Origin of the sequence: Vermiculatibacterium agrestimuris (genome assembly GCF_943193085.1) — a bacterium.
GTDB classification, from domain to species: domain Bacteria; phylum Bacillota; class Clostridia; order Oscillospirales; family Oscillospiraceae; genus Vermiculatibacterium; species Vermiculatibacterium agrestimuris.
Genome location: NZ_CALPCU010000001.1, coordinates 55,942 through 113,612, shown reverse-complemented (window position 1 = coordinate 113,612; position 57,671 = coordinate 55,942). Strand labels below are relative to the sequence as shown.

General features: G+C 57.9%; 47 protein-coding genes (2 of these 47 only partly in view). 15 read left to right on the top strand and 32 right to left on the bottom strand.

Annotated elements, in window-relative coordinates; translation table 11 throughout:
• The 30 genes from NFR87_RS00520 to NFR87_RS00375 all read right to left on the bottom strand — a co-directional run.
• Positions 1-875, bottom strand: partial view of a DUF3991 and TOPRIM domain-containing protein gene (locus tag NFR87_RS00520; protein WP_055271843.1) — the 5' portion only. 196 nt of this gene lie to the left of the window's left edge; only the first 875 of its 1,071 coding nucleotides appear in the window; it begins with the start codon at positions 873-875; its stop codon lies off the left edge, out of view.
• An 11-nt stretch (positions 876-886) separates the two neighbouring features.
• Entirely contained in the window at positions 887-1,471 is a 585-nt protein-coding gene (locus NFR87_RS00515) for a DUF4314 domain-containing protein (RefSeq protein WP_065533967.1), read from the bottom strand.
• Positions 1,455-2,045 (bottom strand): hypothetical protein, encoded by a 591-nt coding sequence (locus NFR87_RS00510; protein ID WP_227111799.1) that lies wholly within the window; start codon positions 2,043-2,045, stop codon positions 1,455-1,457. The genes NFR87_RS00515 and NFR87_RS00510 overlap by 17 nt, the downstream gene beginning before the upstream one ends.
• On the bottom strand, positions 2,032-2,925 hold the full coding sequence (locus tag NFR87_RS00505; protein WP_065533966.1) for a hypothetical protein: 894 nt from the start codon (positions 2,923-2,925) through the stop codon (positions 2,032-2,034). Before NFR87_RS00505 ends, NFR87_RS00510 begins: the two co-directional genes overlap by 14 nt.
• Positions 2,926-3,080: 155 nt before the next feature.
• On the bottom strand, positions 3,081-4,178 hold the full coding sequence (locus NFR87_RS00500; protein WP_243282745.1) for a hypothetical protein: 1,098 nt from the start codon (positions 4,176-4,178) through the stop codon (positions 3,081-3,083).
• Positions 4,168-4,476, bottom strand: a complete 309-nt coding sequence (locus tag NFR87_RS00495; RefSeq protein WP_140402456.1) for a hypothetical protein — start codon at positions 4,474-4,476, stop codon at positions 4,168-4,170. Before NFR87_RS00495 ends, NFR87_RS00500 begins: the two co-directional genes overlap by 11 nt.
• A complete protein-coding gene (locus NFR87_RS00490; RefSeq protein WP_065535721.1) occupies positions 4,403-11,701 on the bottom strand; it encodes a GNAT family N-acetyltransferase in 7,299 nt (2,432 codons plus the stop codon). The genes NFR87_RS00495 and NFR87_RS00490 overlap by 74 nt, the downstream gene beginning before the upstream one ends.
• Positions 11,698-12,021: a TnpV protein gene (locus NFR87_RS00485; RefSeq protein WP_236940252.1), complete on the bottom strand. Its 324-nt coding sequence runs from the start codon at positions 12,019-12,021 to the stop codon at positions 11,698-11,700. Before NFR87_RS00485 ends, NFR87_RS00490 begins: the two co-directional genes overlap by 4 nt.
• 825 nt (positions 12,022-12,846) lie before the next feature.
• Entirely contained in the window at positions 12,847-13,875 is a 1,029-nt protein-coding gene (locus NFR87_RS00480) for a ParB N-terminal domain-containing protein (RefSeq protein WP_009260038.1), read from the bottom strand.
• Positions 13,868-14,641 carry a ParA family protein gene (locus NFR87_RS00475; protein ID WP_009260039.1) on the bottom strand — a complete coding sequence of 258 codons (774 nt, stop codon included), beginning with the start codon at positions 14,639-14,641 and terminating at the stop codon, positions 13,868-13,870. Before NFR87_RS00475 ends, NFR87_RS00480 begins: the two co-directional genes overlap by 8 nt.
• A 77-nt stretch (positions 14,642-14,718) precedes the next feature.
• Complete coding sequence (locus NFR87_RS00470) at positions 14,719-14,931, bottom strand: recombinase family protein (RefSeq protein ID WP_251444936.1); 213 nt, start codon at positions 14,929-14,931, stop codon at positions 14,719-14,721.
• 59 nt (positions 14,932-14,990) lie between these two features.
• Positions 14,991-15,176, bottom strand: a complete 186-nt coding sequence (locus NFR87_RS00465; protein ID WP_251444933.1) for a hypothetical protein — start codon at positions 15,174-15,176, stop codon at positions 14,991-14,993.
• The gene (locus NFR87_RS00460; protein ID WP_251444930.1) at positions 15,176-16,045 is read right to left on the bottom strand and encodes a ParB/RepB/Spo0J family partition protein; all 870 of its coding nucleotides are present in this window, start codon (positions 16,043-16,045) and stop codon (positions 15,176-15,178) included. The genes NFR87_RS00465 and NFR87_RS00460 overlap by 1 nt, the downstream gene beginning before the upstream one ends.
• Positions 16,042-16,383, bottom strand: a complete 342-nt coding sequence (locus NFR87_RS00455) for a plasmid mobilization protein (protein WP_251444927.1) — start codon at positions 16,381-16,383, stop codon at positions 16,042-16,044. The genes NFR87_RS00460 and NFR87_RS00455 overlap by 4 nt, the downstream gene beginning before the upstream one ends.
• Before the next feature lie 741 nt (positions 16,384-17,124).
• Positions 17,125-18,780, bottom strand: a complete 1,656-nt coding sequence (locus NFR87_RS00450) for a sensor histidine kinase (protein ID WP_251444925.1) — start codon at positions 18,778-18,780, stop codon at positions 17,125-17,127.
• Positions 18,777-19,451, bottom strand: a complete 675-nt coding sequence (locus tag NFR87_RS00445; protein ID WP_251444922.1) for a winged helix-turn-helix domain-containing protein — start codon at positions 19,449-19,451, stop codon at positions 18,777-18,779. The genes NFR87_RS00450 and NFR87_RS00445 overlap by 4 nt, the downstream gene beginning before the upstream one ends.
• A gap of 5 nt (positions 19,452-19,456) precedes the next feature.
• Positions 19,457-20,095 carry a phosphate signaling complex protein PhoU gene (gene phoU / locus NFR87_RS00440; protein WP_251444919.1) on the bottom strand — a complete coding sequence of 213 codons (639 nt, stop codon included), beginning with the start codon at positions 20,093-20,095 and terminating at the stop codon, positions 19,457-19,459.
• Positions 20,095-20,850 (bottom strand): phosphate ABC transporter ATP-binding protein PstB, encoded by a 756-nt coding sequence (gene pstB, locus NFR87_RS00435; protein WP_251444917.1) that lies wholly within the window; start codon positions 20,848-20,850, stop codon positions 20,095-20,097. Before pstB ends, phoU begins: the two co-directional genes overlap by 1 nt.
• Positions 20,847-21,689 (bottom strand): phosphate ABC transporter permease PstA, encoded by an 843-nt coding sequence (gene pstA / locus NFR87_RS00430; RefSeq protein WP_251444914.1) that lies wholly within the window; start codon positions 21,687-21,689, stop codon positions 20,847-20,849. Before pstA ends, pstB begins: the two co-directional genes overlap by 4 nt.
• Complete coding sequence (pstC, locus tag NFR87_RS00425) at positions 21,686-22,561, bottom strand: phosphate ABC transporter permease subunit PstC (RefSeq protein ID WP_251444911.1); 876 nt, start codon at positions 22,559-22,561, stop codon at positions 21,686-21,688. The genes pstA and pstC overlap by 4 nt, the downstream gene beginning before the upstream one ends.
• A gap of 7 nt (positions 22,562-22,568) precedes the next feature.
• On the bottom strand, positions 22,569-23,381 hold the full coding sequence (locus NFR87_RS00420) for a phosphate ABC transporter substrate-binding protein (RefSeq protein WP_420910696.1): 813 nt from the start codon (positions 23,379-23,381) through the stop codon (positions 22,569-22,571).
• A 154-nt stretch (positions 23,382-23,535) separates the two neighbouring features.
• Complete coding sequence (locus tag NFR87_RS00415; protein WP_251444908.1) at positions 23,536-23,910, bottom strand: TnpV protein; 375 nt, start codon at positions 23,908-23,910, stop codon at positions 23,536-23,538.
• Positions 23,911-23,922: 12 nt separating this feature from the next.
• Entirely contained in the window at positions 23,923-24,540 is a 618-nt protein-coding gene (locus NFR87_RS00410) for a copper amine oxidase N-terminal domain-containing protein (protein ID WP_251444905.1), read from the bottom strand.
• Positions 24,541-24,764: 224 nt separating this feature from the next.
• Positions 24,765-25,220, bottom strand: a complete 456-nt coding sequence (gene nrdR, locus NFR87_RS00405) for a transcriptional regulator NrdR (protein ID WP_251444903.1) — start codon at positions 25,218-25,220, stop codon at positions 24,765-24,767.
• Positions 25,221-25,292: 72 nt separating this feature from the next.
• Positions 25,293-26,135, bottom strand: coding sequence for a bifunctional methylenetetrahydrofolate dehydrogenase/methenyltetrahydrofolate cyclohydrolase FolD (folD, locus tag NFR87_RS00400; protein ID WP_251444900.1), 843 nt, complete (start codon positions 26,133-26,135; stop codon positions 25,293-25,295).
• The gene (gene lgt, locus NFR87_RS00395) at positions 26,122-27,099 is read right to left on the bottom strand and encodes a prolipoprotein diacylglyceryl transferase (protein WP_251444897.1); all 978 of its coding nucleotides are present in this window, start codon (positions 27,097-27,099) and stop codon (positions 26,122-26,124) included. The genes folD and lgt overlap by 14 nt, the downstream gene beginning before the upstream one ends.
• Positions 27,096-28,376, bottom strand: coding sequence for an EF-P 5-aminopentanol modification-associated protein YfmH (gene yfmH, locus NFR87_RS00390; protein ID WP_251444894.1), 1,281 nt, complete (start codon positions 28,374-28,376; stop codon positions 27,096-27,098). The genes lgt and yfmH overlap by 4 nt, the downstream gene beginning before the upstream one ends.
• A gap of 2 nt (positions 28,377-28,378) precedes the next feature.
• Positions 28,379-29,659 carry an EF-P 5-aminopentanol modification-associated protein YfmF gene (yfmF, locus tag NFR87_RS00385; protein ID WP_251444892.1) on the bottom strand — a complete coding sequence of 427 codons (1,281 nt, stop codon included), beginning with the start codon at positions 29,657-29,659 and terminating at the stop codon, positions 28,379-28,381.
• A gap of 158 nt (positions 29,660-29,817) precedes the next feature.
• A complete protein-coding gene (locus NFR87_RS00380; RefSeq protein WP_251445143.1) occupies positions 29,818-33,624 on the bottom strand; it encodes a GH36-type glycosyl hydrolase domain-containing protein in 3,807 nt (1,268 codons plus the stop codon).
• Complete coding sequence (locus NFR87_RS00375; RefSeq protein ID WP_251444889.1) at positions 33,608-36,964, bottom strand: hypothetical protein; 3,357 nt, start codon at positions 36,962-36,964, stop codon at positions 33,608-33,610. The genes NFR87_RS00380 and NFR87_RS00375 overlap by 17 nt, the downstream gene beginning before the upstream one ends.
• 132 nt (positions 36,965-37,096) lie before the next feature.
• Here NFR87_RS00375 and glpK point away from each other — a divergent pair, with 132 nt between their 5' ends.
• The 7 genes from glpK to ppk1 all read left to right on the top strand — a co-directional run bounded on the left by glpK (position 37,097) and on the right by ppk1 (position 47,359).
• Positions 37,097-38,584, top strand: coding sequence for a glycerol kinase GlpK (gene glpK, locus NFR87_RS00370; protein WP_251444886.1), 1,488 nt, complete (start codon positions 37,097-37,099; stop codon positions 38,582-38,584).
• A 75-nt stretch (positions 38,585-38,659) separates the two neighbouring features.
• Positions 38,660-38,944 carry a hypothetical protein gene (locus NFR87_RS00365; protein ID WP_251444883.1) on the top strand — a complete coding sequence of 95 codons (285 nt, stop codon included), beginning with the start codon at positions 38,660-38,662 and terminating at the stop codon, positions 38,942-38,944.
• 128 nt (positions 38,945-39,072) lie between these two features.
• The gene (locus NFR87_RS00360; protein WP_251444880.1) at positions 39,073-41,355 is read left to right on the top strand and encodes a DNA internalization-related competence protein ComEC/Rec2; all 2,283 of its coding nucleotides are present in this window, start codon (positions 39,073-39,075) and stop codon (positions 41,353-41,355) included.
• Complete coding sequence (locus tag NFR87_RS00355; RefSeq protein ID WP_251444877.1) at positions 41,352-42,107, top strand: exodeoxyribonuclease III; 756 nt, start codon at positions 41,352-41,354, stop codon at positions 42,105-42,107. Before NFR87_RS00360 ends, NFR87_RS00355 begins: the two co-directional genes overlap by 4 nt.
• A 119-nt stretch (positions 42,108-42,226) precedes the next feature.
• On the top strand, positions 42,227-44,143 hold the full coding sequence (locus NFR87_RS00350) for a S41 family peptidase (protein WP_251444874.1): 1,917 nt from the start codon (positions 42,227-42,229) through the stop codon (positions 44,141-44,143).
• Between the two features lie 185 nt (positions 44,144-44,328).
• Complete coding sequence (locus NFR87_RS00345) at positions 44,329-45,237, top strand: Ppx/GppA phosphatase family protein (protein ID WP_251444871.1); 909 nt, start codon at positions 44,329-44,331, stop codon at positions 45,235-45,237.
• Positions 45,221-47,359: a polyphosphate kinase 1 gene (gene ppk1, locus NFR87_RS00340; protein WP_251444868.1), complete on the top strand. Its 2,139-nt coding sequence runs from the start codon at positions 45,221-45,223 to the stop codon at positions 47,357-47,359. Before NFR87_RS00345 ends, ppk1 begins: the two co-directional genes overlap by 17 nt.
• 34 nt (positions 47,360-47,393) lie before the next feature.
• On the opposite strand, the gene NFR87_RS00335 is transcribed toward ppk1, so the two are convergent.
• The gene (locus NFR87_RS00335; protein ID WP_251444865.1) at positions 47,394-48,269 is read right to left on the bottom strand and encodes a helix-turn-helix domain-containing protein; all 876 of its coding nucleotides are present in this window, start codon (positions 48,267-48,269) and stop codon (positions 47,394-47,396) included.
• 266 nt (positions 48,270-48,535) lie between these two features.
• On the opposite strand from NFR87_RS00335, the gene NFR87_RS00330 reads away from it, so the two are divergent.
• From NFR87_RS00330 to NFR87_RS00315, 4 genes are read left to right on the top strand one after another with little or no spacing between them, the layout of a single operon-like run.
• Positions 48,536-49,258: a WecB/TagA/CpsF family glycosyltransferase gene (locus tag NFR87_RS00330; RefSeq protein ID WP_251444861.1), complete on the top strand. Its 723-nt coding sequence runs from the start codon at positions 48,536-48,538 to the stop codon at positions 49,256-49,258.
• 1 nt (position 49,259) lies between these two features.
• On the top strand, positions 49,260-49,940 hold the full coding sequence (locus tag NFR87_RS00325; protein ID WP_251444858.1) for a dTMP kinase: 681 nt from the start codon (positions 49,260-49,262) through the stop codon (positions 49,938-49,940).
• A gap of 16 nt (positions 49,941-49,956) precedes the next feature.
• Positions 49,957-50,505 (top strand): DJ-1 family glyoxalase III, encoded by a 549-nt coding sequence (locus NFR87_RS00320; protein ID WP_251444855.1) that lies wholly within the window; start codon positions 49,957-49,959, stop codon positions 50,503-50,505.
• Positions 50,483-51,052, top strand: a complete 570-nt coding sequence (locus NFR87_RS00315) for a 5-formyltetrahydrofolate cyclo-ligase (protein ID WP_251444852.1) — start codon at positions 50,483-50,485, stop codon at positions 51,050-51,052. The genes NFR87_RS00320 and NFR87_RS00315 overlap by 23 nt, the downstream gene beginning before the upstream one ends.
• Before the next feature lie 47 nt (positions 51,053-51,099).
• Here the strand turns inward: NFR87_RS00315 and NFR87_RS00310 are convergent, their stop codons facing one another.
• Entirely contained in the window at positions 51,100-51,249 is a 150-nt protein-coding gene (locus NFR87_RS00310) for a hypothetical protein (protein WP_251444848.1), read from the bottom strand.
• 207 nt (positions 51,250-51,456) lie between these two features.
• On the opposite strand from NFR87_RS00310, the gene mltG reads away from it, so the two are divergent.
• From mltG to alaS, 4 genes are all read left to right on the top strand, one after another.
• Positions 51,457-52,566: an endolytic transglycosylase MltG gene (mltG, locus tag NFR87_RS00305; RefSeq protein WP_251444845.1), complete on the top strand. Its 1,110-nt coding sequence runs from the start codon at positions 51,457-51,459 to the stop codon at positions 52,564-52,566.
• Positions 52,559-53,770 (top strand): peptidase U32 family protein, encoded by a 1,212-nt coding sequence (locus tag NFR87_RS00300; protein WP_251444842.1) that lies wholly within the window; start codon positions 52,559-52,561, stop codon positions 53,768-53,770. The genes mltG and NFR87_RS00300 overlap by 8 nt, the downstream gene beginning before the upstream one ends.
• On the top strand, positions 53,767-54,882 hold the full coding sequence (locus NFR87_RS00295) for an acyltransferase (protein ID WP_251444839.1): 1,116 nt from the start codon (positions 53,767-53,769) through the stop codon (positions 54,880-54,882). Before NFR87_RS00300 ends, NFR87_RS00295 begins: the two co-directional genes overlap by 4 nt.
• 294 nt (positions 54,883-55,176) lie before the next feature.
• Positions 55,177-57,671, top strand: the 5' portion of a protein-coding gene (alaS, locus tag NFR87_RS00290; RefSeq protein ID WP_251444836.1) for an alanine--tRNA ligase. Its footprint extends 178 nt past the window's final position; only the first 2,495 of its 2,673 coding nucleotides appear in the window; the start codon lies at positions 55,177-55,179; its stop codon lies beyond the right edge, outside the window.

Here is a 57,671-nt window from a genome sequence, read left to right as displayed (position 1 = left end):
TCACGCACCCACTTGGCCGCCGTGAGCTGTCCCCAATTCCGAAATTGCCCATCCTTGTCACGGGCCAGATAATCATTGTCCACCGCAAACACCAGCCGCTTGACCTGCGGGTGGCCCTCCAGATAGCGGTCAATGGCCCCATTCCAGAGGCAGCCGGTGGAGATACGGTGATCCTCCGTCCAGTCCCGCCCATAGAAATCAGCGGCGATGGACGCATGACTCATCAGGTCGATAGGGGCCTCGGTAACGATGAGCAAGTCACTTGTTCCCTCATGGAAAAAAGGATAGCTTTTATCGGAGCCGGTGGCGTCCATCTTGAACGAACTGTTTTCTCTGGCAGCCCGCATGGAACAGTACCGGGGCGCCCCTTCGGAATCGTAACCGACAAACACGCAGTTGCCATACTTTTTCTCCTGATAGATCATCTTCCGGTTCATAAAATGACTGACGATTTGTGGGCTGATACCCCGCACGGACACCAGATACCAATAGGCCCGCTTCATGTTCTCCGCCTTGTCCGGCAGCTCCAACGGCCCGCGCTCTTTCTTCTCATAGGGCGTTACCTGTCGTGTTTCCGCTACATATTCCTTGCCGATCAGCTTGCCCACCGCCTCCGGGAAGGACAGGTTTTCCTCCCGCATGACAAAATCAATGGCGCCGCCCTTGATGCCGTCATCCGGTCCCGTCCACTGGAAAAAGCGGTTGTTTTCCGGGAAGATATACAGGCCGCCGCTGTGCTTCATGTGGACGGCCTTGCGGCCAGCCTTTTCCGGCTCATAGCCATACCCACGGGCAAGAGAAAGAATATCCACGCTGTTTGCCTGCCGTATCTCCTCCTCGGTGAATTTATGATACACGGCGGCGCTTCTTCGCATAAACCATCACCTCACAGTTCCAAATCGGATTCTTTTTCATCAGGCCATTCCAATTCCTGTGCAGCTTCCTTGTGGAAATGGTCTGTTCCGGGAACGAGGCGGAAAGAAAGCCCGTTTTCCCAGCGGCAAAGGATCTGTCCGGCGTCGTCCACAGACTGAACGATACCGGCCAGCCCTGCGGGTGCATCATAGTAGGGGGTGTTTACCGCTTCATCCAGAATGACTTTTGTACCAGGCGCGTATTCCTCCCGCAGCAGCTTGGCTTGTTCATACAGATATTGCGGGGACCGGGGCAGGGCCTTCCGCACACCCGGTCGGACCGGCTCTCCGTCCAGATCATATCGGGACGGATCAGCAGCAGGGACACTCCAGCCAAACATGGACCCGGCCAGCATAGCAGCCGCCTGTGCCTTTGAAATGCCCTCATGGGCGTTGAAATAATTTTCCAGGACTTGGTTATAGGCGCGGCCGCCGGTGGAATAGGCGCAGGGGTAATAGCCCATTTCGCCGCGCCGAACCTCGATGAGCTGCCCGGAGTTGGGAAGGACCGCATAACAGTGTTCCGGCAGGGACGGGGTATCATAATTCTTCCTCATAGTCATCCTCCGGCTCATATTCCACATCGTCCTCCGGCATCTCACCCTCGTAGAACTCATCCAGTTCAAACCCGGCGCGGGAGATCTCCTCGTTGCTCATGCCGAGTTCATCTCTCAAATGACGGTATAAATCCCAGCCAGCGTAATTTTGTGTTGCCCACGATAATGCTTTGTCCAGAATCAGGCGGGTGCGATCTTCACCCAGGCTCTCCAGAGAACCATTACGGATCGCGTCAAATTCCCGGTCGAGCATATTCAGATATTTGTAGGCTCTTGCATACAGCGGTTCTTTGGCACAGTCGGACAGCAGCAGGTTTTCCGTTTTCTCCACAAGCCCATAGGACAGATCGCCATATCGCTCGTCACCGTTACGGCAGGCGGCCCGGAACTGCTGAAAGCCTTTCATGTTGCTGAAGCCCCGATAGTCCATACGCCCGCAAAGAATCTCTGATCCAATGATGACCTTCAGCATTTCCTCATCCGTAGTGGCGGCAACCAGCCGCATGGTGCTTCGCTCCTTGACGATATTGCACCCGTAAAGGATATAAAGCGGCTGCGCTTTATCCCACTTCACAATCCAATCCCTCCGTTTCCTCTCGCAATTCTTCCAGATATTCCTCAATGTCCAGTTCCTCATAGCGGAACTGGAGCTGTTCCACGATAGCCGGATCACAGTCCTCCGGCAGATAGTCCTTTACATCGTCCTGCACATCCCGTATCTCGCCCAGGAAGCCCCAGCAGCTATCCACCTCCACATCTTCCCGGAATAACTGGAACCCGTAGCACTGGCCGGTCAGGAAATAGTCGTAGGACTTCACCTCGCCCTCCAGCACTTGACGGGCCTTCTCCAGAGTTTCAGGCGTTACCTTGCCGTACTCCTTTTCAATCATCTGTTTATCCGCATAGATCCATCCTACCTGACCGGAATCCCACGGGCAGGAAAAGCTGGTGGTGTTCATGGTGATGCCGGAGTGGTCGTAAAGGTAGAGAGGCAGGATCACCATGCCCTCCATCTGCTCCACCAGCGAAAACAGTTCGCCGGTGGAGAGGGCGGAGAGGCAGTCATCCAGAAACCAATCCGGCACATCATCTTTCAGCGAGGCCGCATAGCTGGACGATACATACCAGTCGCTCTCGGAAGTCCAATGCTGGTTCTCTTTCAGCTCCCACTCCCGTGTGGAGCGGTTGTATTCCAGGCGGGCGCCGCTGGCCTTACCAGATTTGAGAAACGCAAAAACCGGATTGTCCCGGTCATGGCCGCTGGAATACTCTGAAAAGAGCAGTTCTTGCAGAAAATCACGGGGTTCCTCAAAATCGTGCTTTTCACCCAGGGAATAGCGCCCATGCCAACAGAGCATTTTTCCCAGACAGTCGCAGTCCTCACGGGGATTCAGGGGCATATCGTCATCCACAATGAACAGAGTGTAGGGCGCCCTTGTTGCTGCAAGCGGCATGATGCCTCACCTCCTTGGCCGCAGGGACCTCATCACCGGATCGCGTCACGGTAATGCCGGTACCAGGCAAAATAGAAAAAGCCGCCGATCACGGCGGCAGCGGCGGAAATACCAACAAGCACTTTTTTCATACGCACTCCTTTTTCAAATCAGGTTTACAGTTCCATATCCTGCTCATCTTCGGCCACAGCAGCGGGGGCCTCTGGGCTGGCCTCGCCCCGTTCTTCAAACTGCTGCTTGGTCTGAATTGCCGCTGACAGCTTCGGGAGCAGTTCAAACATTTTTGTGCTGTCACGGCTGCCTTTATAATAACGGTAGTCCCACTGTCCGCTCTCCGGGGAATAGCGGATGCTGTGCAGCGCATTGATGATCCAGCCCTGTGTTTTGAGAGGGACAGGTATTTCATGCTCCCGGAAAAGCTGCATAATCAGGGCCTTGCCGTTGACCTCCCGGTTCACCACCTCCTTTCCCGCCAGAATATCTTTCTCTGCCTCCCGGATAGCGGCATCATAGCGGGCCTGCTGTTCCTGTTCACGCTGGCGCCTCTCTGCTTCACGCTCTGCCGCCCATCGTTCTTCCCGCTGCCTGCGCTCTGCTTCTAATGGAATATTGTGCCGTTTTGCCTCATAGTACCGTCCCAGCAGATTGGCAAAGCCCAGGTCAGCCCACCGTTTCGGATCGCCCATACTCTCATTAAAAACCCGTTCGATCTCACCCCGGATGCCTTGCTTCAGCGTGGGCAGCCATTTCAGGATTTCCTCCAGCCGGTGTCTCTGGTCGATTCCCACCATGAAGCCATCGCACGGAACATAAATGGTCTGAAAGAACTCCCGTTTCTTTTCCATCGTGTAGAGTTCAATACCATTCTCATTGTAGAAGCGGTAGTAGTAATGCTTATTGCCCATCAGGTCTTTGGCAAACACCCGGTTTTCATCCTTTTCCTTTGGCGGGAAGATGTCCTTTTTCTTTTCATCTGGTCGGGCGTAGCGGGGAGAGAGGCCCGTTCGCTCTAAACTGCGGGTAATTATTTGCTGGACCTGTTCGATCCCGCCATGCGACTTGATGAACAGGTCCAGGTATTCCGCCTCCTGTAAGGGACAGAGATGCAAACCCGTCCTGCCCTCATAGACGGCGCCCTTGTACTGAAACAGATCCAGACCAAAATCGTTGCGGAACGGTTTGCCCTCTTTCACCGGGGAGAAGGCGCCCTCCCGGAAGATATAGCAGACGGAGGAATGCTTTTCATTCATCATGCCGCCCCTCCATTTCCTTTACCAGCGCATCAATGGCTTCATCGCTGAATTTGGCAGACAGGTATTTATGGATACAGTCCACTTCCGAATCCCGTAGAGATTGTGTAAGAGCCTTTTCCAGTTTTTCGTGATCTTCTGCCTGTATACCAGGGTAGCTATCCATGATCCGGCGTACATACGCTTTCAACAGCGAATACTGGTCAAATGAGTTCAAAATAATTTCCTTATAACTCGGTGCCAGCGCTGGGAAGAACACAGTCAGCAGATTGAGCTTTCTTGCAATCAGATCGTTCTCCATCCTCATCTAAAATCACCTCGCTTTCCTGCTCCTGCAAAGACTCAAACTCCAGCTTTGTGTTGATCTCCGTCAAAGCAGCAACCTTTTCGGACAGTTCTTCCTCATAAATAAAAGGCTGGCCCATCTGCTGACGGGCAGCCTCCAACTGCTTTTCTGCTTCCTCCAAATCCCGCTGAGTATTAACCAGGTAAAACGGGATACGCTCTGCAAGGTTCTCAATGCGGGTAATCGTTCCCTGTCCAGAAGAACCGATGTCCGTACTGTACCGGGAGGTTCCCCGCAGGATGATTCCCCGCGAAAGCGGATGAAGGTTAAGGCAGAGCCTAAATCCACGGTAAGAGCCAATTTCAAACTCAAAGTCATCCTTTGCGTGGTTTTCATTGATCGTGCGGTAAAGCAGGGCAAACGCATCGCCCGCCGCTGGGCGTTCTGTGTACTGCTTCCCATCCAGCATGATAGAGAAGTCCCCGGCCTTGGATTGCTCCAACAGGGTTATATCCTGCCTGATCTGCTCAATTTGGCGCTGGTACTGCTGGATGTGGCTGGGGTAGGTCGTATTTACTTTCCGCTCCAAAGAGAGTTGCTCGTTGCTCCACGCGCCCCGCAGGATTTTCAGCTCCGTCACTCGGTTTTCCAGCTCCATCTTCTGCGCCAGCATGGGATTGTCTGTGGCAGCCGCCTTAAACTGCGCGGCGGAAAGCACGGTTTCGTCTACATCCTCACAGGATCGTGCAATACTCCTGCCTGTCATAATCTGTGTGATATAGCGCAGTTTCTGTTCCTGTATCTGCCAGAGGTAGGCGTCAAATGTACCTTTCGTTACAAATTGTTTGATAATAACCTCTGGGTTTTCGTTGCCCTGCCGGACCCCGCGCCCATTCCGCTGAGTAATATCAGAAGGCTTCCAGGGACAGTCTAAGTGATTGATGGCAATTACTTTGTCTTGGACATTTACACCAGTTCCAAGTTTACCAGTACTGCCTACCAAAATGCGAATATCACCTTTACGGGTGAGTTCAAACAATGCTTGCCTTTGAGCTTCGGTAGCGGCGTCATGGGCAAAGGCAATCTCTGATTCCGGGACCCCTTTCTCCACCAGAACTCGTTTTATTTCGTCATACACATTAAATCTGCCGGGTTTGGGGGTCCCTACATCGCAAAAGATAAGCTGGACTGATTTCTGCTCCTTGGTATCCACCCAAAGTGAATAGACCTCATTGATACAGACATTCAATTTACTTTCGGGGTCATTTCCCGCATTGGGGTCTACCAGACGGGGATCAATCGCCATCATACGGGCCTCGCTGGTCAGCTTCAGCATATTATCTTCTTCCGGCTTTACGCGGCCAGCGCGGATTGCCTCTGCCCGCAGGATAAACTCCGCCATAATCGCTTTTTGTGCAGGAGTCGTTTCTGTGGTGATAATTTCTGCCTTGCCGCCGTGAACAGAAGGTAAACCCGGAATATCCAGCATATCAGAAGTCTTGATGTCGGCAACCTCACGGAAAACAGCCATCAGTTCCGGCATATTATAGAACTTTGCAAAACGATCCCGCATCCGGTAGCCGCCGCCCTCTGGCTTGATCTCCAAAGCGGAGGTCCGTTTTCCAAAATGAGCGGCCCAGGTATCAAAATAGGACCAGCCGAACCGTTCCAATTCCTGCGGCTGCAAATATCGCTGCATAACGAACATCTCCGAAAGAGAGTTGCTGATAGGAGTTCCAGTGGCGAATATCACACCCCGTCCATTGTTTACTTCCTGCAAATACTGGCATTTCAGCAGCATATCAAAGGCCCGCTGGCTGGAGGAGGTGGTGATGCCCGCCACATTCCGCAGCTTTGTAAATACAAAGCAGTTTTTGAAAAAATGAGCCTCGTCCACAAACATCATGTCCACGCCGAGCTGTTCAAAGGTCAGAAGGTCGTCTTTCTTTTCCTCGGCGGACAGCTTTTCCAGCTTGGCTTCCAGGTTGCCCCGGAAAATCGCCATCTGCTTAACGCTCCAGTTTTCACCCTTTTCATATTTCATTTCACTGATTGCGGCCTCGATCTCGTTAATCTGCTGTTCCAACTGCATGATCTGCCGCTCTTTTGAGATAGGGATTTTTTCAAACTGGCTGTGCGCCAGAATCACCGCGTCGTATTCTCCGGTGGCGATTTTGGAAATATAGCGGTTCCGGTTCTTGAGGGTGAAGTCCTCCACCGTGGACACCAGCAGATTGGCATTGGGGAAAAAGCGGTAAAACTCGGTCGCCCACTGGCCGACAAGGGGATTGGGGACCACAAACACCGCCTTGTGGATCGCGCCCAGGTTCTTCAGGTACATCCCGGCCGCAATCAGCGCGGCGGTTTTCCCGGCGCCCACCTCATGGGCCGCAAGCCCTGTGCCGGTGTAAATGACACGGGCAACAAAGTCAAGCTGGTGCTTCCGCAGCTTCATCTCGGAGTTCATGCCGGGGATCACCAGATGGCTCCCATCGTATTCACGGGGCCGGACGGTGTTGAAGGTATCGTTATACAGCTTGAGCAGGGCGTCCCGGCGCTCCGGTTCCCTCCATATCCAGGAGGCAAAGGCTTCCTGAATCTGCTGCTGTTTGGCGCGGGCGATCATGGTTTCCTTCGGATTGATGACATAACGGACCGCCTTATCGCCCCTGTCATTGGTATATTCCTGCCGGTCACGGACGGTTGTGGACTGCATATTCAGGCAGTCCTCCAGTATCTCGTAGGCGTTTTTTCGGCTTGTGCCGAGCGTCTGATTCACCGTCACGGAATTGGGTTCAAAGGTTTTATTGCTGATCCGCCAGGTGGTGGTATAAGGGAAATACTCAATATCAATGCGGCGCCGGTTATCCCCGCCGTCAATCACTTTGACATAGCCGCTGGTCTGGAAGGTTTCATACATGAATTGGCGGTAATACTCAACCGGCACCCAGATGGCGCCCAAATTCACCTCAATATCGGCAGGGGTAAGAGGTGTCGGCTGTACCGCTTCCAGCGCCTCCACATTCCGGGCGAACAGCTCCGGCTCCTCCGTCGCCCTCTGCCTTGCGTAAAGCAGCTTATCCCGCACATGGCCGCTCAGGTATTCCTCCGCCAGTTCCCAGCCCTCATCCGGGTTCCCATAGTATTTCTGCGGATTGAGATAGATGCGGCCGCCCAGCTCCTCTGCCAGTTCGTGCGTGGTTTTCCCGGTCAGGAAGGACATATAGGAGAGATCCACCCGCAGCTTGCGGTTCAGGCAGATTTGCAGGGCGTCCTCGGCGGTATCAGCGTGGTTGACCTCCCGAAAGGGCCGGATGGTCGCCTTATGGAAGATAGCTGATTTATCCCAGCCGCTCTTATCCTTTCGCTCGTCCTCAATGGAGCGTAACAGGGGGAATTGATCGTCATCGGAAAAGGCGAGGATATTGCCCTTGCTGTTGATGGCTCCATACTTGGCGGTAAAGCGGTCATAGACCTGATTGAGTTTATCCTGCGCTTTGCGGAGGTCCAGAGGGTCATACTCATGGGACTGGATGCTGATGACCTCCAGCAGCGCGGTACGGATTTCGCACAGGCCCTTGATGCGGGCCGCCTTCATGCCGGTGTAGGGCTGGGGAATCAGCCTGTTCTTCTCGCAGTAGTAGATTTCGCCGTCCTTCACCACAAAGGTAAAATTCCGGGTCCCTTCGGGGGCGTCCTCATAATCGGTCGGCTGTTCTTCCTCCGCTTCTTCTATCGGTTCCACATCCGGCTCTGCGCTGAAATGGGCGGACAGGCTTTCCAGCGCGTCGGAGAGGTGTTCATACAGATCGAAACTCTCCGGCGCGATACAAGCCGTGCCATCCTCATTGCCGTACATATTCCGGCTGCTCTCCATCTTGCCCATGAGCATTTCCGGGTGGTCCATGAAGTAGCGGTTGTAGGGAATCCATTTTCCCCGTTCCATGTCTGTCTGTATCCACGATGGGGTGTTTGCCCGGTCAAGCTGCATGGGGGCCGCCCTCTTTTTCAAAAAGACAATATCCGCGGTCACTTCGGTTCCCGCCAGCGCCTTGAACGCCGTATTGGGCAGACGGATGGCGCCGATGAACTCTGCCCGTCGTGCGATATATTCCCGCAGGCTCTCGTCCTTTCGGTCCAGGATACCCTTGCTGGTGATAAAGGCGATGATGCCGCCCGGTTTGGCAAGGTCCAGGGACTTGATGAAGAAGTAGTCGTGAATATAGGGGTTCAGTTCATTGTAGCGGCGGTCATAGATTTTGACGCTGTTGAAGGGGATGTTGCCCAGGATCACATCAAAGCTGTTGTCCTCGAATTTGGCTGCCTCGTAGCCCATAACGGAAATATCCGCCTCTGGATAGAGCTGCTTTGCGATACGCCCGGTGATGGAATCCAGTTCCACACCGTACAGCTTGGTCCCCTGATACTGCTCCGGCAGCACGGAATAGAAATTGCCGGTCCCCATGCCGGGGTCAAGAATCCTGCGGTCGGGGCCGCCCTCAAAGCCGAACCGCTCCAAAGCGCGGTACATATAGCGGATCAGCTCCGGCTCGGTGTAGTAGGCGGTGATGGTGGAGCGCATGGCTGCCTTATATTCTTCATCGGTCAACAGGGCCTTTAACTCCTGATATTCGTTTTCCCATCCGGCCGCTTTATCGGAAAAAGCGTTGGCAAGGCCGCCCCAGCCCACATAACGGGCAAGAGTGATTTGTTCCTCCGGGGTGGCGGTCCTCTTTTCCGCCTCGATCTGCTTCAAGGTCTTGATCGCCAGGATGTTGTTTTTATATTTGGTCTTGGCGCCTCCGGGATAGAGGTCATAATCTGCGGAGAAGCGGAAGTTGCGGGAAACGGGCGGCTCCGACCGGGGATTGGCGGGCGGTTCAGTGACCGGCCTTTCCTCTGGTTGAGTGGACGGCGCACTCTCCATGCGGACCAAAGCCCGCACAGGCCGAAGCTCGTCCAGTTCCTTTTCCAGCCGGTATTGAATGTCCTCCAGATCATCCATATCAGCGGCTTCCGCTGGGGAGAGGATGGCGCCGTTGTCCATCCGCTGCACATAGCCGTCGTACAGGCGGGTAATGTCCTCCAAATCGGTCTTGACCTTTTGATATTCCGGGTTGGGCTGTTCGTCCACCACCGCCCGGTAGAGGGCGGAACCGTCCTCCGTCAGATAGCCCCACTCGATTTCTTCATCGGGATACTGTCCTTGCAGATAACGGAGCATTTGAGTGGCGATCCCCTGACGGCGGTAATCCTCCAGCACCTCGATCATGCTGATATGGGGCCGTTCCTCGAAAATGCTGTACCGCAGGGTGCCCACTGTCAGTTCCCCACGGACGGCCTGCATGAGCATATCAATCTGACCGCTGTGGGCGCCCAGCGATTCATCAAGTATCCGGGTTTCCTCTGGCTGCTCCGGGGCTGCCATGCGGCGGGCGTAAGCGTCGATGGTTTCCGGGGAGAGCCAATCCGGTTTTTCCGGCAGTTGAGCGTACAGCTCCCGCATTTTGGCGATCTGCGCCTCCACACTGCCTGCCCACAGGTGCTTTTCCGCCCGCTGCCCTTCACCCAGAAAATACTCGCAGTCAGCACACAGACGGTCTAACAGACGGTATTCGGCGCTGAACGGCTGCGTCTCATCCTTCTGCTCCGGCTCGCTGACGGCAGGGGCCTCCAGATAGCGCCCCTCATCCACCAGGCGTTGAACAATACCGGCAGCCTGCGGCCAGGACAGCTTGGTTTCCCTCTTTTCCCCATGTTCATCGGTCCAGTGCAGCTCAATGCTGTCCGTACCGGAATACACATAGTCAAGCCCCGCCGCTTCATCAGGAAACCCCTCGTAGCCGTACATCTCTTTCAGGAAAGAGGCAAAAGCCGAGCCTGTGGGATGGGTCCGGGCAAATTCGTAGATACGATCTTTTTTCTGTGTAACCAGAGGCCCACGCAGCATAGCGCGCTCAATCAGCAGATCTTCCGGGCTTCTTTCAGACGGCGAGGCCAGCAGGGAAAGCTGCTCCGGTTCCTCATCCGCTGCGGCCGGAGCTGCTTCGGGGGCTGGCCGCAGCTCCACATCCACTTCCTCATCATTGACCAGCATAGTAGCGCGTACAGGCTCATAGTCCTGACTGGCGATGTTGTTCAGCCAGGTGGCGAAGAACTGGCCGAACCCGGCAATTTTCTTTTCCTGCGCTGGGTCTGCGGGGTCCGCCTCCTGATACACGCCGATGCCGCTGTTTTCATAGCTGAACGCCCGCAGAGTTCCAGTCTCCCGGTCGATCAGGAAGTCCATATAGGGGTCATACATTCGGTCGCCATTCTGCATATAGTAATGTTCCATGCAGTAGTGATCGCCGTATTTGTGGTGGATCACCAGGGGATCATAGGCGTCCCCAGCCTCCAAACGCAGAGATTCATACTGGCCGGACACGATCTCCGGGAACAGTTTTTGAAAACGCTGGAAGTTTTTGTGGGCGGTGGTATTCCCTCTGGATTTATGTGGGGATGGAGATTCTTCCGCTGGTGGAATCAGATTGGTTTGACCTCCTGCCACAATGACCTGTTGCCCGCCAGCAACCGGCTTTGGGACAAAGGCCTCTATTTCATCCGCCTTTGGGATTCCCTTGATTTCTGTAAATACCGCTTGCGGGCGGACGGGTTCTTCCGCCGTTTCACCTGCTTCATAAGCCACAGCACCCAAAACATAGTCATAGTCGGCTTGCCCGATCTCCCTTTGCGGGGCGCCGCCCATTTCTTCTACTTCAGCCGGGATATTGTAGTCCCCAATAGGGTCAGGTTCTTTCTCCGCAGTTATATCTGGGTAAGCGCCCGCTTCGATCAGGGCGTCCAGCAGATTGGCAAGGCTGGGCCAGGGGAAGTAGGTGTAGCCATCATCAAAATAAAAGGAAATGCCGTCCTCTCCACGGAGCTTTGTGCGGTACAGCACCTCGCCCTGAAACTCCCGGTCCCCATAGGCCGAGAACAGGCCGCAGACCTCCCGGCCTTTTTCCGTCCAGTTGTAGTCTGTAACGCCATCCGCCAACACCGCCCGCACCGCTTGATGGAGTTCAGGGAGATAGAGGTCGGTGCTGGTCAGGATATGCTCATAGTGGCGACGGACTTCTTCATCAGAAAAGTGATGTTCAACCTTCGGGGAAGCAGAAAGAGAGCCGTCCTGTGCGGGCGGCTCTCCTTCATGCTCCGCGCCTTGCGGCGCCTCGGTATGCGGTTGTTCTTCGGTCAGCGGGGGATCAGCACGATGGTCTGGAGTACCGTTTCCTCCGCCATCAGCTTCAGATTGTTCAGGTGGCGTGTTCGCTCCAGAATATCCTCGGTCTGCGGCATCGGCTCCTGTTGAAGCATCTGCTGGGTCAGGGCCTCGATCTTCTCCGTGGCCTCGTTCTGTACCCGGTGCATGACCTCCATCAGACTGCCATCCATTTTCAAAATCGTATATCGCTCCGGCTGGTTGTCCTTGAGATATTCCAGCGCCATCCGCCCGTACCGGCCCAGGGGCTTGTCCGCCTCGTTGCTGTTGGAAATTTGCAGGTCGGGGAGAAGCATCCCGTCCTGTTCTTTGTAATGCAGATTGATGTTCGGTTTGTTCATGTTTTTCCTTCCTTTCTCGATTGATGATCCTGATGTTCCGCTCCATCTCCAAAAGCACTGCTTTTGAAATGGATGTGACTGCCATACCCAGATGGGCAACCAGTGGAACCGTATTAAAATGGCTGACTGTCGCCATCCCATCGCCCATGCGGATCGCCTCATCTGGCAAGTGACACTTTTTACCGATGAAATAGGAAACGCTGTCGCTCAAAAGCTGGATATACTGTGCTTCAAAGCCGCCAGCCGGTATTTCCTCAAACAGATGGTTTTTTGTTTCCTGCCGAAGCCCCTGTAAATAATGCTCGTAGTTGTCATTGACGGCCTCACGCGCCAGGGCGTACAAGAGGTCTGGGAGCGGCTGTGCCTGAAACCCATGTGAGAAGGTAAGCCGTTCCCCCAGAGCCTTTTGCATCTCATCGGAAAGCTGCCAGTTGGTGGGATGAATCTCCTTGCCCACAGTTTGACTTATATCAAAGAGATAGTCAAGCGTAAGGCGGGCGTTGCTGTAAACGCAGACGGCAATCCCTTTTGGCCGGGAAATTAGATTCCGGCCCACGCCAGCCCATTGTTTTTTTGTGGCAAGGATGGTTACATCCTCGTCCTGTGCGTAGACCAGCAGAATATTGTCAAAGCTCTGCTTGTGGAACCGGGACGCAAAGGCCAGGTAATCCCGCCAGTTCCTCTCGCTGCGGACGATATAGGGGGCCATGACCTCATAAATCGTCCGCAGGCGTTCATCGTTTCTCAATAGGCTCCTCCTTCCTGTGGTGGTTTTCCAGTTTAGACGGCTGTGGCCTCTTTACGGGCAAAGTAGAGGGCAAGGGCCTCGTCTACAATACTGTCAAATTCTTTCTGGCTGATGCTGGCGGTAAAGTATTTCTTGTAAATCGCCGGTTTGACTTTGAACGCCGCAGCCGTGGATTTCTTGGGCTTCCGATTAAACTCGCCGGAGAGGATTTGTTCCGCCCGTTCCGGGGTCAGCTTGCCGGTGTATTCCCGCAGCAGAACAGCTTTGCCCTCGTTGACCTTATACTCGCTTTCCGACAGAACTGCCTCCACCATCTGCTGTTCCTCTTGGGCCAGATAGGAGAGCTGAACCGCCGCCGCAATCGTAAATTCTCCATCGTCGATCCTGATTTTCAAGGCGGCAGATAATTCATTGATGCGGAGATAATTCGCCACAGCACGGCCTTTCAGGTTGTACTCAGCCCCCACAACATCCCGGCTTTTGGACTTGTGGCAGTCAATGCCACAAGTCTTGTTTTCCCTGATTTCATCAGGGTTTTCCAGTCTTTTCAGTTCCTCGATAATATCGTTCCGGCGCCCCTGACAAATCATCTTGGAGTAGCGCAGGGCCAGCACAGCCGCCCGTTCAGACGGGAACATTTCCGAGAAGGACCGTTGCAGGACATTGGTTTCAATGACATAAATCCATGCGTCCTGATCGGAAAGATTCTCTTTAACGATACAGGGAAGTAGGCGCTTCGCCGCAATAGCAGCATTTTGGCGGTTATGACCGGCCAGCATTTCGTATTCAAACCCATTTTCATCCGGTTCAATCTTTCGGATGATTGTGGGACTCAAAACTCCATTTTCTGAAACGCTGTCTACCAGGTCATTAAATCGGTCGCCCTCATACAGCCGGAAGGGGTGTCCCCGGAAACCACGGATGATCTCTGGCGGAAGCATTTGAATTTCGTTATTTCCAGGCTGGGCAGGCTTGTCCTCCGTTGCCGCCGTGTTCTCCACCTTCCGCGCAACCCCCAGAAGGTCGTCCAGAGAACGGATACGGGGATTGATGTTAGGCATACGCAAGCACCTCCTTTGCCAAATTCATATAGGCTGCGGCTGCGGGGCTTTTGGCGTCCAGCTCCATCACGCTGAGTCCCTTGCTGTTTGCGGTCCCCACCTGAACGGTAGCTGGAATCTGACTCTCAAAAATGGGGAGGTGGCCGAACACGGAACGCACCTGTTCGCTGGTCTGGCGGTATAGGGTTGTCCGTTTACTGCATTTCGTGAACAGGATGCCAATGATCTCCACCTTTGGATTCAAATTTTGCTTGATTTTGGAGATCGTTTCCGTCAACTCCTTCAAGCCCACCAGAGCGAACAGCTCCGGGTCAACGGGAATGATGATCTCGTCCGCCGCAGTAAAGGCGTTGATGGTGAGCGAGCCGAGGGACGGGCCGGTGTCCACCAGGATGTAGTCATAATCCGCCCGGAGAGGCGCCAGCAGCTTGGCAAGGCAATCGTCCTTTCGCTCAATCAACAGGTTCACCTCTGCCACGGTCAGCGTTTTTTTGGACGGGAGCAGGTCCACCTTGCCTATGTTCAGGATGTAACTGGCCTTTTCCGGCAGAACTTCATCCATGACTAATTTCATCATCAGGCTGGCCGCCGTCTCCTGCAAAGCGGCTGGTGCCACGCCAAAGCTGATCGTCAGATTGGTTTGGGGGTCGAAGTCCACCGCCAATACTTTTTTCCCCAGCTCCGCCAGGGAGTAGGCCAGGTTCCGGGTACTACTGGTCTTTGCCACGCCCCCTTTCTGGTTTGCCATCACGATAATCTTACACACGGGTTCTCAACCTCCTGTTTTCAGTGGATTTACGCTGTTTCAGCGCATAAAAAAACTTGGACTAAACTCGCACCCCGTTATTGGAGTTCTGACTTTAGTCCAAGTATAGCTGTATCATCCACGAAAAACTCAGGGTGTAAAAACCCCTTCTGACGAGCGTAGGCTTGCAAAATGTCCTTTTGATTGGAGATGGAATTGGATTCTCCTTCTCTGCCATCGTCCTGCGACAAGCGGCAGTAGAGAGCGGTTATCTTTTCAGTCTGCCCGTTTAATTTGGTTGCTGTTGTCATTGAAATACTTCTCCTTTCCGACAACCGGGCATAGCAAAGGCAGTTTCATTTTACTATGCTCAGATGTCTGTTTCCAATGTGCGGTGCGACAACAGCAACTCCTTGAATTGCTGCAAAACCGTCTGGCTGCCCTCGGTGTTCCAGTGGGTGGTGACATCATAAACTGTGCCGCCGATCTTCATGGAGAAGGCAGGAGTGTTTTCATAAAGAGGAGCAAACTCCGGTTTCATGATGTTCTGATTCATCAGCGTTCCCCTCTGTCTGTTCGTCTGCGGGAGCGTTGCCTTTTCTGCTCCTGATACTGCTTGAGGATCAGCCCGATGATGGCTTTTTGTATATCCTCGGTTGTGTAGTGCTTGGGAAAGAAGCTCCGCAGTTCGTCCACCTTGAAGGTGATTTTCTCCCGCTGGTTGGGCTTTGGCTCGGACAGCATGGCGAAGATATAGTCAGTGGAAAGTTCGCCCTTCTGGCTGGCTTTCTTTAGCTGTTGTGCCTGTGAAAGTGAGGGTGTGCAGTCCTCGCATTGCATGGTGTCCAGCAAATCACGCTGTTCCTTTTCGGAGAGATAGGAAGTGGGAGTCAGGGCGATCTTTTCCTCGTCCACCATCTCCAGCAATTCGGGGATCAGATAGGTCAGACGGATATAGCGGAAAACTTGGTCACGGCTCTCGCCGGTCTCTTTGCCGATCTCGGCGGCAGTATCCGTCTTTGTCGCAACTTGCGATAAAGTGCGTTTGCCCTGCTGCTTGAGCGCCTCCATCTTGAGCTTGTAGGCAAATGCCTTTTCGGAGGGTAAGATATGCTCTCGGTGGAGGTTGCTGTCTACCACCGCAAGGATTGCCTCGTTGCGGTCTAACGGATAGATGAGCGCCGGTACTTCGGTCAGTCCGACTTTCTCTGCCGCATGAAGCCGGCGGTGTCCGCTGATGACCTCATACTCTCCGTTCTCCAGCGGGCGGACGATGAGCGGGGACAGGATGCCCTGCTCTTTGATGCTCTCTGTGAGTACTGCCATCTCCTCATTGTCCAGCACCTTATAGGGGTGTCCATCGAAGGCGTGGAGCTGACAGACGGGCAGCAGCGCTGATTTCTTTTTCGGTTGTTCGTTGATCATTTTTTGATCTCCTTCTTGACCGGGCGGAGAAACTCCGCCTCAATGCTTGCCTGAAAATGCTGATAAGCGGTGAGGACTTCTCTCAGTTTTGGAGCGTCAATGAAGCCGAGAGAATGGGCTTTCCTCGCCAGTTGGTTCAGGCTGTTCCTGATGGCATACATCTCTCGCATGGCTTCATAGAAACGCTCGTCCGGCTTCTCCCTCGGCTCATAGCTGTGAAGCAACATCCGGATCATTGCGGTCTCGGTGATGCCGCACCTTTGGGCTTTTTGTTTCAGATCTGCGGCGTCCTTTTCGGACAGCCAGAACTGCTTTTTGATTCCTTTTCTTATAATCATTTCTCCTTTCAGGTTTTAGGACAGAGTCCTAACGAGGCGTTTGTACGACCTGTGGGAGTACAGACGCACTGCTCGCCTGAGATGACGCAGACATCCGGCGGCAGGCTACCGTTTGGACTCCTGCGGGAGTACAAAGGGTCTGCTCGCTTCGTCGAAGCAAGCTCCATATCCTTCGCCCTGTCACAAGTGGCAGGGCTCACTCATTTTGCTGCTTCTCCTCTCCCCAAAAAGTCTCTCGACTTTTCGTGGACCCCATTTTACGGATACCTTGCCACAGAACTCAGCCAACAAAAAATGCTCATCGAACCTCCTTTCCCGGAGCCGATGAGCATATGCGATCCTTGAAAATACAAAAAGCCACTTGACCGTTGACATACACCACTTGGACAGACTACTCCCTTGGGAGTATGTCAAAGTCAAGTGGCTCGTAGGAAGTCAGCGCATCAAGCGGCTCCAAGGCACTAAGCTTGCATTTTTGATACTTAAATCATTTCACAGTATTCAGTTTACCGTTCGGATGATTCTCCGCAGCTAAAGGAAAGGCGGCATTTGGATGTCAATACTCATTCATGGGTGAGCAGCCCCGTAGCACGATACCAAACCTTATCATCGCCCGGTTTTCTCCTTGCGGACATCTTATATTTTAACAACGGAACATTTGTTTGTCAAGACTTTCTTTAAGTTTTACTTTGTCTCTCAGGTGCAAATTCGGGCAACATAGCGCTCTGCGATTAACCCTTTCTATATCGGCAAGCGGACAGTTATCGTTGTTCCCTCGTCCACTGCGCTGTCCACCTCGATCGTCCCGTGATGGATCAGTACAGCGTGCTTGACGATGGAGAGTCCCAACCCTGTGCCGCCGACCTCTTTAGAACGGCTTTTATCCACACGGTAGAACCGTTCAAAAATGCGCGCCTGCTCCTGGGCGGGAATACCGATACCCGTATCGGAAACGGTGAGAACGGCGTTTGCGTCCTGTCTTTCAACGCTGACGGTTACCTCGCCGCCGTTTTTATTGTATTTGATGGCGTTATCGCAAAGATTATAGAGGATACTGTGGAGAAGTTTCGGAACGCCGTGCAGGCTGCAATACTCGCCGTGCAGAGACATCTTCACTTCCGCTGCTTTCGCTTCCGCCTCCAAACCGGCAATGGCTTTCGCCGCAAGCTCATACAAATCGACCTCTATCCACTCCATGTCCTCTGCGCCCTCGTCTAAATGGGAAAGGCTCAGGATATCCTCCACCAGACTTGTCATGCGCTGGGCTTCCCTGTATATCTTTCCCGCAAAGGGGACGATATCCCCCTGCTTCACCATGTTGTTTTGAAGCAGCTCCGCATAGCCGGAAATGGAGTGCAGGGGCGTTTTCAGCTCATGGGACACATTGGATGTGAATTCACGGCGCATCTGCTCCGCCTTTTCCTTTTCGGTCACATCGAAAAAGCAAAGAGCAGCACCGGCAACTTTTCCTTCAGACATAATTGGGCTGGCGCTGATTTGGTATTGCCCGGTTTCAAGGCTTACGGTCTCAACCACGCTTTGCCCCTGCAAGGTTTGCCGCAAAATGTCGTTTAGGCTGAGGTTCCTGCTGACCGTCAGCATATCCGCTCCCACCGGGCTTTTCTCCACACCCAGCAGAGCCATGGCGGCGGGATTGATGCTGACGATTTTTCCGTGCTCATTCAGCAGCACCATACCCTCGCTCATACTGCCGATGATGGTGTCCAGCTCGGCCTGCTTCTGCTCCAGCCGTGTCTTTTGCCTGCGCAGCTGTTTCTGCTGGCTGTCGATCCTGCGGAGAAAGGGAGCAAGCTCGTCATATCCCTCGTTTGAAAGAGGATGATTTAAATCAATTTCATTCAAAGGCTTCACAATGCTTTTAGAAAGGCGGACAGCGAGGACAACGGACAGGACAACCGCCAGAACTATGACAATGCTTATCGGCTGTGCCATACCAAGTACCAGCGTTAAAATGGAGCTTTGCGCAATGGAAAGACGCAGGACGGTTCCGTCCTCCAAACGTTGCGCCGCATAAAGAGAGCGATCCATCAGCGTAGCGGAATACCGTTTACTTTCCCCATAGCCTGTGGCAAGGGCTTCTTTGATCTCCTCACGCTCCAAATGGTTCTCCATATCCAAACTGAGTGCATCGCTGTCATACAGCACCGTCCCGTCTGTGTCGATCCATGTAATACGATAATCCCGCACCGTAAGGTCGCTAAAATAGGCGGTTTCTTCATTGGTGACTCCCTGTGCGGCAAGCTCTAACTGCATTTGAAGCTGCCTTTGCTGCACCCCCGAAAAGTAGCTGTACAGCACGCCCATAATGAGAATTAAGGAGGCAAGGAAAACCGCAATGGCGACAAAGCAGATGGAGCGGAAAATCCGTTTTGTCATAGCTTATCCTCCATACGGTAGCCGATACCCCGCACCGTTGCAATTAGGCTGCTGTATTTCCCCAGCTTTGTCCGCAGGGTGCCGATATGTACATCCACTGTTCGTGTTTCGCCGATATAGTCCAGCCCCCAAACGGTTTCCAGCAGATGCTCACGGCTGAACACCCTGCCGATGTTTTCCATGAAGGTGAACAGCAGCTTAAATTCTTTCAATGTAAGCTCCACACGCTCTCCGTCGATCTGAACAATGCAGGACCCAGGGTCAAGCTCCAGTCCGTCGATGCGCAGAGGCTCCCGTTCTTCTCTCGGAGCGGTACGGCGCAAAACCGCCTTGACTCTCGACACCATTTCCATCATGCCGAAGGGCTTTGCAAGATAGTCGTCCGCACCCAGGTCAAGTCCGGTTACTTTATCGTATTCCGTGCCCTTGGCAGTGGCCATAATGACGGGGATATCCTTTGTCACGATTTGGGAACGCAAGCTTTTGAGAATGGAAATCCCGTCCTCTCCGGGCAGCATAATATCCAGCAGGATAAGCTCCGGTCTTTGCCGCTTCATGGCTTCCCAAAACGCTGCGTCATCCCCGAAGCCGACAGCTTCAAAGCCGGCGGCGTTCAGAGTATATATCATCAGGTCACGAATTCCGCTGTCGTCCTCCACACAAAAAATCATCTTTTTCACCCCTTGCTTCCGGTAATGGAGAACTCCACCCATTTTGCAATGTTGACTGCGTGATCCCCGATTCGTTCAAAATATTTTGCGACCATCAAAAGGTCGATGGTCTGCTCACCGTCGATTCCCGGTTGGCTGAAGCGGCCAATCAGCAGCTTTTTGACACGGTCAAAGCAGTCATCCACCACATCGTCATAGGCGATGACCGCCTGTGCCATAGCGTCGTCTTTTTTTACAAAGGCGTCAATGCTCTCGCTGACCATCTTTATCACAGCAAGCGCCATGTTACGGACTTCTTCCGTATCACCGCCCACCTTGAGGTTTGCCATCCTGACGATTTCGGCAATGTCAGCAGACTGATGTCCGATGCGCTCCATATCCGTGACCATTTTCAGGGCGGAGGAGATGATGCGCAGATCCTTCGCCACCGGCTGCTGCTGTAAAAGCAGTTTCAGGCAAAGGCTTTCGATCTCCCTTTCCTTCTGCCCAATCTGCTCTGCAAGCGCAGGTATGGACTCGGTCAGGGCGAGGTCGCCTTCCGCCACAGCTTTGGCGGACATGGCGATGGCGTTTTCGCACAGGGCGCCCATGGTGATCATCTCTTTATTCAGCAGATCGAGCTGCTCATCAAACCTTGAACGCATTATCCGAACCTCCCTGTGATGTAATCTTCTGTGCGTTTGTCCCGAGGCTGGGAGAATAAAGCTTCCGTTTCGCCCATCTCTACCAGCTCGCCCAGCAGGAAAAACGCCGTCTGGTCAGAGATTCGGACCGCCTGCTGCATATTGTGGGTCACGATAACAATAGTATAGCGTTTTTTCAATTCCAGGGCAAGTTCCTCGATCTTGCCGGTAGAGATTGGGTCAAGGGCGGAGGTGGGCTCGTCCATCAGCAGTACCTCCGGCTCCACTGCCAGCGCCCGGGCGATGCAAAGCCTCTGCTGCTGCCCGCCGGAGAGCCCCAGCGCGGACTTTTTCAGCCTGTCCTTCACCTCGTCCCAGATAGCCGCGCCTTTCAGGGAGCGCTCCACGATCTCATCCAGCATGGCCTTGGAGCGAACGCCGTGGGTACGGGGACCGTAGGCGATATTGTCGTAAACGCTCATGGGGAAGGGGTTGGGCTTTTGAAATACCATGCCGATGTTCTTGCGAAGGTCGTTGACATCCACCGATTTTTCAAAAATACTGCGCTCTCGGTACAGCACCTCGCCTGTGATCCTCACCTCGGGGATCAGGTCGTTCATACGGTTCAGGGTTTTGAGGAAGGTGGATTTCCCGCAGCCGGAGGGACCGATCAAGGCGGTGATGCTCTTTTCCGGGATCTGCATATCAATATTTTTCAGTGCCTGGGTCTTGCCGTACCACAGGCATAAATCGTTCACTGTGATCACTGCACTCAAGCTGTTCGCCTCCTTTGAAAATATCTGCTCACAAGCGCCGCCGCAAGGTTGATGAGTAGCGTCAGTATCATTAAAACCGCAGCGATGGCAAAGGCCACCTCAAACTCTCCCTGCTCTTTGGCGTAGACATACAGCGCCACCGTAAGGCTGCACCCCGAGCTGAAAAGTGTGCTTACAACACCGCCAAGGGTATGGGCAAAGCCCGCCGTAAACAGCAGTGCCGCCGACTCACCCAAGATCCTGCCCACTGTGAGGATACAGCCGGTGATAACGCCGTCTACACAGCCGGGAAGCACTACGGTGCGGATGACCCGCCACTTTCCGGCTCCCAAACCAAACGCCCCCTCACGATAGCTCTGGGGCACTGTTTTCAGGCTCTCCTGTGTCGTGCGCATCACGGTGGGCAGATTCATAATGACCAGCGTCAGCGCGCCCGCAAGCAGGCATTTGCCGAAATTGTTCGCAAACGCCAACATCCCCACAAGACCATATATGATGGACGGAATGCCGGAAAGGGTTTCGGCTGCATATTCGATTATGCCGACAATGCGCCGGTTTTGGGCATATTCCGTCAGATAGACCGCCGCTCCCACGCCCAGCGGCAGAACGATAATAAGGGTCGCAAGCACAAGATAGACCGTGTTCACGATATCCGGCAGAATACCGATCCTGTTTTGCAGGTAGCTGGGGCTCTCGGTCAGCAGCTCCCATGTGATATTGGGAAGTCCCTTCGCAAAGATAAAGCCGACCAGGAAGAGAACCAATGCGCCTGTCAGTCCCGCCGAAAGCCACATCAGCAGCTTCATTACGGTAATATAAGCCTTGCGCTTTCCGCTCATTTGGCTCCCTCCTTATCCCGCTTCAAAAAGAAATTCAGGCAGGCGTTGATGAGCATAATAAAGAGGAACAGCACCAGAGCGATGGAAAACAGCGCCTGCCGTTGCAGACCGGAGGAATAAGACATCTCGGTCGCCACAGCCGTTGTAAGAAAGCGCACGCTGCCGAACAGAGAGGGCATATTCGCCACATTCCCGCAGACCATCATGACCGCCATAGCCTCACCGATGGCCCTTCCCACGCCCAGCACCACGGCGGCGGCAATGCCGCTTTTTGCCGCTGGAACAGACACACTGAAATAGGTTTCCACCGGCGTCGCACCAAGAGACAGGGAAGCATCTTCATATTCTTTTGGCACGGCCTCCAGTGCTGTGACTGACACCTTTACGATGGAGGGCAAAATCATTACCGCCAGCACGAGGATGGCAGCAAAAAGGCTTGCCCCGTCGGGCAGCCGGAAGGCTTCTCTTATGGCGGGAACCAGTACGATCATACCCACCAGACCGTACACCACCGACGGGATGCCCGCCAGCAGGCTGACCGCCGTACCCACCGCAGATTTCACCCCTTTCGGAGCCAGCTTTGCAAGGTACACCGCTGTCAGGAAGCCCACGGGCACGCCGATGACAATCGCCCCGGCCGTTCCGTAAACACTGGTGAGGATAAAGGGCAATATCCCATAGGACGGCTCCGCCGCAGTGGACGCCCACACCTTCCCGAACAGGAACTGCACAAGCCCTATCTCACGAATCGCCGGCAGTCCGGCGATCACCAGATATACGGTGATGAGCAGCACGCAGCCCACTGTCACAAGCCCAATCAGAAGGAAAACTCCGTACACAAATCTTTCAAAAGCCGCTTTTCTGTTCTTCATGGGTTTATCACTTCACAGGCACTGCGCCTGCATTTTTGATGACCTCCGCCGCCTCTTCGGAAGTGATGTAGTCGAAGAACTTCTGCGCCGAAGGACTGAGGGTTTCGTCCTTTTTTGTCACCAGTACAAAATTGCGCTGCACAGGATAACTGCCGTCCTTGATGGTTTCGTCGCTGGGCGCAACGCCGCCCACGGTGAGCGCTTTCACACTGTCCTTAAGCGACGCGAGCGAGGCATAGCCAACCGCCGCCGGATTGCCTGCCACGGTGGTGATGACGTCTCCGGTAGAGGTCAGCTCCTGACGGTATTTGCAGCTGTCCTTTGTGCCGGTGATGGATTCAAAGCCGTCGCGGGTGCCGCTGCCGGCCTCTCTGCCGATGAGGACGATCTCGGCGTCAGCTCCGCCCACATCGCTCCAGTTTGTGATCTCGCCGGTGAAAATCCTGCCGATGGTTTCCACATCCAGGTCGGCGACAGGATTTTCCGGATTGACGATGATGGCGATACCGTCGTAGGCCAGTACAGTGCCCTCAAGCCCCTGTGCGATCTCCTCATCCTTCAGGTCACGGCTGGAAAGACCGATGTCGCAGCGCCCCTCCGCCGCCGCCGTAATTCCTGAGCCGGAGCCGGTGGGGTTGTATGTGACAGAGATGGACTTGTTTTCGCTTTCAAAGGTTTCCTTCAGCGCCCCGATCACCTTTTCCATAGAGGTGGAGCCATCCGTGGATACCGTGCCGCCGGTACTTCCGCAGCCTGTCAGCACAGAAAGAGCAAGTACCCCCATAAGACCGAGAGCCAGAATTTTCTTTCCAAACTTCATTTTGCATTTCTCCTTCTCGTTTCATGATTTTCATTTCGGACTACGCCCAAATCATACCGCCCGAATGTCAAATCGGTTATCGGAGAAATGTAAAATCCTTGTAAAGGCGCTAAAGATCCAGGAAGGGCTGTACCGCTTGGCACAGCCCTTCCTCTTACGCATAGATGATTTCGTTATAGATAGCTTCCTCCGTAGCGTTGCGGATATTGTTCATTCTTCCTACCCACGCCATCATGTCGGCAGCTTTCAGCGCTTCTGTCGCGCCCTGCTTTTCTGCCATCTGCTTTGTCAGTCGCTCGAACATCTCCTGTGCCTGTTCCTCCACATCGGCAAGGTGGGAGTGGAGGTTCCCACTGGTAAAAAGGCTGTAGTACAACACACGACGGTGTTCCTTTAGGTATTTCCTCCGTCGTTCCCCCCATACTCCAATTGGCCGTTCTTCCTGCGGTACAAGGCTTAAATCGGGCAGAAGATAATCGCCTTGCCGGGTGTAGGTGCCGCCCATCTGCTCAAATAATGTTTTCTCCATGTTGTATCCTCCTCACTTAATCCAAACTCTTGCGGCGTTGGTATTACTGAACTCATAGCTACCGTAAGCAAAAGCTGTTCCCAAGTTATACTGTCCGAAAGAAAAATACATCGTGACCGTGTAGCCCGGATTGAGTGCCTGTGCTTCGGCGGCAAGTTGCTCCATCTCTGCGGCGAGCTCCTCAGAGCTAAAGGATTTCCACCATGTTTTGAACTCCTCCATACCAAGTTCCCCGGCGTATGTAGCGGTAAAGATTTTCTCACTGCCGTAATTGGTGACCGGCTTCTCCTTGACCGTCCATGCCGCTGCAAAGCTGTCCGTTGTGGGGCTTGCGTTGTCCTTATTCGGGCTGTTGACCATGGCAATGTTCCGCTGGCTGTCATAGCCCACTTCCAGCCCGTAGGCTTCCGCTAATGCTCTGAGCGGTGCATAAGTCGTGCCGTTGTAAGTGAACACCTCCATGGGATTTCCACTCGCATCCGTTGGTTGGAGCACCTCTCCGTTCACAAGTACCTTGATGGGATACACTGTGATGTTCCAACCGTTCCCTGCGGCAAATGCGGTCACGCCATACGCCATGATGACTGCCGCTGTCAGCAGCCCTGCCACGAACCCTTGAACTCGTTTCATAAAGAGGCCTCCAATAAGTGTATTTGCCTTTCGACACCTACAGCTTACCAGAGGTCGTTTTTCTTTGCGAATGTGCGGATAAAAATTTGAGTAGAATAGAGAAAGAGCCGAGAAGCACATTTCTGTACTTCTCGGCTCTTTTCGCCTTTGCAATGCCTTGGGGTATATGGTTTTCAGATTACTTCCTTATCCACCCTTGGCAAAACGGCGGGGCGTTTTCTATCTTATTTCTCCTGGAGCAGCTTATTCAGCTCCGCCATAAAGGTACTGATATCTTTGAACTGGCGGTAGACTGAGGCGAAGCGCACATAGGCCACCTCATCCACCTCTTTGAGGCGATCCATCACCATCTCGCCGATACGGTCAGAGGAGACCTCACGATCCATTTCGTTCTGAAGGGCCTGCTCGATCTCCTCTGCGATCTTCTCCAGTGTGCCAAAGGGCACGGGCCGCTTCTCGCAGGCCCGAATCATACCGTTGAGAAGCTTGCTGCGGTCAAAGCTCTGACGGCTGCCGTCCTTCTTGATGACGACCACCGGCAGGGATTCCATGACCTCAAAGGTGGTAAAGCGCTTGTGGCAGGCCAGGCACTCCCGCCGGCGGCGGATGCTGGTGCTGTCCTCGGCGGGCCGGGAATCCACCACCTTACTGTCCAGATGACCACAGAAAGGACACTTCATAACGCGCACACTCCTATGTAGGATTTATCTCCATTTAGATTCTACCACACAAAAGAGGAGATTTCCAGCATTTTATAGCAAATTTTGCCGCTTTTTTGCCGCCAAAAGGGTGTTCTTCATCAGAATAGCCCTGGTCATGGGCCCCACACCGCCGGGCACCGGGGTCAAATAGGCCGCCTTTTCCGCCGCGGCGGCAAAGTCCACATCGCCGCAGAGCTTGCCGTTCTCGTCCCGGTTCATGGCCACATCAATGACCGCCGCGCCCTCCTTTACCATATCCCCGGTGATAAGGCCCCGGCGGCCCACGGCGGAGACCAGGATATCCGCCTCCCGGCAAATATCGGCCAGGTTCGGGGTCTTGGAGTGGCACAGTGTAACAGTGGCATCCCGCCGCAGAAGCAAAAGGCCCATGGGCTTGCCCACAATATTGGAGCGGCCCACCACCACCGCCCGCTTTCCGGCGGGGTCAATGTGGTACTCGTCCAACAGCTCTATCACGCCCGCAGGCGTACAGGGCAAAAAGCCCTCCCGGCCAATGAGCAGGTTCCCGGCATTCATGGGATGGAAGCCGTCCACGTCCTTTTCCGGGGAAATAGCCCGGATCACTGCGTCCTCGTCCATGTGCTTTGGCAGCGGGAGCTGTACCAGGATGCCGTCGATGTCCTCCCGGCCGTTGAGGCCCTCCACCAGCTCCAGCAGTGCGCTCTGGGGCGTCTGGGCCAGAAGGTCGTACTCCTCGCTGTAAAAGCCACAAGCTTCACAGTCCTTGCGCTTGCTGGTGACATAGACCCGGGATGCGGGATCCTCCCCCACCAGCACCACCGCCAGTCCGGGACGGCGGGGCAGCTTGGCCGCCTCCAGGCGCACCCTTTCCTTGATCTTCTCTGCCAGGGCCTTCCCATCAAGTAGGGTCATCGCTGTTCTCCTCCTCCCGCAGCTCCTCCAGGATCTCCTCAGCGCTGCCCGGCGTCTCCGCCCATTCTTCCTCTGGCACCTCCGCCTCGGAAGCCGCGGCGGCCTTCATGGCTTGCATTCGGTTGGGCCACAAATCCTCCGGTGTGTGAGGACGGCACAGCTGAAATATCAGGACAGCTGTGGCCACGACGAAGATGACGATGGCCAAAACCTGGGAGACCCGCAGGCCGGTGGAGAAAAAGTACAGGCTGTCCGTGCGAAGGCCCTCGATCCAGCTCCGGCCCAGGCCGTACCAGGCCATATAGCTCAAAAAGATCTGACCGTCGAACTTCCGCCGCTTTTCCACGATAAAAATGAGAAGCAGCAATCCCAACAGGTTCCAAAGGGACTCATAGAGGAAGGTGGGATGCACCTCCATGTACTGGTAGACGCCGGTCACCGCATCGTCATAGATGCCCATGCGCCAGGGCAGGTCTGTGGGGCCGCCGTAGGCCTCCACATTGACGAAGTTCCCCCAACGGCCCACCAGCTGGCCAATGAGCATCCCGAAAGAGCCCAGATCCGCAAAGGCCAGAAAGCAGAGCTTCCGCTTTTTGCAGAATACCAACAATACCAGGATCGCGGCGATAATGCCGCCGTAAATGGCCAAACCGCCATCCCAGATACGCACCATCCGGCCAAAATCCAGACCTCCGTCGACATTGCGGTAGAGATCCAGATAAAAGATCACATAGTAGAGTCTGGCTCCGATGATACACAGGGGCACGGCGTAAATGAGCAGGTCGATGATGTCGTCCTGCTCCACGCCATAGCGGCTGGCCCTCCGGGAACAGAAGGCCACCGCCAGCAGAAAGCCCAGTGCGATGATGATGCCATACCAGTGGATAGGCCAGCCAAAGACCCGGAACGCAATATCCCTCACATTTATTTGAAATCCAAGGCCGGGAAAGACCACCGAGCTCATACCGCTCCCCCCTTTGGCTTGATCACCGCGAGAGCGGTTTTCTCCTCGGTCACCACCCGGCAGATACACGCCTCCACATTGGACTTGGAGATGGTTTCAAAGACCTCCGGGAAGGTCAGGTAGGAATAGCCGTGGAAATGGGCCGCGGACTGGCTGACGCAGAGATTCTCAAAGGAATTGAGCCCCCGCACCAGGCTGCCGTAGGCCGCCCGCTTCAGCCGGCGGAAAAGGCCCTCGTCGATCCCCTCCCGGCCAATACGCTTTGCCTCAGCCAGAACGGCCTCCCGCACGGCCTCGGGATCCCGGCTCTCGCCGCCGGCGCAGAGGAACGCCGCGCCGGGATATGCCTCGCAGCCATAGGAAAATGCCTCGTTCACCAGCCCCTCGCCGTAGAGCTTAGCATAGAGGGGGCTGGAGGTTCCCAGCAGGGCCTCGCAGGCCAGATCGCCTAAAAGCTCCCAGCGCAGCCACGCCTCTCCCTGCTCCGGGGGCGTATCCTTAAAGCCCAGCTGGAAGATAGGCGTAGAGACCGCCATCTCTTTCTCCCAGCGGCTCTGGGCCGCCCGCTCTCCCTCCGCGGGGCCGTAGTCCCGCCGCGCGGGAATATGGCCTTCCTTGGGCAGGATCTCCTGTGCAATGGCGGCGATCCGCTCCGGATCTACATCCCCTGCCACACAGAGCACCATGTTGCCCGGATCGTAGAATGCCTTATGACAGAGGTTTAGTGTCTCGGCCGTGATCTGGGCGATGGACTCTACCGTTCCAGCAATGTTTTCCTTCACCGGGTTGTGGGCATAAAGTCCCTCCAGCATCCCGTAGAAAACCTGCGTGTCCGGCTCGTCGTCCCCCATGCGGATCTCCTGGCCGATAATGCCCTGCTCCTTGTCCACGCTCTCCTGGGTGTAATAGGGAATGGAGACAAAGGAGAGGAGTATCTTCAAATTCTCCTCGAACTTCTCTGTGCTCTCAAAGTAGTACCCTGTCAGCGCCGTAGATGTGAAGGCGTTGGGAGAGGCCCCATTGGCCGCCAGATCCTGAAGGGCGTTTCCATCCTCGGTGTCAAAGGTCTTGTGCTCCAGAAAATGGGCCACCCCGGCAGGGGTGTCCAGCCATTGGCCATCCAGCTCAAAGCGCATATCCATACCACCGTAATTGGTCGCGAAAAAAGCATAGCTCTTTTGGAAGCCGGGCTTGGGAGAGACATAGATGTGCAGGCCGTTGGGCAGCTGCGTGTGGAACATCCGCTCCCCGATCCGGGAATACTTCTTCTCTTCCATACTCATCCCTCCATCCCCTTCAAAAAGTAAACCGTATCTAGGTTCAGCGCCTTCGCCGCCGCCACGGCGGCCTCAACGGAGACCTTGTCCACCGCCTGAGCCAGCTCCTGGGGGCTCTGGGTCAGTCCGGCCACAGCCTGGCTCAGCCACCAATCCTCTTGACGGCCCTGACTGTCCAGCATGGTCAGCAGTGAGCTGACGGTGTAGCGCCGGGCGCCCTCCACCTCCCAGGATTCAAACTCCCCGCGGCGGCAGGCCTCCAACTGGGCCTCGATCTCATCCTCGGCCCGCTTTACATTGCAAAACTCCACGCCGGAGGAAACGATCATCAATCCCTTATAGCGCAGCAGAGAGGAGCTGGCGTAATAACAGAGAGACAGCTTCTCCCGCACATTGAGGAACAGCTTGGAGGTGGTGGTGCCGCCAAAGAGGGCGTTGCAGAGCACCAGGGCGGGATAGTCGGGGCTTCCCGCGGTGATGCCGCCGGTGCGGAAGCCCATGGTCAGCTTTCCCTGGGCCACGTCCATGGCCTCCTCTACCCGCCGGGTCTCCTGGGCAAAGGGCAGGATCACCGTCTCCGGCACCTCATAACCGCCCTCCCGGGGCAGACCCGTCAACGCCCTTTGAAGGATAACACAGACCGCATCATGCTCCGCGGAGCCGCAGTAATAAAGCTCCAGCCGGGAATGGGCCAAAAGCTCCTGATACCGTGCCCAGGCAGACTGCGGGGTAATGGACTCCACATCGGCCTCCCGGCCCAGTCTGCCCACGCCGTAGGCCTCCTCCCGGCACATCTCCTCCACCACACGGTTCACGGCATACTGCCGCTTTTCGTTGATCTCCGCCCGGATACGGTCTACCAAATTGGCCTTCTCCTGTCGGGTGTAGTCAGGACAGAATGCCCCCTCATGGGTATAGGGCCTCAGGAGCAGCTCCCCCATAAGCTCAGCGGCCTGATCCAACACACCGCCCCCGTCTAACGTATAGGCGTCATCCAGAAAGCCGCCCAGAAAGCCCACGCACTGGATCTCCCCCTTTTTGCGCACCATGGGGTCGATGGCTCCGCCGTAGAGCTGATCCAGCGCGGCGGAGAGGGATTGAAGATCCGGATGGGCCTCGCTGCCCCGCCGCAAAAGGTACGGGATCAGGGCATTGACCGCCGCAGTCTCCTTTTTCAGTGGGGTCAGCAGGGTCATAGAGAGCAACGAGGATTTAAATTTTTTCGTGTTCACCGACGTGAGGAAAACGCCGGGCATAAGCTGTGTCCGTTTTACGGTAGCCATGGCTCCACCTTTCTTTCCGCTATACTATAGAATCGCTAAGGGGATTACAGCCCAACGCCCAGAGGGTCGTTGCGGCCATAATCGTCGAATTCGTGCAATCGCTGCCTGCGGCTATTATAGCATTATTTTCTTCCCTTGGCACCCTCTGCCATAAAAAATTAACGATTTTCCGCGGATTTTTTCCTCTTGCAGAAGATCTCCAGGCTGTGTTCCCCTTCAAGTTTTGTCAATTCAATATCCTTTACAGCTAATCCATCCAAGCGGATCTCGTCCTTCTCTCCCCAAGCGGCCCTGATATGGAGCAGACCCGACTTCGTCCTCCACCGTACCCTCCAGCCGGGCCAGGTCTCCGGAAATGCCCCATTAACTGTGATGCGTTTTTCCTTTACATCAATTCCCAAAAGGCCGTTTACCGCCGCCTGATAAAACCAACCAGCCGCTCCGGTGTACCAGCTCCAGCCGCCCCGGCCCAGATGGTCTGGGTGGGCATAGACGTCTCCCGCCAACACATAGGGCTCGGCCTTGTACTTTTCCGTGGCGTGATTGGCCGGCAGAAGGGCCCGGAGCAGCTCCCAGCCCTCCTGCGTCCACCCCGCCCTGAGACAGGCCAGCGCCAGCCAGGCGGCCGCATGGGTATACTGCCCCCCATTTTCCCGCACGCCGGGAAGGTAGCCCCGGATATAGCCCGGACGGGCCTCCCCGCTGTCAAAGGCCGGGTCAAAGAGCTTTACCAACTCTCCCTCCCGACAAAAGAGGCGCTCCACTGCGGAGCGGAGCGCCTCCTCTGCCCGCTCCCCTCCGGCCATGGCTGCCCAGCTCTGGGGAATGGAGTCGATCTGACATTCCTCCGACAACCGGCTGCCCAGGGGTGCTCCGTTATCATACCAGCCCCGAAGGTACCATTTCCCGTCCCAGGCCAGCTCCCCGCTCTTTCGCAGCTTTTCCGCCCACGTATTACACAGCGCGGCGGTCTTTTCATCCCCCTGCCGCGCTGCAAGAGGGCGGAACTTTTCCAGCGTTATAACGGCAAACCAGGTAAGCCATACGCTCTCGCCCCGGCCCTCTGCCCCCACCAGATCCATGCCGTCATTCCAGTCTCCCGTCCCTATCTTCAGCAGGCCATGCTCGCCTACGCCCCGTGCCAGGGTCTGCTCTATGGCCCGCAGGGCGTGAATATAGACGCTGTCGGTCTCTTTGGTCTCCCCGGGGACAAAATACCGCTCTCGCTCCCGCTCTCGAAGCGGCTCCCCGGACAGCCAGGGAACCTGCTCGGAGAGAAACTCCATATCGTCCCAGGTCTCCACGTAGCGGCCCAGGGCATAGGGCAGCCAGAGCAGGTCGTCGGAGATCCGGGTGCGAACGCCCCGGGCCTTCTCCCCTCCTACTTCATGCCACCAGTGCTGGACATCTCCCTGGGTGAACTGGTGTGCGCAGCAGCGCAGGATCTGCTCCCGAAGCCATTGAGGCTCAAAGGGCAGCAGCGCCAGCGTGTCCTGGAGCTGATCCCGGAATCCATACGCCCCACCGTTTTGATAGTGGGAGGTACGCCCGAACAGTCGGCAGGCGATGACCTGATAAAGGCACCAGCCGTTGAGATAGGCGTTAAAGACCCCATTGGGGGTCTCCACCCACAGGGGGCAGGTCATCTCCCGCCAGCGCTCCTGTGTGGCTCTCAGCGCTTCTTCCCATCCCCCGCCGCCGTTTCGCTGCGTTCCCTGAAGGCCGGTGGTCAGGCAAAGGGTCTGGGCAAAGCTGTAACGCGCCTCCCCTTTCCCCATCGTGATGTGCCGCAGCTCTCCCGTCCCCTGGGGCAGTTCCACCCGCAGCCACCGCTCCGCGCCTTCCCAGGGGACGAAAACGGTAGTGGACACCATCCCCGCCGGCCAGTCCTTGTCCCACCGGGCCCAGCCAAAACCGTAGGTCACCTTCACCGGCAGGCCGTCCCCGCCGGCAAAGATGCTGTGGGTCTCCCCGCCATAGGTCAGGAGAAACCATTCCGGCCCGCCGACGGCCAGAGGGTCGTTGTTCCAAGCTGTGATAGGCGTCTCACGGGCATTGCCCTGCCAGAGGTGACCGCAGCCTGTCTCATCAGTGAGGCAACCGAAGCGGGGATTGGTCAGCAAATGACTCCAGCCCAAAGGCGGTAAGGTTCCGTTCAACTGCAAAACAAAGCAGTTTTCCTCATCAAAGCGCCATTCCGGCACACCAGGCGCCACCCGGCAGGGCAGCGCGGGCGGCTGAACAGGGGCATCGGAGCGATCCCGCCAATGGGCTGTCCCGTCCAAAACCACTGCGGCCCAGTCCTCCCAAGGAGAGGGTGCCCCCTCCGGGGGCCGCTCCACCAGATGGATGCCTCCCTTCTGCCCCACCTCTCCTTCCAACCCCATGGCCTTCACCGCCTCCAAAACGCCGCTCTTCTGGGGCCGGTGGTAATCCCCTCCGTCACTGAGGAGATAGACCAGATCGAAGGAATACCCGCATCGGCTGAGCAGAGCATGAGCCTTCAGCGGAAACGGCTCTACCGGATCTCCCTGCGCAGGGGGAAGCGCCAGGGCAATGGGTACATCTCCGGATACCCCATAAGCCCAGAGGGCCGATTGCGGGGTCGCGCCATGGCCCGGAACAGGAAAGGCCAGGGCGGAGAGCAGCTCCATGACCCGCCGGCCCTCCTGGTTGGAGAAAGACAGGCTCCGCATCAGGCCATCCAACCGTCCTACACTCTGGATCGGAGCGGTGAGAACTGCCAGGGCAGTCTGTTCCGCCTTCTCTCCGCCGTCCTCCACACCCAAAGCCAGCCGCAGGTGATGCAGGCCCTTCCCACTCAGGGGAAAGCGGGCCAGCAGGCAGGGATCCACCACCGCCCCAAGAGAACCTTCGGCAGGTGTTTCCAAAGCCTGCTGAAGCCGGCTCAGTCCACCCCGTCCCAGACCCCTCTCCCGACTGGTGTCAAAGTAGGCCCCTTCCCTGTCCCACAACACGGCCAGACTCGCCCTGCGGTCTCCCTGGCGGGGTCTGCGGGTGAAGAGGACGCCCCGGTCTAACGCCCCGCTCTCCAAGGAGAGCTTGGAATAGGCCGGATGGGCCAGGTAGTCCGCGCCGCGGGCCAGCACCGGCTCCAGATAGCACACCAGCTCTCCACCGGCGGCCCCCTCCAGCTCCACAGACCACAAAGCGCCCCGCTCTCCCCGGGGAAGCGTGAGGCGCACGCTCGCCGTAAAGCCTTTTCCCTTTACCGTCCACGTCGCATCGCTTCCCGTGAAACTCCAGGAAAAGTCATCTTCTTCCGACAGCAGTGGCGCGGCGGTCAGGGCGGTAAGCACCCCCTCATCACTGCGGTAGAAAAAGCTGACTCCCGCCGGGGCATACCGCTCCCGAAAACGGGTGGAAACCGGGGTCTCGCCCCGGTCATCGATAAGGGATACGGCGCCGCTGTCCGTACACAGAGCCCAGAGAAGGCCATTGGAGAGTAAATGACAGGCGGGCCTGGCCAGATCATACCCCTCCCCTATCCGGCAAAATTGACTCTGCCGCAGTGGTTTGGGCCGTTCCATTGCCCAAGCGTTGTCCGGCCGCATCACCGGCGCACCCACAGGCACTTTCTCCTGCAAAAGCTCCCGGAAAGCGCCCATGGAGCAGTCCCGCAGGAACCGCTCCTGCATCACATTCTCTCTGAGGGTATTGTCAATGGCCACCAGGCTCATGCCCAGGTGGTGAGACATGAAGGAGCGCACTACCGCCCACCGCTCTCCCTCCTGAAGCCGTCCGGGGGTCAGATCCACCGCCTCGTAGAGGCCGTAAGTGCCCTCCAGGCCCATATCCCGCAGGCGGCGCAGGTTTCGTCCTGCGCTGGCCGGAGCCAGAAGGAGAGCCAGAAAGGAGGCGTAGGGAGCCACCACCAGCTCTCTGTCCAGGCCCCGCTTCAGGCCCAGGGACTGCACCCCGTGGGCCTTATATTGATAGGCCATACCGGGGTCGAAGGCATAAAAGCCGGATTCTGAAATACCCCAGGGGGGCTTTGGTCTTATCTCCCCGGCGTTTTTGGGCATAGATACAAAAGGAGAGGGACTCATACATCAGGCTCCCCTGTTCACAGGGCAGGAGCAGATTGGGCATAAAATACTCGAACATGGTGCCTGTCCAGGAGGCCATGCCGCAGTAGTCGTTATCCCCTACCAGTCCCCGCCCCAGGCGCCGCCAATGTCGGGGAGGCACCTCCCCCAGGGCGATGGCCAGATAGCTGGCAAGCCGGGCCTCGCTGGCCATCAGGTCATACCATCCGGAGGTGAACTCTCCCCGCTCCGCATCATAGCCGATGGTGAACAGCTTGCGCTCCCGGTCATAAAGGGGCGTCAGCGCCATTGCATCGGAGAGCGCTTCCGCCCGCCGGGCCAAAGTGCCCTCCCCCCACTCGTAGAGGGCCTCACGCAAGGCGATAAGGCATCCCCGCAGGTTGCCGCTGTCCACCGTGGAGACATACCGGGGCTGCAAAGGGGTACAGTCAGAGGTATCATACCAGTTGTACAGGTGACCCTGCCACTTTTCCAAGGTCTCCACCGTGTCCAGCATATGGGCGATCAGCTCCACTGCCTCGCTCCGGCCTGTAAGCTCCAGATCCGCGGCAGCCACACAGCTCAAAAGTGCCATGCCGATGTTGGTGGGCGAGGTGCGCCGGGCAGGGCCCAGCCAGGGCTTCTCCTGGATGTTGTCCGGGGGCAGCCAGTGATCCTCCGGCCGGAGCCAGTCCTGAAAGTAGCTCCAGATCAGCCCCGCCTGGTGAAGCAGAAAAGGCCGATCCTCTGCCGGGGCGGATTTTCTCTCCCGCACCGGCCGGGACAGCGCCCAGGCAAAAATGGGAGACGCCGCCCATACCAGGCCGATGGCCGCCCCCGCCGGAAAGCGCGCAAACACTATGGCAAAAGCCCCCACTGCCACGGCGGGCCATTGGGCCCGGAAGTCGGAGCGAAGTCCTGTTTTTTTCCGCTCCGCATCCGCCGCCGTCACCCATTCCAGCATCTTTCGGTGACTGACAAAGCTCCGCCACAGCGCAGTGCAGATGGCCGAGGCGCAGATCCAGGCATGGTAGGGCAGAAACAGGAGCTGCACCAAGGTTTGAAGGAGCATCCCACCATAGCCGGCAATGATGGTGGAGTGGTACCTTCTCCGAAGACCTGTTCCGCCCCGAAAGGCAAGCTCCGCCCCGGACAGCAGCAGATTCGACCAGGCCGACACCACCGCCAGCGCTGCCGCCGAGCCAAAGGCCGGGGCAGACAGGCACATTCCCAGCAGCAAAGCCAGCAATGTCGCCACCGGGGAGAGACTTCTGCGCAGGTTGTCAAAAAGCTTCCACTTGTCCACCGAGGCAATCGGGTTCTCCTCCAATCGCCCCGCCTCGTCCCGCACCCGGCGGCCCAGCCAGGGCAGCAGCTGCCAGTCCCCCCGCACCCAGCGGTGGAGGCGGGAATAATAACCGGTGACCCGATAGGGATAGCCGTCGGTGAGCTCTACATCCTCCAAAAGCCCCGCGTGGAGATAGGCCCCCTCCAACAGGTCGTGGGAGAGCACCCGCTCCAGGGGAAACCGGCCGTCCAGACACTGGGCAAATGCCTCCACGTCAAAGATGCCCTTGCCGGTATAGGTACCCCGATCGAACAGGTCGTGATACACGTCGCTGCAAGCTCCGCCGTAAGGATCGATGCCCCCCTGGCCGGCAAAAATGCGGGAGAACTGGGAGCGGTTCGCCGAACGCAGATCCACCCCTACCCTGGGCTGGAGAAGACCGTAGCCCTCGGTGACCACTCGCCGCTTTTTGTCCACGACGGGCCGGTTCAATGGGTGGAGCATGGCGCCCACCAGCTCCCGGGCCGTACCCACATTGAGGGCGGTGTCGGAATCCAGGGTGATCACATATTTTGTCTCCGCCAACGCCCGGCTGTCCCCGGAACGGATGCGCAATGCGGTGGGCCGGCCTCGAAGGAGCCGGATCAGCTCCAGCAGCGCGCCCCGCTTCCGCTCCCATCCCACATAGCGCTCGTCTCTGCGCTGAAAAGCCGGCTGGCGAAAAAAGAGGTAGAAGCCCCCGTCATATTTTTCATTGAGAGCGTCTATGGCCTCCTTGGCGCGCTTTACCCAGCGGCGCTCTTTCGCGCCCATGGGCGCCTCCCGGTCGGGGAGGTCAGCCAGCAGGCCGAAGCGGAGCTCGCTGCCGCAGTCCCGATTGGCAAGGCGGTAGCGTTCCAACAGTGCGGCATAGCTGTCACCACTGTGTTCATCGGTGAGAAGCCCCGCAATGACACACAACGTCCGTCCTTCAGGGGGAAGGCCCTCCTTCAGCGCCATCCGGGGCACCCCCCGGGGACGCACCAAGCGAGTGGCGCAAAAATCCACCAGATTCTTCATCAGATCCGAGGCCGGCAAAAGCAGCAGGAAAAAGAGCGCCCAACTCTCTGCCTGAAAGCCCTGCCACAGAGCCAGGGACAGCGTGGGCAGCAGGATACAGGCCACGTACAAGGCCCCAGAGGGCCCCTTCTCCGTCTCTCCCAAGGGCCGCCGAAAGAGAAACCAGCCGATGTGCCGCTCCTCCCTGTCTCCACGCTCCGCCAGAGTTAAGGCTTTGTGGGCGGCCTCCACCTCCGTCATGTTGTGCTTTCTGGCCAGAAGGCAGACCTGGCGGCGGTAGCGGGAGCGGGTGGCCTCGTCCATCTGTCCATAGAGCCCCGCCGGATCCCGGAGGAGGGTCTGTTCCACCGGGCTGGATGTCTCCAGCAGAGGCCCCAGGTTGGCGGTAGACAGCGTCCGCAGGCCGGTGAAGATCCCCTCCATGGCCTCAGCAAGGCCCGGCGCCTCGCTCTGCTCCTCCAGAGCGCCGCAGTACTCCGCCAAACGCAGGCACAGCGCGCCCCGCAGGGCGGGAACAAAGAGGGACAGCTCCTCCTCAGTGAGAGGCCGGGTCTCCTGCACTCCCGCCAGATACGCCGCCAGCTCCTCCACTCCTGCCTTGGGCGCGGCCTGGGCCAACGCGGCGGTCAGGGCCTCCAGACGCGTCTCCTTCCCCGTCCAGGTCAGGCGTTTTCCCCGCTTCAGCTCCTGCTCTGCCGTTTTTCCCTCCCGCTGCGCCAAATAGGCGTTATCCAACAGCCATTCCACCGCCACCGGGAGCCGTTCCCACTCCCTGGCGCTCAGCTTCAGCCGGGTCTTTTCAATGCGTTTCAGCGCCCGGCGAAGCGCGCCGGCCATTCCACGGCCGGATCGGCAACCTTCTATGATAAGGCTTCCCGCCCGCTCTCGCCCCAGCTCTAAAAGCCCCATGATCTGTGCCCCCTTCCATCTCTCCCCAGTTTTGACAGCGGGGCCGCTTTTCATACAAAGGGCAAATACACTTGCTTTTCCGTCAGAAAAAAGCGATAATAGTCTATATCTTTCTTGCCGGGAGGGCTCTCTATGGGAAAATACATCCTCACATTGGATCAGGGCACCACCAGTTCCCGCGCCATCCTCTTCGACCGGGCCCAAAACCTGGTGAGCACCGCCCAGAAGGAACTGCGCCAGATCTACCCCAGAGAGGGCTGGGTGGAGCACGACCCCATGGAGATCTGGGCCTCCCAGTACGCGGTGATGATGGAGGTACTGGCCCAGTCCGGAGTAAAGCCCCGGGATGTAGCCGCCATCGGCGTGGCCAACCAGCGGGAGACCACCGTTGTGTGGGAGCGGGCTACCGGCGTGCCCGTATACAACGCCATCTGCTGGCAGTGCCGCCGGACGGCGGAAGAGGTCGACCGGCTAAAGGCCGACGGCCTGACAGGCCACATCCGCAAAACCACCGGGCTGTTACCCGACGCCTACTTTTCCGCCACCAAGCTGAAATGGATCCTGGACAAAATCGACCCCCGGCGGGAGCGGGCCCGGCGGGGAGAGCTTCTCTTCGGCACGGTGGACTGTTGGCTGGTGTGGAAGCTCACCGACGGCGCCGTTCATGTCACCGACGCCACCAACGCCTCCCGCACCATGCTCTACGACATTCACCGGGGCTGCTGGGACGACACACTCCTCCAGGCTCTGGACATTCCCCGGGAGATCCTCCCTCAGGTGGTGGAGTGCAGCGGCGTGATAGGTCACGCCGATATTTCCGGGATTAGGATCCCCATTGCCGGTATGGCGGGAGACCAGCAGGCCGCCCTCTTCGGCCAGGCCTGCTTCGCCCCCGGCGAGGCTAAAAACACATACGGCACCGGCTGTTTTCTGCTAATGAATACGGGAACGACTCCCTGCGAGAGCCGTAACGGCCTGCTCACCACCATCGCCATGGCCCGAAACGGCACGGTACAGTATGCTTTGGAGGGCTCCGCCTTCACTGGAGGGGCCGTGATCCAGTGGCTCCGGGACGAACTGGGTCTGCTCACCGAGGCCTCGGAGGCCGAGACCGTCGCCGCATCCGTCCCCGACACCGGCGGGGTCTATCTGGTGCCCGCCTTTACCGGGTTGGGCGCGCCCCACTGGGACATGTATGCCAGGGGCTGTCTGGTGGGGCTCACCCGCGGCACCAATCGGGCCCACATCGTCCGGGCAGCCCAGGAATCCATCGCCTACCAGGTGCGGGATCTGGTGAGCGCTATGGAGAAGGACACCGGCCTTCCGCTCACCAACCTCAGCGCCGACGGCGGTGCCAGCCGGGACGGCTTCCTCCTCCAGTTCCAGGCCGACATATTGGGTCAAAGCGTCCGCCGCCCTGTTGTGCGGGAGACCACTGCTTTGGGCTCGGCCTGTCTGGCGGGTCTGGCGGTGGGTTTCTGGCGGGACACCGATGAACTGCGCCAGCTCTGGCGGCAGGACGCCATTTTTACCCCTCAGATCGAGCGCGGTCGCAGAGAAACGCTCCTGGCCGGCTGGCATAAGGCGGTAAACCGCAGTCTGGATTGGGCGGAGCGGTAAGCACCATTCCACCCCCCTCCTCATAGGATGGGTTGTGGCAAAGGCCACCACATTTCAAACGGAGGGATCTTATTCATGTTTTGTTGTGGTTCCTGCGGCAGCTCTTGCGGCTGCGGCAGTTCTTGTGGTTGCGGTGGTTCCTGTGGCTGCGGCTGCGGTTGCGGCTGCGATACGGACAACGGCATTACCACTCTGCCCATCTTCCCCGATAGCCCCGTCTTTTCCGGGCTCTCCCAGTTCCCCGTCTATGTCTCCTACCCCGCCTTCTACGCCGGGGAGAGCGCTATCAACGGTGCCAACCAGGCCATTTTTACTGTCAACGGCACCACTTCCACCGCGGCCCGTATTTTCCGGGTCTGAGCCCCAATGCCGCCCTCTCGGGCGGCTTACATCCCCTCCTTTCAAATGTGAGCTTGAATTCCGTTCCTCCTGCTTTTATCCGCCTTTTGAGGTGATCTTCATGGATTACAAAAGAATCGGCAACGCCCATGCGTAAGCTGTGCTGGCTGACCTGCGCTTTTTCAGCGGCGGTCTTTCTGTCGGTCTATCTTCTGCCGGAGTCCCTCGGACTTCCGGCAGGGTTTTTGTGCGCCCTGGGCGGTCTCCTCTCCCTTCTACTCCCCAGAGGGGCCCGTCAAAGGGCCGCCCTTTTGGCCGCCGGACTGGCCGCGGGCTTTTTGTGGACAGGCCTCTATGCCCACTTTGTCCGCGCTCCCGCCCACGCTCTGGCAGATATATCCCAACCACCCTTTGCCATGACGGTCTTGGACTTCCCCACTCCCACCAGCCGGGGCGCTTCCCTTCCTGTACGGCTGGGAGAAGGCTCCACCAAAGTACAGCTCTATGCGGGAGCGGAGGCGCTGGAGTTTAGGCCGGGAGATAAGATTTACGGCGCCATACACCTTTCCCCCTCCGACTTTCTCCGGGGCGAGAGCGTAGACTACTATCAGTCCAAAGGTATCTATCTGCTGGGCTATGCCCAGGAGGAGCCGACCTTGATCCAGCGGCCGGAACACATCCCGCCCCGATTTTGGCCCCAGTACGCCGCCCATGAACTGAAGGCTTCTGTAGCCCGCCTTTTCCCAGCAGATATAGCCGGTTTTGTCACCGCGCTCATCACCGGGGACAAATCCGCTCTGCCCACCGGGCTCTATTCCGCCTTTCAGCGATCCGGCATTTCCCATATAGTTGCGGTATCCGGCCTCCATATCAGCTTTTTGGCGGCTATGATGGCTCTGCTTTTGGGTAAAATGAACCGCCGCTCCGCTATCCTCACCATTCTGATCGTCTATTTTTTCGCCGCCCTGGCGGGAAATTCCCCCTCCGCCCTTCGAGCCGCTTTCATGTGTTCTTTTCCTCTGCTGGCTCCCTTGCTCAATCGGGAGGAGGATCGTCCCACCGCTCTGTGCACCGTCCTGGCGCTGCTCCTGCTCCATTGTCCCTATGCCGCCTCCAGCGTCAGCTTACAGCTCTCCTTCGCCGCTGTTGCCGGTATCTATCTCATCACCACACCGCTGAGTCAGCGGTGGCATAGGGCCGTCCCAAAATGGGACAAGCTCCCCGGCTCTCTGGCAGGCAAGGTTCTGCTTTATTGCGTGGATTCCCTTGCCGTCACGCTGGGCGCGCTCCTCTTCACCACTCCTCTGGCCGCGCTTCATTTCCATTCAGTCTCTCTTGTAGGGCCATTGACCAACCTGCTCACACTGTGGGCGGTGTCCGACGTGTTTTTAAGCGGGCTTCTGGCCGCTCTTTTGGGCCTGTGTTTTCCCGGTGCGGCGGCCATCCTGGCCTGGATCTCCGCCTGGCCCGCCCGATGGGTGATCTTTATCGTAAAAGCCTTCTCCCGCTTACCCTTCGCCTCCATTCCCCTCACCTCAATCTATCTGCTGGGTTGGTTCCTGATCGCCTATGCCATAGCGCTTCTGTACCTCTTCTCCCGGCGGAGGCTGCGCCCCACCGTTTGCGTCATCACCCTGCTTCCCACCCTCTGCGCCGCCTTGATGATGAATGTCTATCCCACCCTCACCGGAGCTCTCACTGTGGCCGCTCTGGACGTGGGGCAGGGTGCCTCCACTCTCTTCTATTCCAGGGGACACGCCGTACTCGTGGACTGTGGCGGCAACAGCTGGGACGATCCCGGCGATGTGGCCGCAGATTACCTACAGTCCTTGGGTTCATCCCACCTGGACGCTCTGATACTCACCCACTACCACAGCGATCACACCTGCGGCGTAGCGGAGCTTCTCTCCCGGATCGATGTGTCCCTCATCATCGCTCCCGATGTGACCCCGGAGGATCCCCTTCGCCAGGAGATCCTGGCTTTGGCAAAAGAGCACGGCTGCTCCGTAGAACTTCTTTTGGAGGATGCCGCCATTTCATTTGGCGATGCCCTTCTCTCCATCTACGAGCCCTTGGGCAAGGGCAGCGCCAACGAGGAGGGCCTGTCCGTTCTGTGCACCGTCGGCTCCTTCGACGTGCTGATCACCGGAGATATGGACGCGGTAGTGGAGCGCAGGCTTGTAAAGTATAAAAGCTTGCCGGACATTGAACTGCTTGTGGTGGGCCATCACGGCTCCAAAAACGCCACATCGGAAGAACTGCTCCTGGCTGTCGCACCGGAGCGGGCCGTCATCTCTTCCGGGTACAACTCCTACGGCCACCCGGCTCTGGAGGCCATGGAGCGGCTGGGCGCCGCCGGCTGTGAGATCTACCGCACTGACCTGATGGGTACGGCAAGCTTTATCATTCAAAAGGAGGAACAGATGCAATGAAATTTGTCTCGTGGAATGTTAACGGCCTGCGGGCCTGCCTGAAAAAGGGCTTTTTAGAAAGCTTTTTCGCCTTGGATGCCGACGTATTCTGCCTGCAGGAGACCAAAATGGAGGCCCATCAGGCAGAGTTTGACCTGCCTGGTTACCAAATGTATTGGAACTCCGCCCAGAAGAAGGGCTACTCCGGCACCGCCGTTTTCACCCGTTTGACGCCCCTGCGCGTATCCTACGATATTGGTGATGACGACCATGTAGGAGAGGGCCGCTCCATCACCCTGGAGTTTGAGGATTTCTATCTTGTCACCGTCTACACACCCAACGCGCAGGACGGGCTGAAACGGCTGGACTACCGCATGGCCTGGGAAGACGCCTTCCGGGCCTACCTCCTCGCCCTGGACGAGAAAAAGCCGGTGGTCGTCTGCGGCGATCTGAACGTGGCACACGAGGAGATCGACCTGAAAAATCCGAAAAGCAATCACTTAAATCCCGGTTTTTCTGATCAGGAGCGGGAAAAATTCTCCCAGCTTCTGGCCGCCGGCTTCACCGACACCTTCCGTTATTTGAATCCCGGCCTGACAGGAGCCTACTCCTGGTGGAGCTACCGTTTTCACGCCAGGGAAAATAATGCCGGATGGCGCATCGACTACTTCCTCATCTCCCATCGGCTGCGGGATCGGCTCACTGACGCCGCCATCCACACCGACATTTACGGCAGCGACCATTGTCCTGTTTCCATCCGGCTGGATGTTTGACTGTCTTGGAGGCAGAAAATTAACAAATAGGTGACAAAATGCCGCCGGGGATTGTGCCCGGCGGCATTTTGGATTATGATATTAAAATGAACGTATCCTTCTCTTGGAGGCACAAGCCTATGAATCGACATATTGCTTCCCGTCTCACCGCCGCGGCGCTTGCCCTTTCCCTGCTGGCCCTTCCCGCCGCACAGGCCCTCACGCCCAAGCAGGCGGCGCAGCTCCTCCAGACCTATTACATCGATGAGGTGCCTCAGTCCGTTTTGGAACAGCCCACTATCGAGGATATGCTGGCAGCCCTGGGGGATCCCTATACGGAGTATTTCACCGCCGAGGACTACGCCGCTTTTGCCGCCACCATGCAGGACTCCACCCTGGTCGGCGTCGGCATTTCCTACTCCCACACCGAAAACGGGCTTCTGCTCGGCGGCGTTATGGCGGACTCCCCCGCCGAGGCAGGCGGGCTCCAGGCCGGCGATATTATTGTGGCGGTGGACGGTCAGGATGTTCTGAAAGAGCCGGACGAGGACGTGATCTCCGACTGGTTCAAGGGCGAGGTGGGCTCCAAGGTGCAGGTCACCTATCTGCGCGGCGGCGCCCGGCGCACTGTCACCCTCACCCGGAACATCGTAGTCGTCCCTGCCACCAGCAGCGACCTTCTGGCCGGCCACATCGGCTACATCGACTGTGATACCTTCGGTGAGGAGACCTATGGCCATTTCCGGGACGCCATTGACGCTTACGGCGCCGAAGCCGATGTGTGGATCGTAGATCTCCGCACCAACCTGGGCGGCGCCACCGACGCTGCCGTGGACTCCGCCGGCCTCTTCATCGGCGAGGGCGACCTTCTCTACTTCCGGGACGGAGTCGGAAACTATGAGTATCACCCCTACGAAAACGACGCCGCCACTGACGCCCCCGTCATCGTGCTGGTAGATCAGAATACCGCCAGCGCGGCGGAGATCTTCACCGCCGCCATTCAATCCTATAGCCGGGGCCTCATCATCGGAGGCCGCACTTACGGTAAGGGCGTGGCGCAAACCGTGCTGACCAAACGCTCCTTCCCCAGATTCTTCGCCGACGGAGACGCCCTCAAGATCACCTCTCACCGCTTCTTTTCTCCCGCCGGCAATACTACCGACCAGATCGGCGTGATCCCCGATCTGCTGATGGACGAACGCCTGGCCGCTGACGTGGCTCTTCTGCTGGCGGACAGCGTCCCTCGACAGGGGGACGACACCCTTCAGATCGATCTGGGCGGCGCCCTTTGGCAGCTCAACCTGACAACCGCCGCCCAGGAGACTCCCGAGGCGCTATTGGCCCTGCTGGAAGCCCTTCCCATTTCCGCCGGAGTGTGGCTGAGCAAGGGAGACAACAACTGGCTGGACGCCACCGCCGTCCAGGCCGGCGCTCAGGTCGGGCTGGAGGTGGAGGCTCCCCTTTTCACCGATCACGACCAGTCCCGGTATGCCGAGGCCCTCAGCATTTTGAAGACCTATGATATGCTTCAGGGCGTAGGCGACGGCAGTTATCACCCGGCGGACACCCTGACCCGGGCTGAGCTGTGCCAGATTCTTGCCTCCGCCCTTAATTGCGTCATACCTGAAAATCCAAGCCCTTATACCGACGTCTCTGACGACGCCTGGTACGCCCCTGCCGTCATCGCCGTGAGCAATATGGGGCTGGTAAAGGGCATTGGTCACGACCTGTTTCTGCCGGAGGAGCCCATCGACCACCAACAGTTCATCACCGTCATGGGCCGTCTGGCCCAGCGGCTCAATATGTTCCTCTATGAGGACAGTGCCGCCATGCCAAGCAGCGCTTTGGAAAGTGAAGCGTTGGCGGGCTATGACGGCTGGGCCAAGTCCTCGGTCTGGCTCCTGGCGGAGAGCCAGGAAGGCTATTTCGGCAATTCCCTGAATCTGCTGTGGGACGATCCGGCAAATATCGTCTCCACCCAGCCCACCACACGGGATGAAGCGGCTTACCTCCTCTACCGTCTGCTCACCTACACCGAGATCCTGCCTCCCACATAAGCATGGCCAGAGAAGCAAAGAGCGCCAGGCCCCTGTAAAGAACATTTGGAATACCCGCATGATACTTCCGTGTCATGCGGGTATTCTTTGCAGCGTTTTTTCATTTTTGGCGCTATAACGTTGTTTTTTCCGCTGCGGTGCATAAAATACCCCTGACCAAAGGCTTTGCCAAGGAGGAAATGGATATGCCCAACTGCGGCGTGGTGGATGTAGGCTCCAATACCGTGCGTCTTTCCATCTACCGGTATGAAAACGGTGGCTTCAAGCTCCTGCTTGGGAAAAAAGAGACCGTTGGACTGGCCGGCTATGTGAAAAACGGCGTCCTCTCCCCCGCGGGGATCCAGGAGGCCTGCCAGGTCATCGCCCAGTTCCAGAACTTGCTGCGGAACCTGGGCGTGGAGGAGCTCCACATTTTTGCCACAGCCTCTCTGCGCAACATCGTCAATACCGACGAAGCTCTCTCCGCCATCTGGGGCGCCACCGGTGCGGAGATCGAGGTCATCTCCGGCGCGGAGGAGGCCGCTTTGTCCTACCTGGGCGCCCTCTGGGGCGCCCCTGAGACCGCCGATCCCGGCCTGCTCTCCGACATCGGCGGCGGCTCCACCGAGCTGGTGGTCTGCGAGGACGGGAACATCCGCTCCGCCGTCAGTTTGCCCCTGGGCTCTCTGTCCCTCTTCACCCAATATGTAGAGGGAATATTCCCCACTGCCGGAGAGGCCAAGATCATCCGCCGCCATGTGGCGGATGCGCTCTCCCGCGTAGAGGCCACCCCCTGCACCCATCTGCGGGGAGTGGGCGGCACCATCCGCGCCGCCGGAAAGCTCTGTGGCCTGAAGCCGGGCCAGGCTCTTGCCGCCCAGGATATCCGGGCACTCTGCCGCAGGTTGAAAAAGGGGGATAGTGAAACGCTTCGAGATGTGCTTCGCATCTCCCCTGACCGGATCCACACCCTTCTGCCTGGTCTCATCATCCTGCGGGAGATTGTCAAGACTTTCTCCGTGGAAACGGTCGACGTCAGTCTCCAGGGGGTGCGGGAAGGTTATCTCCTGTCCCGGGTCTTGGGAAAGGAGGCGCCCTATGTCCAAGGGGAATGAGGTGGACACCCGGTATACCCAGGAACGGGAGCTGTCCTGGCTGCGCTTCAACCAGCGGGTTATGGAAGAGGCCTGGGACGAGAGCGTCCCTCTCTTCGAGCGGCTGAAATTTGCCGCTATTTTTACCAGTAATTTAGAAGAATTTTTCATGGTTCGGGTTGGAAGTATCGGGGACATGGCGCTCATACGCCCGAATCACGTGGACAGCAAGAGCGGTCTCACCCCCGCCCGGCAGCTCTCCCTCATCCTTCAGGCCGTCCGGCCCCTCTATCACCGCCGGGACAAACTGGTGGCCGAGCTGGAAAAACGCCTGCGCGCCTGCAATATCTGCCGGCTCTCTCCCCAGGAGCTGAGCCAGCGGGAACGGCGGCAGACCGAACGGTTCTTCCGGGATTGTGCGGGGCCTATCCTCTCCCCTCTGGTGGTAGACAGCCATCACCCCTTCCCCCACCTGCCCAGCGGCCAGCTTACCATCGTCCTTTCCCTGCGCCGGGAGGGCCGGGAGCATCTAGGGCTGGTGCCTGTCCCAAAGGCGCTGCCTTCGTTTTTGGTGCTGGAGGAGCCAGGTCTTCGCTATGTGCTCATTGAGCAGATCATCCTCTCCCATGCCTATGCGCTCTTTGAGGGCTATACGGTCACCTCTCAGGCTGTGATCGCGGTGACCCGCAACGCCGACCTGCCCCCGGAGGACGAAGATAGCGAGACGGAAGAGGACTTCCGCGCCCATATGAAAAAGCTCTTAAAAAAACGCTCCCGTCTTTCTCCCGTGCGCCTGGAGCTTCAGGGAAACCTGGACGAGGCCGCCCTGTCCCACCTCCAAAGCCGCCTTGGGCTGGAGGCGGCCCGGGTCTTCCATTCCAAAGCCCCCCTGTCTCTGCGCTATGTCTATGCGCTGGAAGATCGGCTGCCCAAAGAGAGCGCCGCCGCTTTGTGCTATCCTCCCTTTGCCCCCTGCTGGCCCAGCGCCCTTTCCCAGAAGGAGCCCATCATCCCTCAGCTCCTCCGTCAGGACGTTCTGCTCTACTACCCCTACCACTCCATGGAGCCCTTCCTCCGCCTGGTGCGGGAGGCCTCCGCCGACCCCCAGGTGCTGTCCATCAAGATCACGATTTACAGGCTGGCCTCCAAGACCAAACTGGTAGAATACCTTGCCGCGGCAGCAGAAAACGGCAAAGACGTCACCGTTCTCCTGGAGCTTCAGGCCCGGTTCGACGAGCAGAACAACATCCGCTGGGCAGAGCGGCTGGAGGAGGCGGGCTGCACACTCATCTACGGCGCTGAGGGCTTCAAGGTCCACTCCAAAATCTGTCTCATCACCCGCCGGGACCGGAGCGCCATTCAATACATCACCCAGATCGGCACGGGCAATTACAACGAAAAGACCGCCCGGCAGTATACCGATCTGTGCCTGATGACCGCCCACCCCGGCCTGGGCTCTGACGCCGCCGCTTTCTTCCAAGACCTGGCCACAGGAAATCTGGCGGGCGAATACCAATATCTCCTGGCCGCTCCCCACAGCCTGCGTCCCGGCCTCATCGGCCTTATAGATGGAGAGATCGCCAAAGGCAGCGAGGGGTTCCTCTTCTGCAAGGTCAACTCCGTCACCGACCGGGCACTCATCGACAAGCTCTCCCAGGCCAGTCAGGCGGGCGTGAGGATCCTGCTGAATGTCCGGGGTGTGTGCTGTCTCCGCCCCGGCATAAAGGATCTGACCGACAACATCCGTATCTTCTCCATCGTGGGCCGGTTTTTGGAGCACGCCCGCATCTTTGTCTTTGGCAAGGGAGAGGACGCCAAAATATACCTCTCCTCGGCAGACTTTATGACCCGAAACACCCAGCGGCGAGTAGAACTGGCCTGTCCGGTGCTGGATGAGGCCGTTCGGCGGCAGCTCTCCCGTTATATCGAGCTTCTCTGCGCCGACAATATGAGGGCTCGGGAGCTGGACGATACCGGGGAGTGGCTTTTCCCTATCCGCCATCCCGGTGCGGAACCTCTGGACGCCCAGGCCGCCCTTCTAAGCGAGGCCGCCCAGCCGCCGTCCCTGCCGGCCCGCCCTCAAGGAGATCAGGATATCTCCGGCTTTTGGGGCTGGTTAAAAAAGAAACTGGAATGGGAGTGAACCCCATTCCAGTTTTTTCTTATTTTTACTCGTTTTACTCCGTTTCTTTCTCTTTTTCCCCTTTTCCCCGTCGAAACCGTACAAGCTGGGCGGCCGTCCAGCCCACCAGGATCATCCGGCAGTAGTCCATTGCTGTCCGGCCGAAGGCAAGGCAGTAATAAAGCGAGCCTGTATAAAATTGGCCGCGTGTCATTATGAGATTAAAATTCCACAGAAGCAGGGTCGTACACGCCACGCCTGCGCAGCCCATAAAAAAGGGCCGTTTCCAGCTCTTCCCCGCCGGCCATGGTTCTTTTCCGTAAGAAAGCGCCGTCCAAAGGATGAAAATGAGCATCACCAGGAACTGGGCCCAGGCGATAAAAAGCCGCATATAGTTCATCCGGGGCGTCCAGCGGAAGGTCTGAAAAACGATCCCCCAGCTCAGACCTGTGGCATAACGGAGATAGAGGTCGGTCAACAGAAACAGGATCCAGCCGCACCACAGTCCCGCCCGCTTTCCCTTGGAGGTCAGGCAGATAATAGTACAGATATAGAACGGCAGGCCAAAGATCAAGCCCAACAGCGCGCCGCCCATGAGAGCCAGGATAACGGTGATGACTGCGCCCATGACCAGATACACGTATCCGGCCCGGCGGCTTCCGCTCCTTTGCGGCGGCTCAGAGCGCTCCGTTCCCTTCTCAGGCGTCTTCTTCAAGGTCAGCTCATCCGTAAAGCCCCCTCCCTTTACGAGCTCATCCAGTGAGATCCCAAAGACTTCGCTCAGTTTTATCAGTTTATCCAGATCGGGGATCGACCCGTCCGTCTCCCACTTTGACACAGACTGGCGGGAGACCCCCAACTTTTCCGCCAGGCTCTCCTGGGACAGACCTTGCCCTGTCCGCAGGCGAACGATATTTTCTCCCAAGCTCACATTCCATTCCTCCCCGCCGTCTTTTGTTCTTAGTATAACGGGTTACGCCGCAAAAGTCCAGCAAGCCCCCTTGGAATGAACGCAACCTCCAGTTGCGAAATCCTTTTTGCGGTCTTTTTGCCCGCCCCCCTCTCTGTATATCCCGCCATTTTTGCGGCATCATTTTTCTATATTGAATATCCTGGTTTATCGTGGACTTTTTGCCAGATATGTGCTAAAATAGGTGAGTTAAAATGTTACACTTATGACCTCCGGGAGGTATTTGCTTGAAAACAGATATTTTAGGCGTGGGTATCGACGACCTGCTCTTATCCGAGGCCATTGCGGCCGGAGCCGCCCTTTTGCAGGAGGAGCGCTTCCACTACGTGGTCACCCCCAACCCGGAATTTATCCTCTCCGCCAAGAAGGATGAGGCCTTCCGGGCTGTTCTCAACCGGGCTGACCTGTCTCTTCCCGACGGGGTAGGCGTAGTTTATGCCTCCAAGATCCTGGGCCGCCCCCTGCGGGGGCGCGCCCCCGGCGCGGACTTCGCCCAGGGCCTCATGGCTCATATGGCCCGGACGGGGGACAAGCTCTTCCTTCTGGGCGCCAAGCCCGGCGTTGCGGAACAGGCGGCGGAGAATCTCCGCAAGGCCAATCCCGGGCTTATCATCTGCGGCACCCATGACGGCTATTTTAAAGAGGACGGGCCTGTCATCGAGGCCATTCGCGCCTCGGGCGCGGATGTGGTCTTCGTCTGCCTGGGCGCGCCCAAGCAGGAGCTCTGGATGGCGCAGAACGGCCCCCAGACCGGTGTGAAGCTGGCAGTGGGGCTGGGCGGCTGTCTGGACGTGTTCGCCGGAAACGTGCAACGGGCTCCCGAGGCCTGGCAGAAGGCGGGGCTGGAGTGGCTCTACCGGCTCATTAAGGAGCCCAGCCGGATCGGCCGTATGGCAAAGCTCCCTCTTATCTTGGTAGACGCCCTGGGGGCGCGATTGGGAGGCAAGTGACATGAAGGGAAAACTCATCGTCTTCGAAGGCACCGACGGCTCCGGAAAGTCCACCCAGTTCAGGCTTCTGTGTGACCGGCTCCGCACCCAGGGAACAGACTTTCAAAGGCTGGTCTTCCCGCAATATGAAGAGCCCTCCTCCGCGCTCATCCGCATGTACCTGGGGGGCGAGTTCGGTTCCCATCCCTCCGATGTAAACCCCTACGCCGCCTCTATTTTTTACGCCGTAGACCGTTACGCCTCCTGGAAAAAGGTCTGGGGTGCGCGCTATCAATCGGGAGGGCTCATTCTCTCCGACCGCTACACCACCTCCAACGCCGTCCACCAGGGAGGCAAGCTCTCCGCCCAGGAACAGCCCGCCTTCTTTGACTGGCTTTTCGATTTGGAGTACCGCAAGCTGGGACTTCCCGCCCCTGACACAGTGATCTATTTGGATATGCCCACGGAGCAATCGGTGCGGCTTTTACGTTCCCGGGAAAGTGAAACGCACACCAAGGGCGATATCCACGAGGTGGACGAGGCCTATCTGGCCCTCTGTCACCAGACCGCCCTCCGGGCCGCGGAGCACTATGGATGGCGCCGGATCCCTTGTGTGGACGGCCACGGCCAGGTGCGGAGCATGGAGGACATCCACAGCGAGATCTGGTCTGTCATTTCTAATGATATTTCCACTCTTTCTTAATAGGAGGCTCACATTTATGGTCTATATTCTTCTTGGTACCGGCTTCGAGGAGGCCGAGGCCATCGTCCCCGCCGACCTGCTCCGCCGAGCGGGGGTGGAGGTCTCCCTGGTGGGCCTTTCCGGCTCTGATGTCACCGGTGCTCACAATATCACTGTGAAAGCCGATCTGACGGTGGACAAAGCGGAGCTGTCTAGCCTGCAGGCCCTTGTGCTTCCCGGCGGTATGGGGGGCGTGACGTCCATCCTGCGCTCACCCAGGGCCATGGAGCTTATCAAACAGGTCTACGAGGAAAAGAACGCCTATCTGGCCGCCATCTGCGCCGCCCCCACCATTCTTGGCGCCCTGGGCTTTCTCAAGGGCCGCAGAGCAGTTTGCTATCCCGGTATGGAGGATCAGTTGACCGGGGCTATCCCCTGCACCGGTGAAAAAGCAGTCGTGGACGGCAAGCTGGTCACCGGGCAGGGCCCTGGCGCCGCCTTTGATTTTGGCTTAAAGCTGGTGGAGCTTCTCAAGGGAGAGGCCGCTGCCCGGCAGGTGCAGGATGGAACCCACTATCGCCACTGAAAAAGCCGTCCTGCGGCAAAGCGTAAAGCATTTTTACCTGTCAGATGGTGACAGATCCCGCAGCGACCAACTCCTCTTTGCCCGGTTCCTTGCTCTGCCTCAGGTCGAGCAGGCCCACACGCTGTTTCTATACTACGGTGCGGGGATGGAGCCGGACACTGCGCAGCTCATAGAACCTCTGCTCCAGCGCGGCAAGGTCATTGCCTTGCCATGCTGCCGCCCGCAGGGCGTGATGGAGTTTCGCCAATATATGGGCCCCCAGGCACTTCAAAAGGGCTCTTATGACATCCCGGAGCCTGATGAGACCTGTCCCCCGCTGGTTCCCGGGGCCGGTTCTCTCCTCCTCGTCCCCGCCCTGTGCTGTGACCGCCGGGGGTTTCGGTTGGGGCATGGTGGGGGATACTATGACCGGTATCTGACCCGGCACACGCCCTACACCGTGGCTCTATGTCGGGGATCCCTCCTGCTGGATAGTATTCCTGCCGCAGCCCATGACCGGCAGCTTGATCTGATCCTCACGGAGCGGGAGCGCCTGTCCTTCTCTTGAAAAAGAGAAAAGCGGGGCTTTCACCCCGCTCTTCCCTGTGTACTCGCTCAGCAGCAGCCGTCGTTGCACCCACAGCCACAGCCGTTGCCGCAGCCACAGCCGTTACCGCCCCAGCCGCCACAGCAGCAGCACAGGATGATGATAATGAGGATGATCCAGCAGCATCCGCCGCCCCAACCGTTGTTACCACAGCACATAGAAACTTCACCTCGTTGATTATTTGACGGCTCGGGAGGTCTCCCTCGCCGCCATCCGAAATATCCTATGCGTCCCCCACAAATGTGGTTCCAGGATGGGGACGCGAAAATGACAGGAGTGAGCCCTATATGGCACAGGAATCTCAGCGAACCCCTCCCAGAAACGCTCCCCAAGGTCAGCGCAAGCGCCGTCGGCGAAAAAAGCATATGAATCCCATCCTATACATCCTTCTGGTCGTGGCAGTCTCCGCCGTTTTGGCGGGATTGGGTTGGATCTGGGCCGGAGATGTACTTGCTCTCAACAAGGAGTCCCATTCTGCTGACCTCACCCTCACCGACGATATTTTCACCTATCACGACGAGGAGGTGGAGGTCACCCGAGACGGCGTGACCCAGACCGTGACCCGGACGGTGAGTCAGGCGAACATGGACTATGTGGCCGACCAGCTCAAGGAAAACGGCCTGATTGAGTATAAGGCCCTCTTCAAGCTCTTTGCCGCCTTCTCCCATGCCAGCAGCAAACTGGCTCCCGGCACCTATAATCTCAACACCGACATGGACTATAATGCGCTGATCAACTCCATGTCCGCCCGCTCGGGAAGCCGGAAAACGGTGAGCGTCACCATCCCTGAGGGCTATACCCTGGATCAGATCTTCTCCCTGCTGGCCCAGGAGGGTGTGGCCAATGTCTCCACCTTGCAGAAGGTGGCGGCCGAGTATGATTTCAAATATTCCTTCCTCAAGGGCGTTCTCCCCTTGGGTGATTACCACCGGCTGGAGGGCTATCTCTTCCCCGACACCTATGAGTTCTACATGGGCGGCGGTGAGGACGAGGCGGTACAGGTGCTGAACAAGATGATCCTCCGCTTCGACCTGCAATTCACGGACGAGCTGCGTTCCCAGTGTGCCGAGATGGGCTACTCCATCCACGACATCGTCACCATCGCCTCCCTCATCGAAAAGGAGACCGACGGCACTGACCAGGCCCATATCGCCTCTGTTATATACAACCGGCTGGATCACCCGGAGTACGAGACCGTGGGCCTGCTCCAAATCGACGCCGCCATTGCCTATGTCACCGGCAGGGCCGTGACTCAAGCCGACTATCAGAGCGTAGACAGCCCCTATAACACCTATCTCAATAAGGGGCTGCCCCCCGGCCCCATCTCCAGTCCCGGCATGGTGGCGCTCAATTCCGCCCTTAATCCGGACGACACCGACGACTACTATTACGTCCTGGGCGACGACGGCCGCCACCATTACGCCCGCACCAGCGCGGAGTTCGACCGCCTGAAGGCCAGCTTCAACAATGGATAAGCGATTGGAGATCCTGGCCCCCGCCGGTGATATGGAGCGGCTCCAGATGGCTGTGGCCTACGGAGCGGACGCGGTCTACCTGGCGGGGCAGATGTACGGGATGCGCTCCTTTGCCGGGAATTTCAGCCGGGAGGAGCTGGAAACGGCAGTCTCCCTCTGTCATTCTCATGGCGTCCGCGTCCACATCACCTGCAACACCATGCCCCGCAACGATGAGCTGGCCGCTCTGCCCGAATACCTGGCCTTCCTGCAGGATGCGGGCGCAGACGCCCTCATTGTAGGGGATGTGGGTGTGCTGGCTCTGGCCAAGCGCTATGCTCCAAAGGTAAGCGTCCACATCTCCACCCAGACCAGCATCACCAACTATGCCGCCGCCCGGTTTTGGCACGACCAGGGGGCGCAGCGAGTGATCCTGGCCCGGGAGTTGACTTTGGACGAGGTGGCGGAGATATGTTCCAAACGGCCCCCTGGTCTGGAGGTAGAGGCTTTCGTTCACGGGGCGATGTGCGTGAGTTATTCCGGCCGGTGTGTCCTCTCCAATTATATGACCGGGCGGGACGCCGCCCGGGGCGCCTGTGCCCAGCCCTGCCGGTATCAGTACGCCCTTATGGAGGAGCAGCGCCCCGGTGAGTTCTTTCCCGTAGAGGAGGACGCGCGGGGGACGTACATTTTCAACTCCAAGGATATGTGTATGATCGACCACATACCGGAGCTTCTCCATGCGGGCCTGGACAGTCTGAAGATCGAGGGGCGGGCCAAGTCGGCCTACTACGCCGCTGTAGTCACCAACGCCTACCGCCATGCGGCAGACGCCGCCCTGGCTGGGCGGCCGCTGGAGCCCGTCTGGCGCGCCGAGCTGGACAAGGTGAGTCATCGCCCTTACTCTCATGGCTTCTACTATGGCCATCCGGAACAGTATGTGGGAGACGCCCGGTATGTCCGGGACTGGCAGGTATCTGCCATCGTCACCTCCTGCACTCCCGAAGGGAAAGCCCTGTGCTCCCTGCGCAATAAGTTCCGCCGGGGAGAGGCCCTGGAGCTGGTGGGCCCCGGTCTTGCGCCCGTCCCATTCACCGCGGAGGGATTGGAGGATGAAAACGGCCTCCCCATTGAAGAGGCCCGGGCGCCCCAAATGCCCTTCCTCCTCCGGCTCCCCTGTCAGGCCCCGCCTCTGTCTATCATCCGAAAGAAGGTCGCAGAATGAAGGAACGCCGCCTCGATTACGACGTACTACGCGTCTTTTCCATGCTGGGTGTGATCTATCTCCATACGGCGGCAGTGGCTCTGCGGGGCTTGGATAACGCGCCGCTGTGGAATTTCTCCAACCTGCTGGCCTGCCTCTTCACCCCCGCCGTCCCCCTCTTCTTTATGATGTCGGGCGCCCTGCTTCTGCGGGAGGAAAAAACGGCCGACCTGGGTTTCCTTTTCCGCCGCCGGCTGCCCAAGATCCTGGTGCCCTATCTGGCCTGGACGGCCCTGGTGCTTCTCTACCAGGTCTTCACCGGCCAGGGCGACACCGCCCTTACCTCTCTGAGCCGTCTGCTCAACAACGGCGTGGCGGTGCCCTACTGGTTCCTCTACGCCCTGGTGCCCCTGTATCTCCTTTCCCCCTTCCTCAAACGGATGGCAGATCATCTGGACGGCGCCCACTGGCACTATATGATGGCTCTGTGGGTCATCCTCACTCTGGGGCTCAACACCATTCGCTCTTTTGTGCCTCCCGAGTGGCTCCTCACCTTTACCGAGCACTGGACGCTGAATATCAATATTGTGGGCGGCTACCTGGGCTACTTCCTACTGGGGGCCTATCTGGAGCGGCTGGAGCATCTCCCATCCCGAAAGGTTTTGGCCTTTATGACCCTTTTTCTCTGGGGCTTTGCCACCCTGGGCACCCGTTGGGACACCTACGCTCACGCTGCCTATTCCAGCCGGTTTACCGACTATCTCTCCCTATTCACTATGGCTTTGGCCACCTCCATCTTCCTGCTGGCTAAGACCTGCCTGCGCGGGAAAGCGTACCGCGGCAAGCTTCTGCCCTGCCTGGCGGGCCTCTCCTTCGGCGTCTACCTCATCCATCCCCTGGCGCTGGGTATGGGGGGACTGATTTGGGGTAAGCTCGTCACCAGCTCCACCATTCCCGTCACCATCCTCCAGCAGACACTCTATTATCTGGCCATCTCCCTGTTCTGCATCCTGGCCTGCCTGGCGCTCTCCTCTGTGAAACCCCTGTGCTTCCTTTTTACGGGCCAGCGGTTCGATTCCGCCTGCAAAAGCAGCAATCTCTTCGCTCTTTTCTCCTCAAAAAAGGAGTCTTGAGCCTTGACAGGGCCGGAAAATGTGATACAATTATCTCCGCAATGACGAAGTTAAGGCTGTCACGCCGCGTCAAGCGAGAGGGGACGGTGAAAGCCCTCCGCGACACGGACAGCCGCGCCACTTCCGAGCATTCCGGGAGACCGGACGGCTCAGCCCCGATACCGGCTGCAATGAGATGCGTCCCTCGGGGCGTAAATCAGGGTGGTACCGCGGAGCATATCGCTTCGCCCCTGGACTTCACAGGGGCGGAGCGTTTTTATTTCCCACCCCTAATTTTGATCGGAGGTTATTTCCATGAGTAAGCCCAAGTATCTCGGCGTCAACGAACTGCGGGAGATGTACCTGAAATTTTTTGAGAGCAAGAACCATCTGCGCCTGCCCAGCTTCTCCCTCATCCCCCAGGACGACGCCTCCCTGCTCCTCATCAACTCCGGTATGGCGCCCATGAAGCCCTACTTCACCGGAGAGAAGGAGCCCCCCCGCCATCGGGTGACCACCTGCCAGAAGTGCATCCGCACCGGCGACATTGAGAACATCGGCCACACCGCCCGCCACGGCACCTACTTCGAGATGCTGGGCAACTTCTCCTTCGGGGACTACTTCAAGCGGGAGGCCATCCACTGGGCCTGGGAGTTCCTCACCTCCCCCGAGTGGGTGGGCATCGACCCCAGCCGCCTCTACCCCTCCGTCTTCGCCGGCAACGAGACCACCCCCGCCGACGAGGAGGCCTTCCGCATCTGGAATGAGGAGATCGGCATACCCACCGAGCGCATCTTCAAGTTCGGCAAGGAGGACAACTTCTGGGAGCACGGCTCCGGCCCCTGCGGCCCCTGCTCCGAGATCTACTATGACCGGGGCGAGAAGTATGGCTGCGGCAAGCCCGGCTGCACCGTGGGCTGTGACTGCGACCGGTATATGGAGGTCTGGAACATCGTTTTCTCCCAGTTCAATAACGATGGCGAGGGCCACTACGAGGAGCTGAAGCAGAAGAATATCGACACCGGCATGGGCCTGGAACGGCTGGCCGTGGTGTGCCAGGACGTGGATTCCCTGTTCGATGTGGACACCGTCATGAACATTACCCACAAGGTCAGCGAGATCACCCACGCCCACTACGGCGAAAGCCACGAGCGGGACGTGTCCCTCCGGGTCATCACCGACCACATCCGCTCTGCCACCTTCATGATCTGCGACGGCGTGCTCCCCTCCAACGAGGGCCGGGGCTATGTCCTTCGCCGTCTCCTCCGCCGGGCCGCCCGTCACGGCAAGCTCCTGGGGGTCAACGAGCCTTTCCTCTATGAGGTCTGCGCTACCGTCATCCACGAAAACGAGGGCCACTACCCCGAGCTGCGGGAGCGGCAGGACTATATCACCAAGGTCATCCGGGTGGAGGAGGAGAACTTTGCCCGCACCATCGACGGCGGCCTGAAGATCTTCCATGACATGCTCCAGGCCCACAAGGCCAAGATGGAAAACCTGTTCTCCGGGGCCGACGCCTTCAAGCTGTATGATACCTACGGCTTCCCCATTGACCTGACCATCGAGATGGTGGCTGAGCACGGCATGAAGGTGGCCCAGGACGCCTTCAAGGCCCTGATGGAGGAGCAGAAAGTCCGGGCCCGGAAGGCCCGTGAGGCTTTGGGCGATCTGGGTTGGGCCGGCGTGGAGTTCGGCAAAGAGGTGCCCGAGACCACCTTCACCGGCTACACCGAGACCATCTCCACCGCCAAGGTGGTGGCCATCGTGGCCGAGGGCGAGCTGGTGGACGAGATCGTCTCCGGTGTGGAGGCCATCGTGGTGCTGGACAAGACCCCCTTCTATGCCGAGATGGGCGGCCAGGTGGCCGACCACGGCTCCATCACTGGCAAGGGTCTTTCCTTCCAGGTCGCCGACGTGCAGAAGAACAAGGGCGGTAAATATATGCACTACGGCAAGATGGTCGAGGGCGTATTGAAGGTGGGCGATCCCGTGGAAGCCGCCATCGACGTTGACCGCCGCAAAGCCGTCATGCGCGCCCACACCGCCACCCACCTGCTGGACACCGCTCTGCGCCAGGTGCTGGGTGCACATGTCCAGCAGGCCGGCTCCCTGGTGGAGCCTGACCGTCTCCGTTTCGACTTCACCCACTTCTCCGCCATGACTCCTGAGGAGCTCGCCCGGGTGGCCGCCATCGTCAACGAGGCTATTTTGGAGGGCTACGAGGTGCACACCGATGTGCTCCCCATCGAGGAGGCCAAGCAGAAGGGCGCCATCGCCCTCTTCGGCGAAAAATACGGTGACACCGTCCGGGTGGTGGACATGGGCCACGGTTTCTCTGTGGAGTTCTGCGGCGGCACGCACCTGGACAACACCGCCAAGGCCGGCTTCTTCCACATCGACAGTGAGTTCTCCGTGGCCTCCGGCGTCCGCCGCATTGAGGCCACCACCGGCCTTCTCACCCTGGAGACCTTGAACCGTAATCAGGAGATGCTCTTCCAGGCCGCCGCAGTCCTCAAGGCCAAGCCCTTCGAGCTGCGGGAGCGGGTCTCCCAGACCATGGAGGAGATCAAGGCCCTCCGCCACACTGTAGAGGCCTTCCAGGCCAAAGAGGCTGTCAGCGAGGCCAAAACCTTCCTCATGGGCGCTAAGGATGTGGGCGACCTGAAGGTGCTCACCGCCACGCTCCCCGACGCTGACGCCGACAAGCTTCGTAAGACCGGCGACTTCCTCCGCGACCGGGATGAGAGTGTCGTCGCCGTCCTCTCCTCCGTCAAGGCCGGCAAGATCACCTTCCTGGCCGTCTGCGGCAA

Excerpts from the sequence above, each read along its gene's own strand:
- folD (WP_251444900.1), bottom strand. The coding sequence starts at position 26,135 with ATGACCCTACTTGATGGGAAGGCCCTGGCAGAGAAGATCAAGGAAAGG.
- NFR87_RS00445 (WP_251444922.1), bottom strand. The coding sequence starts at position 19,451 with ATGATTTTTTGTGTGGAGGACGACAGCGGAATTCGTGACCTGATGATA.
- NFR87_RS00415 (WP_251444908.1), bottom strand. The coding sequence starts at position 23,910 with ATGGAGAAAACATTATTTGAGCAGATGGGCGGCACCTACACCCGGCAA.
- phoU (WP_251444919.1), bottom strand. The coding sequence starts at position 20,095 with ATGCGTTCAAGGTTTGATGAGCAGCTCGATCTGCTGAATAAAGAGATG.
- NFR87_RS00350 (WP_251444874.1), top strand. The coding sequence starts at position 42,227 with ATGAATCGACATATTGCTTCCCGTCTCACCGCCGCGGCGCTTGCCCTT.
- NFR87_RS00465 (WP_251444933.1), bottom strand. The coding sequence starts at position 15,176 with ATGAATCAGAACATCATGAAACCGGAGTTTGCTCCTCTTTATGAAAAC.
- NFR87_RS00295 (WP_251444839.1), top strand. The coding sequence starts at position 53,767 with ATGAAGGAACGCCGCCTCGATTACGACGTACTACGCGTCTTTTCCATG.
- ppk1 (WP_251444868.1), top strand. The coding sequence starts at position 45,221 with ATGTCCAAGGGGAATGAGGTGGACACCCGGTATACCCAGGAACGGGAG.
- lgt (WP_251444897.1), bottom strand. The coding sequence starts at position 27,099 with ATGAGCTCGGTGGTCTTTCCCGGCCTTGGATTTCAAATAAATGTGAGG.
- yfmF (WP_251444892.1), bottom strand. The coding sequence starts at position 29,659 with ATGGCTACCGTAAAACGGACACAGCTTATGCCCGGCGTTTTCCTCACG.
- NFR87_RS00310 (WP_251444848.1), bottom strand. The coding sequence starts at position 51,249 with ATGTGCTGTGGTAACAACGGTTGGGGCGGCGGATGCTGCTGGATCATC.
- NFR87_RS00450 (WP_251444925.1), bottom strand. The coding sequence starts at position 18,780 with ATGACAAAACGGATTTTCCGCTCCATCTGCTTTGTCGCCATTGCGGTT.
- NFR87_RS00495 (WP_140402456.1), bottom strand. The coding sequence starts at position 4,476 with ATGGAGAACGATCTGATTGCAAGAAAGCTCAATCTGCTGACTGTGTTC.
- mltG (WP_251444845.1), top strand. The coding sequence starts at position 51,457 with ATGAATCCCATCCTATACATCCTTCTGGTCGTGGCAGTCTCCGCCGTT.
- NFR87_RS00320 (WP_251444855.1), top strand. The coding sequence starts at position 49,957 with ATGGTCTATATTCTTCTTGGTACCGGCTTCGAGGAGGCCGAGGCCATC.
- NFR87_RS00315 (WP_251444852.1), top strand. The coding sequence starts at position 50,483 with ATGGAACCCACTATCGCCACTGAAAAAGCCGTCCTGCGGCAAAGCGTA.
- pstC (WP_251444911.1), bottom strand. The coding sequence starts at position 22,561 with ATGAAGAACAGAAAAGCGGCTTTTGAAAGATTTGTGTACGGAGTTTTC.
- NFR87_RS00480 (WP_009260038.1), bottom strand. The coding sequence starts at position 13,875 with ATGCCTAACATCAATCCCCGTATCCGTTCTCTGGACGACCTTCTGGGG.
- NFR87_RS00365 (WP_251444883.1), top strand. The coding sequence starts at position 38,660 with ATGTTTTGTTGTGGTTCCTGCGGCAGCTCTTGCGGCTGCGGCAGTTCT.
- NFR87_RS00345 (WP_251444871.1), top strand. The coding sequence starts at position 44,329 with ATGCCCAACTGCGGCGTGGTGGATGTAGGCTCCAATACCGTGCGTCTT.
- glpK (WP_251444886.1), top strand. The coding sequence starts at position 37,097 with ATGGGAAAATACATCCTCACATTGGATCAGGGCACCACCAGTTCCCGC.
- nrdR (WP_251444903.1), bottom strand. The coding sequence starts at position 25,220 with ATGAAGTGTCCTTTCTGTGGTCATCTGGACAGTAAGGTGGTGGATTCC.
- NFR87_RS00325 (WP_251444858.1), top strand. The coding sequence starts at position 49,260 with ATGAAGGGAAAACTCATCGTCTTCGAAGGCACCGACGGCTCCGGAAAG.
- NFR87_RS00505 (WP_065533966.1), bottom strand. The coding sequence starts at position 2,925 with ATGCCGCTTGCAGCAACAAGGGCGCCCTACACTCTGTTCATTGTGGAT.
- NFR87_RS00410 (WP_251444905.1), bottom strand. The coding sequence starts at position 24,540 with ATGAAACGAGTTCAAGGGTTCGTGGCAGGGCTGCTGACAGCGGCAGTC.
- NFR87_RS00455 (WP_251444927.1), bottom strand. The coding sequence starts at position 16,383 with ATGATTATAAGAAAAGGAATCAAAAAGCAGTTCTGGCTGTCCGAAAAG.
- NFR87_RS00300 (WP_251444842.1), top strand. The coding sequence starts at position 52,559 with ATGGATAAGCGATTGGAGATCCTGGCCCCCGCCGGTGATATGGAGCGG.
- NFR87_RS00470 (WP_251444936.1), bottom strand. The coding sequence starts at position 14,931 with ATGACAACAGCAACCAAATTAAACGGGCAGACTGAAAAGATAACCGCT.
- yfmH (WP_251444894.1), bottom strand. The coding sequence starts at position 28,376 with ATGGAAGAGAAGAAGTATTCCCGGATCGGGGAGCGGATGTTCCACACG.
- NFR87_RS00460 (WP_251444930.1), bottom strand. The coding sequence starts at position 16,045 with ATGATCAACGAACAACCGAAAAAGAAATCAGCGCTGCTGCCCGTCTGT.
- NFR87_RS00515 (WP_065533967.1), bottom strand. The coding sequence starts at position 1,471 with ATGAGGAAGAATTATGATACCCCGTCCCTGCCGGAACACTGTTATGCG.
- NFR87_RS00380 (WP_251445143.1), bottom strand. The coding sequence starts at position 33,624 with ATGGCCTATCAATATAAGGCCCACGGGGTGCAGTCCCTGGGCCTGAAG.
- NFR87_RS00355 (WP_251444877.1), top strand. The coding sequence starts at position 41,352 with ATGAAATTTGTCTCGTGGAATGTTAACGGCCTGCGGGCCTGCCTGAAA.
- NFR87_RS00420 (WP_420910696.1), bottom strand. The coding sequence starts at position 23,381 with ATGAAGTTTGGAAAGAAAATTCTGGCTCTCGGTCTTATGGGGGTACTT.
- NFR87_RS00360 (WP_251444880.1), top strand. The coding sequence starts at position 39,073 with ATGCGTAAGCTGTGCTGGCTGACCTGCGCTTTTTCAGCGGCGGTCTTT.
- NFR87_RS00500 (WP_243282745.1), bottom strand. The coding sequence starts at position 4,178 with ATGATGAATGAAAAGCATTCCTCCGTCTGCTATATCTTCCGGGAGGGC.
- pstA (WP_251444914.1), bottom strand. The coding sequence starts at position 21,689 with ATGAGCGGAAAGCGCAAGGCTTATATTACCGTAATGAAGCTGCTGATG.
- NFR87_RS00375 (WP_251444889.1), bottom strand. The coding sequence starts at position 36,964 with ATGGGGCTTTTAGAGCTGGGGCGAGAGCGGGCGGGAAGCCTTATCATA.
- NFR87_RS00485 (WP_236940252.1), bottom strand. The coding sequence starts at position 12,021 with ATGCTTCTCCCCGACCTGCAAATTTCCAACAGCAACGAGGCGGACAAG.